The 57,671-nt window shown below is 71.1% G+C and carries 44 protein-coding genes (2 of these 44 running past the window's edge); 15 read left to right on the forward strand and 29 right to left on the reverse strand.

Annotation, left to right across the window (positions count from 1 at the left end; all coding sequences use genetic code 11):
• Nucleotides 1–1,059, reverse strand: partial view of a hypothetical protein gene (locus Pph01_RS27270; RefSeq protein WP_204076027.1) — the 5' portion only. The gene continues 297 nt to the left of window position 1, outside the view; the window shows 1,059 of its 1,356 coding nt (coding positions 1–1,059); it begins with the start codon at nt 1,057–1,059; its stop codon lies beyond the left edge, outside the window.
• A gap of 59 nt (nt 1,060–1,118) precedes the next feature.
• On the opposite strand from Pph01_RS27270, the gene Pph01_RS27275 reads away from it, so the two are divergent.
• Nucleotides 1,119–1,367 (forward strand): hypothetical protein, encoded by a 249-nt coding sequence (locus tag Pph01_RS27275; RefSeq protein ID WP_204076028.1) that lies wholly within the window; start codon nt 1,119–1,121, stop codon nt 1,365–1,367.
• A gap of 174 nt (nt 1,368–1,541) precedes the next feature.
• On the opposite strand, the gene Pph01_RS27280 is transcribed toward Pph01_RS27275, so the two are convergent.
• The 3 genes from Pph01_RS27280 to purN all read right to left on the reverse strand — a co-directional run bounded on the left by Pph01_RS27280 (nt 1,542) and on the right by purN (nt 4,679).
• Nucleotides 1,542–2,387 carry a bifunctional methylenetetrahydrofolate dehydrogenase/methenyltetrahydrofolate cyclohydrolase gene (locus tag Pph01_RS27280; RefSeq protein ID WP_204076029.1) on the reverse strand — a complete coding sequence of 282 codons (846 nt, stop codon included), beginning with the start codon at nt 2,385–2,387 and terminating at the stop codon, nt 1,542–1,544.
• Between the two features lie 62 nt (nt 2,388–2,449).
• Entirely contained in the window at nt 2,450–3,994 is a 1,545-nt protein-coding gene (purH, locus tag Pph01_RS27285; RefSeq protein ID WP_204076030.1) for a bifunctional phosphoribosylaminoimidazolecarboxamide formyltransferase/IMP cyclohydrolase, read from the reverse strand.
• 67 nt (nt 3,995–4,061) lie between these two features.
• Nucleotides 4,062–4,679: a phosphoribosylglycinamide formyltransferase gene (purN, locus tag Pph01_RS27290; protein ID WP_204076113.1), complete on the reverse strand. Its 618-nt coding sequence runs from the start codon at nt 4,677–4,679 to the stop codon at nt 4,062–4,064.
• Between the two features lie 173 nt (nt 4,680–4,852).
• Between purN and Pph01_RS27295 the strand changes: the two genes are divergently transcribed.
• A complete protein-coding gene (locus Pph01_RS27295) occupies nt 4,853–5,257 on the forward strand; it encodes a hypothetical protein (protein WP_204076031.1) in 405 nt (134 codons plus the stop codon).
• Nucleotides 5,258–5,437: 180 nt separating this feature from the next.
• Here the strand turns inward: Pph01_RS27295 and Pph01_RS27300 are convergent, their stop codons facing one another.
• From Pph01_RS27300 to pcrA, 5 genes are all read right to left on the reverse strand, one after another.
• Complete coding sequence (locus Pph01_RS27300; protein WP_204076032.1) at nt 5,438–7,078, reverse strand: cell division protein PerM; 1,641 nt, start codon at nt 7,076–7,078, stop codon at nt 5,438–5,440.
• A gap of 246 nt (nt 7,079–7,324) precedes the next feature.
• On the reverse strand, nt 7,325–8,200 hold the full coding sequence (gene sucD / locus Pph01_RS27305; RefSeq protein ID WP_204076033.1) for a succinate--CoA ligase subunit alpha: 876 nt from the start codon (nt 8,198–8,200) through the stop codon (nt 7,325–7,327).
• On the reverse strand, nt 8,200–9,381 hold the full coding sequence (sucC, locus tag Pph01_RS27310; protein ID WP_204076034.1) for an ADP-forming succinate--CoA ligase subunit beta: 1,182 nt from the start codon (nt 9,379–9,381) through the stop codon (nt 8,200–8,202). The genes sucD and sucC overlap by 1 nt, the downstream gene beginning before the upstream one ends.
• Before the next feature lie 158 nt (nt 9,382–9,539).
• Nucleotides 9,540–9,941, reverse strand: coding sequence for a coenzyme B12-dependent isobutyryl CoA mutase small subunit (gene icmB, locus Pph01_RS27315; protein ID WP_204076035.1), 402 nt, complete (start codon nt 9,939–9,941; stop codon nt 9,540–9,542).
• A 314-nt stretch (nt 9,942–10,255) separates the two neighbouring features.
• Nucleotides 10,256–12,502: a DNA helicase PcrA gene (gene pcrA, locus Pph01_RS27320; protein ID WP_486357937.1), complete on the reverse strand. Its 2,247-nt coding sequence runs from the start codon at nt 12,500–12,502 to the stop codon at nt 10,256–10,258.
• Between the two features lie 95 nt (nt 12,503–12,597).
• On the opposite strand from pcrA, the gene Pph01_RS27325 reads away from it, so the two are divergent.
• Both Pph01_RS27325 and Pph01_RS27330 read left to right on the forward strand, forming a co-directional pair.
• On the forward strand, nt 12,598–13,317 hold the full coding sequence (locus Pph01_RS27325) for a PIG-L deacetylase family protein (RefSeq protein ID WP_204076036.1): 720 nt from the start codon (nt 12,598–12,600) through the stop codon (nt 13,315–13,317).
• Between the two features lie 169 nt (nt 13,318–13,486).
• Complete coding sequence (locus tag Pph01_RS27330) at nt 13,487–14,224, forward strand: ABC transporter permease (protein ID WP_239117050.1); 738 nt, start codon at nt 13,487–13,489, stop codon at nt 14,222–14,224.
• A 59-nt stretch (nt 14,225–14,283) separates the two neighbouring features.
• Here Pph01_RS27330 and Pph01_RS27335 read toward each other — a convergent pair whose 3' ends face one another.
• From Pph01_RS27335 to Pph01_RS27360, 6 genes are all read right to left on the reverse strand, one after another.
• On the reverse strand, nt 14,284–15,000 hold the full coding sequence (locus Pph01_RS27335) for a CPBP family intramembrane glutamic endopeptidase (protein WP_239117051.1): 717 nt from the start codon (nt 14,998–15,000) through the stop codon (nt 14,284–14,286).
• Between the two features lie 65 nt (nt 15,001–15,065).
• Nucleotides 15,066–15,743 (reverse strand): neutral zinc metallopeptidase, encoded by a 678-nt coding sequence (locus Pph01_RS27340; RefSeq protein WP_204076038.1) that lies wholly within the window; start codon nt 15,741–15,743, stop codon nt 15,066–15,068.
• A gap of 23 nt (nt 15,744–15,766) precedes the next feature.
• Nucleotides 15,767–17,227 (reverse strand): glutamate-cysteine ligase family protein, encoded by a 1,461-nt coding sequence (locus tag Pph01_RS27345; RefSeq protein ID WP_204076039.1) that lies wholly within the window; start codon nt 17,225–17,227, stop codon nt 15,767–15,769.
• A 186-nt stretch (nt 17,228–17,413) separates the two neighbouring features.
• Nucleotides 17,414–18,052 carry a LuxR C-terminal-related transcriptional regulator gene (locus Pph01_RS27350; RefSeq protein ID WP_204076040.1) on the reverse strand — a complete coding sequence of 213 codons (639 nt, stop codon included), beginning with the start codon at nt 18,050–18,052 and terminating at the stop codon, nt 17,414–17,416.
• Nucleotides 18,052–19,227, reverse strand: a complete 1,176-nt coding sequence (locus Pph01_RS27355; protein WP_239117052.1) for an ATP-binding protein — start codon at nt 19,225–19,227, stop codon at nt 18,052–18,054. Before Pph01_RS27355 ends, Pph01_RS27350 begins: the two co-directional genes overlap by 1 nt.
• 381 nt (nt 19,228–19,608) lie before the next feature.
• Complete coding sequence (locus tag Pph01_RS27360; RefSeq protein WP_204076042.1) at nt 19,609–19,884, reverse strand: hypothetical protein; 276 nt, start codon at nt 19,882–19,884, stop codon at nt 19,609–19,611.
• 229 nt (nt 19,885–20,113) lie between these two features.
• Here Pph01_RS27360 and Pph01_RS43420 point away from each other — a divergent pair, with 229 nt between their 5' ends.
• The 6 genes from Pph01_RS43420 to Pph01_RS27390 all read left to right on the forward strand — a co-directional run bounded on the left by Pph01_RS43420 (nt 20,114) and on the right by Pph01_RS27390 (nt 26,812).
• Nucleotides 20,114–21,706 (forward strand): PspC domain-containing protein, encoded by a 1,593-nt coding sequence (locus Pph01_RS43420; RefSeq protein WP_204076043.1) that lies wholly within the window; start codon nt 20,114–20,116, stop codon nt 21,704–21,706.
• Nucleotides 21,696–21,923 (forward strand): hypothetical protein, encoded by a 228-nt coding sequence (locus Pph01_RS27370; RefSeq protein ID WP_204076125.1) that lies wholly within the window; start codon nt 21,696–21,698, stop codon nt 21,921–21,923. The genes Pph01_RS43420 and Pph01_RS27370 overlap by 11 nt, the downstream gene beginning before the upstream one ends.
• 103 nt (nt 21,924–22,026) lie before the next feature.
• Nucleotides 22,027–22,503 carry a (2Fe-2S)-binding protein gene (locus tag Pph01_RS27375; RefSeq protein ID WP_204076044.1) on the forward strand — a complete coding sequence of 159 codons (477 nt, stop codon included), beginning with the start codon at nt 22,027–22,029 and terminating at the stop codon, nt 22,501–22,503.
• Entirely contained in the window at nt 22,500–24,911 is a 2,412-nt protein-coding gene (locus Pph01_RS27380; protein WP_204076045.1) for a xanthine dehydrogenase family protein molybdopterin-binding subunit, read from the forward strand. The genes Pph01_RS27375 and Pph01_RS27380 overlap by 4 nt, the downstream gene beginning before the upstream one ends.
• Nucleotides 24,908–25,783, forward strand: a complete 876-nt coding sequence (locus Pph01_RS27385) for an FAD binding domain-containing protein (RefSeq protein ID WP_204076046.1) — start codon at nt 24,908–24,910, stop codon at nt 25,781–25,783. The genes Pph01_RS27380 and Pph01_RS27385 overlap by 4 nt, the downstream gene beginning before the upstream one ends.
• 210 nt (nt 25,784–25,993) lie before the next feature.
• Nucleotides 25,994–26,812: an SRPBCC family protein gene (locus Pph01_RS27390; RefSeq protein WP_204076047.1), complete on the forward strand. Its 819-nt coding sequence runs from the start codon at nt 25,994–25,996 to the stop codon at nt 26,810–26,812.
• A gap of 157 nt (nt 26,813–26,969) precedes the next feature.
• Here the strand turns inward: Pph01_RS27390 and Pph01_RS27395 are convergent, their stop codons facing one another.
• Nucleotides 26,970–28,010 carry a sulfotransferase family protein gene (locus Pph01_RS27395; RefSeq protein ID WP_204076048.1) on the reverse strand — a complete coding sequence of 347 codons (1,041 nt, stop codon included), beginning with the start codon at nt 28,008–28,010 and terminating at the stop codon, nt 26,970–26,972.
• 119 nt (nt 28,011–28,129) lie between these two features.
• Complete coding sequence (locus Pph01_RS27400) at nt 28,130–29,017, reverse strand: CDP-alcohol phosphatidyltransferase family protein (RefSeq protein ID WP_204076049.1); 888 nt, start codon at nt 29,015–29,017, stop codon at nt 28,130–28,132.
• Nucleotides 29,018–29,173: 156 nt separating this feature from the next.
• Here Pph01_RS27400 and Pph01_RS27405 point away from each other — a divergent pair, with 156 nt between their 5' ends.
• Nucleotides 29,174–30,781 carry a stealth family protein gene (locus Pph01_RS27405; protein ID WP_204076050.1) on the forward strand — a complete coding sequence of 536 codons (1,608 nt, stop codon included), beginning with the start codon at nt 29,174–29,176 and terminating at the stop codon, nt 30,779–30,781.
• On the opposite strand, the gene Pph01_RS27410 is transcribed toward Pph01_RS27405, so the two are convergent.
• The 8 genes from Pph01_RS27410 to guaA form a co-directional block, all read right to left on the reverse strand.
• Nucleotides 30,721–32,244, reverse strand: a complete 1,524-nt coding sequence (locus Pph01_RS27410; RefSeq protein WP_204076051.1) for a glycosyltransferase family 39 protein — start codon at nt 32,242–32,244, stop codon at nt 30,721–30,723. The two genes, Pph01_RS27405 and Pph01_RS27410, sit on opposite strands and share 61 nt — an antisense overlap.
• The gene (locus tag Pph01_RS27415; RefSeq protein ID WP_204076052.1) at nt 32,241–35,252 is read right to left on the reverse strand and encodes a bifunctional glycosyltransferase/CDP-glycerol:glycerophosphate glycerophosphotransferase; all 3,012 of its coding nucleotides are present in this window, start codon (nt 35,250–35,252) and stop codon (nt 32,241–32,243) included. Before Pph01_RS27415 ends, Pph01_RS27410 begins: the two co-directional genes overlap by 4 nt.
• 36 nt (nt 35,253–35,288) lie before the next feature.
• Nucleotides 35,289–38,750: a bifunctional glycosyltransferase/CDP-glycerol:glycerophosphate glycerophosphotransferase gene (locus Pph01_RS27420; RefSeq protein WP_204076053.1), complete on the reverse strand. Its 3,462-nt coding sequence runs from the start codon at nt 38,748–38,750 to the stop codon at nt 35,289–35,291.
• 52 nt (nt 38,751–38,802) lie between these two features.
• Nucleotides 38,803–40,305 carry a glycosyltransferase family 2 protein gene (locus Pph01_RS27425; RefSeq protein ID WP_204076054.1) on the reverse strand — a complete coding sequence of 501 codons (1,503 nt, stop codon included), beginning with the start codon at nt 40,303–40,305 and terminating at the stop codon, nt 38,803–38,805.
• Between the two features lie 82 nt (nt 40,306–40,387).
• Nucleotides 40,388–41,806: a glycosyltransferase family A protein gene (locus tag Pph01_RS27430; RefSeq protein ID WP_204076055.1), complete on the reverse strand. Its 1,419-nt coding sequence runs from the start codon at nt 41,804–41,806 to the stop codon at nt 40,388–40,390.
• Nucleotides 41,807–41,811: 5 nt separating this feature from the next.
• Nucleotides 41,812–43,635 carry a glycosyltransferase family 2 protein gene (locus Pph01_RS27435; RefSeq protein WP_204076056.1) on the reverse strand — a complete coding sequence of 608 codons (1,824 nt, stop codon included), beginning with the start codon at nt 43,633–43,635 and terminating at the stop codon, nt 41,812–41,814.
• Between the two features lie 132 nt (nt 43,636–43,767).
• Nucleotides 43,768–44,973 (reverse strand): acyltransferase family protein, encoded by a 1,206-nt coding sequence (locus Pph01_RS27440; RefSeq protein ID WP_239117053.1) that lies wholly within the window; start codon nt 44,971–44,973, stop codon nt 43,768–43,770.
• Nucleotides 44,974–45,095: 122 nt separating this feature from the next.
• Nucleotides 45,096–46,658 (reverse strand): glutamine-hydrolyzing GMP synthase, encoded by a 1,563-nt coding sequence (gene guaA / locus Pph01_RS27445; protein ID WP_204076058.1) that lies wholly within the window; start codon nt 46,656–46,658, stop codon nt 45,096–45,098.
• Nucleotides 46,659–46,833: 175 nt separating this feature from the next.
• Here guaA and Pph01_RS27450 point away from each other — a divergent pair, with 175 nt between their 5' ends.
• Both Pph01_RS27450 and Pph01_RS27455 read left to right on the forward strand, forming a co-directional pair.
• Nucleotides 46,834–47,310, forward strand: a complete 477-nt coding sequence (locus Pph01_RS27450) for a GbsR/MarR family transcriptional regulator (RefSeq protein ID WP_204076059.1) — start codon at nt 46,834–46,836, stop codon at nt 47,308–47,310.
• A gap of 108 nt (nt 47,311–47,418) precedes the next feature.
• Nucleotides 47,419–48,186: an alpha/beta fold hydrolase gene (locus Pph01_RS27455; RefSeq protein WP_204076060.1), complete on the forward strand. Its 768-nt coding sequence runs from the start codon at nt 47,419–47,421 to the stop codon at nt 48,184–48,186.
• Here the strand turns inward: Pph01_RS27455 and Pph01_RS27460 are convergent.
• Together Pph01_RS27460 and Pph01_RS27465 are read right to left on the reverse strand one after the other, a co-directional pair.
• Nucleotides 48,183–49,853 carry an FAD-dependent oxidoreductase gene (locus tag Pph01_RS27460; RefSeq protein WP_204076061.1) on the reverse strand — a complete coding sequence of 557 codons (1,671 nt, stop codon included), beginning with the start codon at nt 49,851–49,853 and terminating at the stop codon, nt 48,183–48,185. The two genes, Pph01_RS27455 and Pph01_RS27460, sit on opposite strands and share 4 nt — an antisense overlap.
• Nucleotides 49,854–49,860: 7 nt before the next feature.
• Nucleotides 49,861–51,417 (reverse strand): succinic semialdehyde dehydrogenase, encoded by a 1,557-nt coding sequence (locus tag Pph01_RS27465; RefSeq protein WP_204076062.1) that lies wholly within the window; start codon nt 51,415–51,417, stop codon nt 49,861–49,863.
• A 111-nt stretch (nt 51,418–51,528) separates the two neighbouring features.
• On the opposite strand from Pph01_RS27465, the gene Pph01_RS27470 reads away from it, so the two are divergent.
• Entirely contained in the window at nt 51,529–53,502 is a 1,974-nt protein-coding gene (locus tag Pph01_RS27470) for a beta-propeller domain-containing protein (protein ID WP_204076063.1), read from the forward strand.
• A gap of 7 nt (nt 53,503–53,509) precedes the next feature.
• On the opposite strand, the gene Pph01_RS27475 is transcribed toward Pph01_RS27470, so the two are convergent.
• Nucleotides 53,510–55,252, reverse strand: a complete 1,743-nt coding sequence (locus Pph01_RS27475; protein WP_239117055.1) for a glycerol-3-phosphate dehydrogenase/oxidase — start codon at nt 55,250–55,252, stop codon at nt 53,510–53,512.
• A 225-nt stretch (nt 55,253–55,477) separates the two neighbouring features.
• On the opposite strand from Pph01_RS27475, the gene nagA reads away from it, so the two are divergent.
• Nucleotides 55,478–56,614 carry an N-acetylglucosamine-6-phosphate deacetylase gene (gene nagA, locus Pph01_RS27480; protein ID WP_204076064.1) on the forward strand — a complete coding sequence of 379 codons (1,137 nt, stop codon included), beginning with the start codon at nt 55,478–55,480 and terminating at the stop codon, nt 56,612–56,614.
• Nucleotides 56,615–56,700: 86 nt separating this feature from the next.
• Here the strand turns inward: nagA and Pph01_RS27485 are convergent, their stop codons facing one another.
• Nucleotides 56,701–57,671 carry the 3' portion of a GuaB3 family IMP dehydrogenase-related protein gene (locus Pph01_RS27485; protein ID WP_204076065.1) on the reverse strand. The gene runs 148 nt beyond the window's last position, so only the last 971 of its 1,119 coding nucleotides appear in the window; its start codon lies off the right edge, out of view; the stop codon is at nt 56,701–56,703.

Here is a 57,671-nt window from a genome sequence, read left to right on the forward strand (position 1 = left end):
GGAGGCGACACCGCCCACGACTCCGAGCGTCCGGAACGCGCCCGCGGTCTTGGCGACCATCCCCAGCCTGCCGAGCGTCCCCAGCCGGGCGAGGGCCGCCGGTTCGACCTTGAGAACCGCGGCCGCGGCCTCCAGCTTCGAGGGGTTCGCGGTGGAGGCCCAGACCTTGAGCAGGTTGGCCTGGCCGGAGACGCTCACGACCTGACCCGAGTGCGTGGTCTCACCGAGTACACCGGCGAGCTTGTTGTTCCCGAAGGCCAGGTCGAGGAAGCTGTTGACCCGGGCTCCGAGGAGGCCCCTGCCCGCGTTCGCCGCCCGCGCGACCTGGTCCATCTCCGTGTACTCGGGAAGCATGGCGACGTAGTCGCGATACAGGCTGCTCTTCATGAACAGCTGACGGGTGAGGCTCGCCACGCCGGTGCCCGGCGAGGTCGCGGACCGGGTCTGCAGGGCCCACCGGCCGCCGGTCAGCTGGTTGGTGATCGGCCGCCAGGCGTAGTTGTTCAGCAGGAGCCGGCTCAGGGACGTGGCCTGGGCGGTGACGAGCGGGGCCGTCGTGGTCACCCCTCGGACGTCGCCGGCGATCTCGAGCACCTGCGCGACCGTCGCCTCATGCGGCTTTAGATCGGGGATGAGCTTGGTGATGGCGCCGGCCTCGAGCCGCTTCAGGTAGTCGTCCAGCGACTCGCCGGACTTCCGCTCGAAGGCGATGTTGCCGGTCTTGTTCGCCCAGTCCGCGACCGTGTTGATGTAGATCAGCGAGGTCGGATCCAGCTTGTCGCCGCCTGCGGCGATCTCGAGCGGAGAGAAACCCGCCCAGGCGAGCCCGGAGAAGGGGTCGCCGGTCGACAGCCGTCCGAGTGCGGCACGCTTGGTCAGGTCCTTGGAGGTGTCCGTTCCCCACTTGGGCATTTCCCGCAGCGAATTGAGGGGTTGGGAGACCTGGAGGGACGAGGCGCGTTTGAACATCTCGTCTGTGGAGGTGGTGAGATCGGCCATCAGGCCGGCGAGGCGCTCTAGCTGGTCGGGTTTGAAAGCGCGCTTGTCATCTCCACCCACGAGCGGCGAGTGTACATGTAACTTATCGGCTGAATATGTGTTTTAACGGAGGAGGTAATGTGCCGCCGCCCGAGGTGGAGGAGCTCAAGAGCAGGGCCCTCAAAATCCACAAATTAGCCGATGACGTGGAGAAACTCGCGGATACGGTACATACCGAAGCCGGAAAGATGGAGTGGTCCGGCCCGTTGACCGATCGGGTCCGCGGCGAGATCAGGACCTGGAAGACACGCTGCGGGAACGCGGCGGGCCTTCTCCGCGAGGAAGCCGACCGGCTGAACAGCCAGGCCCGCGACATGCTGAAACCCTGACCATCGACAGGGGTGACCGGACTGCGACAAGCCCTGGTCACGCGCTTCACCGGGACGGCCCGGGGTCCGAGCGTCGATTCATTGCCGTCCGCGCGCTCCGCAACCCCGTCGTGCGCTCCGCAACCCCGTCGTGCGCTCGCCGCGGCAACCCACGGCGAGCGCATCAGCCGCCGATCAGAGCCGCTCGGCGGCTTCCACCACGTTGACCAGCAACATCGCCCGCGTCATCGGGCCGACGCCGCCGGGGTTGGGGGCGACGAACCCCGCGACCTCCCTGACGTCCTGCGCCACATCGCCGGCGAGCTTGCCGTCCAGACGCGAGACGCCGACATCGAGGACGGCGGCGCCGGGCTTCACCATCTCGGCCGTCACCAGGCCGGGCACACCCGCGGCCGCGACGACGATGTCGGCGTTACGCACGTGCGCGGCCAGATCCCGCGTCCCGGTGTGGCAGAGGGTCACCGTGGCGTTCTCCGACCGGCGGGTGAGCAGCAGGCCGAGCGGGCGGCCCACCGTGATGCCACGCCCGACCACCACGACCTCGGCGCCCTTGATCGGCACGCCGTACTCCCTGAGCAGCACCACGATGCCGCGCGGGGTGCACGGGAGGGGGGCGTCGACCATGTGGACGAGCCTGCCCAGGTTGATCGGGTGCAGACCGTCGGCGTCCTTCTCCGGGTCCATCCGCTCGATCAACGCCTGAGTGTCCAGGTGGCGGGGCAGCGGAAGCTGGACGATGTACCCGGTGCAGGCCGGGTCGGCGTTCAACTCGTCGATCGCGGCCTCGACCTCGGCCTGCGTCGCCGTGGCGGGCAGATCCTTGCGGATCGACGCGATGCCGACCTCGGCGCAGTCGCGGTGCTTGCCCGCGACGTAGATCTGGCTCCCGGGGTCGTCACCGACCAGGATCGTGCCGAGACCGGGCGTCACGCCCTTCGCCGCCAGCGACTTCACCCGTTCGGCCAGGTCGCCCTTGATCTTGGCCGCCGTGGCCTTGCCGTCCAGAATCTGCGCACTCATGACTCGTCATCCTTCCATGTGTCCGTTTGGGCGCCTTCGCGACGCCCGTGTCGCTCGGTGCGTCAATGGAAGAAGTGACGCGTCCCCGTGAAGTAGAGCGTGATGCCCGCCGCCTCGGCCGCGGCGACGACCTCCTCGTCGCGGACGGAACCGCCGGGCTCGACGATCGCCTTCACCCCGGCCTCCGCCAGGACCTCCAGGCCGTCCGCGAACGGGAAGAACGCGTCCGACGCCCCGACGGACCCACGGGCGCGGTCGCCCGCCCGGCTGACGGCCAGCCTCGCGGAGTCGACCCGGTTGACCTGGCCCATCCCGACGCCCACGGTCGCTCCGGCGGACGCGAGCAGGATGGCGTTGGACTTCACAGAACGGCAGGCCCGCCAGGCGAACACCAGGTCCGCGAGCACCTCGGGCGAAGCCGCGGGGCCCGACTTGAGCTCCCAGGTCGCGGGGTCGTCGCCCGCGGCGTCCACCCGGTCGACAGTCTGGACGAGCAGACCACCGTCGATCCGGCGGAACTCGGCCGCGTTCGCCGGTCCGGCCGGGCACACGAGGAGTCTGATGTTCTTCTTCTCCGTCAGGACCGCCACGGCCTCCGGAGCGAACGACGGGGCCACGACGACCTCCGTGAAGATCGGCGCGATCTGCTCGGCCAGCTCGCGGGTCACCTCGCGGTTGACGGCGATCACACCGCCGTACGCCGAGACGGGGTCGCACGCGTGGGCCTTGCGATGGGCCTCGGCCACGTCGGCGCCGACCGCGACGCCACAGGGGTTGGCGTGCTTGATGATCGCCACGCAGGGGTCGGCGAAGTCCCAGGCCGCCCGCCACGCGGCGTCGGCGTCCACGTAGTTGTTGTAGGACATCTCCTTGCCGTGCAGCTGCTCGGCGTTGGCGAGGCCGCCGTCCTGCCCGGAGTAGAGGGCGGCCGCCTGGTGCGGGTTCTCCCCGTACCGCAGGGCCGTCTTGCGCTTCCAGGTCGCGCCCATGAACGCCGGCCACCGCTCGTCGTCCGCCGCGTATCCGCTGGCGAACCACGAGGCCACGGCCACGTCGTACTGGGCGGTGTGCGCGTAGGCGGTCGCCGCCAGCCGCCGCCGCTCGGTCGTCGTGAACCCGCCCTCGCCGATCGCGGCGAGCACCTCGCCGTACGCCGAGGGGTCGACGACCACGGCCACCGTGTTGTGGTTCTTGGCCGCCGCCCGGATCATGGCCGGACCGCCGATGTCGATCTGCTCGACGCACTCCGCGGCGGAGGCCCCGGACGCCACCGTCTCCGCGAACGGGTACAGATTGACCACCGCGAGCTGGAACGGCTCGATCTCGAGCTCTTCGAGCTGCTTGACGTGCGAGGGATTCTCCCCGTCGGCGAGCAGGCCCGCGTGAACGCGGGGGTGCAGGGTCTTGACCCGGCCGTCCAGGCACTCGGGGAAGCCGGTCAGGGACTCCACCTTCGTCACCGGCACGCCGAACGAGGCGATCGCGGCGGCGGTGCCACCGGTCGAGACGATCTCCACGCCCGCGGCCTCGAGTCCTCGGGCCAGCTCCTCCAGCCCCGTCTTGTCGTATACCGCGATGAGCGCGCGGCGGATGGGGATGCGGGTCACTTCCTGGTCCTCCCTCGTTGCTGGGAATGGCTGATCTCAGCCGGCTCCCGTACGGCCTTACCTGTTCTCAAGAGCTGCGTGCCGGCCGGCCCAGACGGACCGTGCGACCCGAGACCGTCCAGCCGTCCCTGGCCATGCGGCCGACGATCTCGACCAGCAGCCTTCGCTCGGCGGTCTTGATCCGCTCGTGCAGCGACTCCTCGTCGTCCCCGTCCCGTACGGCCACGGCCTCCTGGGCGATCACCGGGCCGGTGTCCACGCCCGCGTCCACCAGGTGCACGGTGCAGCCGGTGAGGCGGACGCCGTACGCCAGCGCCTCGTGCACGGCGTGGGCGCCCGGGAAGGCGGGCAGCAACGCCGGATGCGTGTTCACCACGGGAAACGATCCCAGGACACGCGGGCCGAGGATCTTCATGAATCCCGCGGAGACGACCAGGTCGGGCTTGTACTCGGCGATCTGCGCGGTGAGCGCCTCGTCCCACTTGTCACGGGTGGCGTGGTCGCCCACCTTCTGAACGAACGTCGGCACACCCGACCGCTCGGCCCGCGAGAGCCCCTCGATGCCGTCACGATCGGCGCCGACGGCGACCACGCGTGCGCCGAACGCCTCGTCCGCCGAAGCGTCGAGCAGCGCTTGTAGGTTGGTCCCCGAACCGGAGACGAGGACCACGAGCCGGAAGGACAGGGTGGAACTCCTTCATGTGCGGGCTTCGTTTTGCGGGTGACTGCGAAGAGATGATTCCTTAGAAGCATGCGAGCGCGGAGGGTGATGACCCTCGACGCAGGACAAAGGGTATCGGGCCACGGTCACCACGACCCACGACGGTCGGGTGCGGCGCAACATGAGGCGAGGAGAATGTGACAACACCCATCCAGATGTCCATGCCGGAGATGGGCGGCCGGAGGGCGCTCGGTCTCTCCCTCATGGCGTTGGTCTTCTCGATGTACCTCCCCGCGGGCGGGCTGGCCTTGGCCGTGTTCGGGCTCATCATCGCCATCCGCGACCTGCGCGCCCTGCATCAGAAGAAGCAGCGGACCGGGATGGCGACGAGCGCGGTCGTGATCTCCTGCATCTCCCTCGTGCTGGGGACGTTCGCGCTGGCGGGTCAGCTGTACTTCTCCGCGGAGATCTCGGCGTACGGCGAATGCAGCAAGGGTGCGGGCACCGTCGAGGCCCGTCAGGACTGCTCGGAGCAGTTCAAGCGAGCGATCGAGCAGAAGACGGGCTTCCCCTGGCCGTCGGACATCCCGTTCCCTGCGTAGCCGGTGAAACGGCGGTTCCGGGCGCGGCCGATTCGGGCGCGCCCGGAACCGTGACGGGCGTCCGGCCCCTCGTGGTTGATCCCCGGCGCGGCTGATTTCCGGCGTCGTCTGGTTCTTGGTGCGTCTGGTTCTTGGTGCGTCTGGTTCTTGGTGCGTCTGGCGCGTGGACGGCTGTCGCCGTCACTCGTCGCGATCCCAGGCGTACGGGTCGACGTAGATGACGTGCCCACCACGATCGTCCGACTCGTCCACGATGTCCTTTCGTGGGGGTCTCGGCTCGTCGCGACGCGTGGGCCGCGATCGCTCTGGGCGGGCCGCGTCGGCCGCCATGCCGTCGAACGTCTCCGCCGCGGCGGCCGCGTGCTCGTCGGCCCAGTCGTCCTTGATCACCGGAATCGGCTGGGTGTCGCCCTCGGTGGCGTCGAGCCAGTGTCCGGGCAGGACACGCGGGTTCCGATCGGCCAGCCGTACCCTGCTCGCCGCCTTGGCGATGACCGCGCCCGCCTTGCGGACCGGCTCAGGCGGGGCGGCGGGCCTGCGGGAGATCAGCCACCAGTTGGCGATCCCGGCGGAGATGCCGGCCGCCACGCCGACCTCCAGCGTGACCGACAGCGCCGCCTCCCACGGAGACGGCCCGACGGCCGACAACCTGGCGCCGCCGAGGGGACCTCCGGACAGGGCGGCGAGCAGTCCGGCCATGGCCCCGGTGCTCAGCCCGCAGACGAACCCCCACAGGGGCGCCACCTCGATCGTCGGCGTCGGCGCGACACGCGCCATCACGACGCCCGCGACCGCCCCCGCGGCGAACGGCACCGCGATGACCCCCATCACCCAGGCCGGCGAGGCGCCCGGCGAGGGAAGGGCGCCCAGCAGCGGCAGCGAGGGCACGGCGCCGAGCTTGACCCCCGTCGGGGCGACCAGCGTCCCCGTGCCGATGGCGAACCCCGGCCCGGCGATATACGCCATCCCCCAGACGACGGCGTTGAACAGGTAGAGGCACTCAACGAGAAGGAGCAGCAGCCCGCCGACGAACCCCGGGGCGAGGACCCCGGACAACTCGTGGATCTGCTGGAAGTTCACCGCGATGGCGCCCACCACCAGCAGGGCACCCGCGGCGAGCAGGATCAGCACCGCGACGGCGGTGGCCGCGACGATCGACCGTGGGCGCTCCGGAAGCAGGCGCAACATGGACTTCCACGGCCCGATCGTGCGGGCGGTGGCCAGCGACCCCGCGACGAAGGCCAGCACCACGTGGCTGACCAGCGCCTCCCCCAGGAACGGCTGCGTCACCTCGTTGCGCGCCACGAGTGCGATCATGCCCGCGAGCAGCGAGTAGGGCGCGGCAAGCGAGATGCCCGCCTGCGCGATCAGCACGAGTTGCGCCCGGCGCCGGGCGTTCTCGACATCGCGCGGCGTGCCCTTGGGGAGCCGGGCCGGCATGCGCAGCCGCAGGTCGGCGTCGCGGGCCATCCACAGACCGGCCCGGTAGAGCAGCAGTCCGGGAAGGATCATCAGGCCCAGCGGCAGCAGGCCTACCCGGCCTCCGGGGATGGCGAAGCCCGCGTGGTGGGCGGCGAGCCAGAGCTGGCATGCCGTACGGAAGACACCGGGAAGCCCGTCGCCCAAGGCGCTGAGCGGCGCGGCGATCCAGCCGACGAGCGTGAGGGTGGTGAGGACGGCGAGCCCGGCCCCGAGGGTCCAGACGGCGGCGAGCATGCCGGAGACCGGTAGGGGACGCCGGGTCTCTTCGTCGTCGCTTTGGGGCCCACGGCCGAGGACGGCACGGGGGGCGGTCCGAAGTTGGTCGAAAAGCGCCGTCACGCTACCCCATGCTCCCAGCCCGCCCCCTCATTTCCCTGCCGCCACGCCGGGGGGCATGGGTGTGATCATGCACAGATTCGGGATCATCGCCCCCGACCCGCCAACCCCTTTGCGCGTGATCATGCACAGGGGCGGGGCCGGTCAGACGGCACGACGCCGAATCTGTGCATGATCACGCACGAGGGTGAGGCTGGTCAGGTGGCCTGATCACGAACTTGTACATGATCACGGCCAAGGGTGGGTGGGTCAGCGGGACTGCATGACCTCGCGCATCAGGCGGGCGGTCTCGCTGGGGGTCTTGCCGACGCGGACGCCGACCTTCTCCAGGGCTTCCTTCTTGGCCTGGGCCGTACCGGCCGAGCCGGACACGATCGCGCCCGCGTGGCCCATGGTCTTGCCCTCGGGCGCGGTGAACCCCGCCACATAGGCCACGACCGGCTTGGTCACGTGCTGCTCGATGTAGGCCGCCGCCCGCTCCTCGGCGTCGCCGCCGATCTCACCGATCATCACGATCGCGTCGGTGCCCGGGTCGTCCTGGAAGGCCTGCAGCGCGTCGATGTGCGTCGTCCCGATGACCGGGTCGCCGCCGATGCCCACCGCCGTCGAGAAGCCGATGTCCCGCAGCTCGTACATGAGCTGGTAGGTCAGCGTGCCCGACTTGGACACCAGGCCGATACGGCCGGGCGTGGTGATGTCGGCCGGGATGATGCCCGCGTTCGAGGCGCCGGGAGAGGCGATGCCGGGGCAGTTCGGCCCGATGATGCGGGTCTTGTTGCCCTTGGCCACGGCGTACGCCCAGAACTCGGTGGTGTCGTGGACGGGAACGCCCTCGGTGATCACCACGCAGAGCGGGATCTCGGCGTCGATCGCCTCCTTGACCGCGTCCTTGGTGAAGGCCGGCGGCACGAAGACGACCGACACGTCGGCGCCGGTCGAGGAGATGGCCTCGGCGACCGTGCCGAAGACGGGCAGGCCCTCGTGGACGGTGCCGGCCTTGCGGGCGTTGACGCCGCCCACGACCTTGGCGCCCGAGGCGAGCATGCGGCGGGTGTGCTTGGTGCCCTCGCCACCGGTCATGCCCTGAACAATGATCTTGCTGTCGGCATTGAGCCAGATAGCCATTACGCACCTACCGCGGCGAGCTCGGCGGCACGCTGGGCCGCATCGTCCATCGTGTCCACCAGCTCGACGCCGGGCAGGCCCGCGTCGGCCAGAATCTGCCGCCCGAGAGCGGCGTTGTTGCCGTCCAGCCGCACGACCAGCGGACGGGTCACGGCCTCGCCGCGGCCCTCGAGCAGCTGGAAGGCAGAGACGATGCCGTTGGCGACGGCGTCGCAGGCGGTGATGCCGCCGAAGACGTTGACGAAGACCGACTTGACCGACGGGTCGGACAGGATGATCTCCAGGCCGTTGGCCATGACCTCGGCCGAGGCGCCGCCGCCGATGTCGAGGAAGTTGGCGGGCTTGGGCTGCCCCGCGTAGCCCTCACCCGCGTACGCCACGACGTCGAGCGTGGACATGACCAGGCCGGCTCCGTTGCCGATGATGCCGACCGAGCCGTCGAGCTTGACGTAGTTGAGGTGCTTCTCCTTGGCCTTCGACTCGAGCGGGTCCTCGGCGGCCTTGTCGACGTAGGCCAGGTGCTCGGTCTGGCGGAAGTTCGCGTTCTCGTCCAGGGTGACCTTGCCGTCGAGGGCCTTCACCTGGCCGTCGGCCGAAAGGATCATCGGGTTGACCTCGACCAGCGAGGCGTCCTCGTCGACGAACACGGCCCAGAGCTTCTCGATGAGCTCGGCGGCGCCGTCCAGCGACTGCGGCGGCAGGCCGCCGGCCTGGGCGATCTCGCGGGCCGTGGCGCGGTCGATGCCCTCGAGGGAGCTCACCGGCACCTTGGCGACCTTCTCGGGCGCGGTGTGGGCCACTTCCTCGATGTCCATTCCGCCGGACGCGGAGCAGATCGCCAGGAAGGTCCGGTTCGCCCGGTCGAGCAGGAAGGAGAAGTAGTACTCCTCCGCGATCTGGCTGGCCTCCTCGATCAGGACCTTGTGAACCGTGTGGCCCTTGATGTCCATTCCGAGGATCTGGGTCGCCTTCTGGTACGCGTCTTCCGCGTCGTCGGCGACCTTGACGCCGCCCGCCTTGCCGCGCCCGCCGGTCTTGACCTGAGCCTTGACGACGACCTTGCCGGTCAGCTGCTCGGCGGCCGCGCGCGCCTCCTCCGCGGTGTGCGCGACGATGCCGCGTGGCACCGGGATGCCGTACTCCGCGAAGAGCTCCTTCGCCTGATGTTCGAACAGGTCCACGAGGGTCCGTCCCTTTTGATGTCGAGGCCAGGCGCCGTCGCTGCCGCCCGGCGATTCCGCCCATGAAGCCTAGCCTTAGCCGGGACCCGGCCACATCATCGGGTCCTTGTCGCACCTTGCCCTGGGCGTGGAAATACGGCAGTCTTGGGCAAAATATCTCAAACCGATGCGGGCACCGCCGTACGGACCCAGTCGACGATTTCCTGGGTCGTGGCACCGGGTGTGAAGATCTTCGCCACTCCCATCTTGTGAAGCTCGGGAATGTCGGCCTCGGGAATGATTCCGCCGCCGAACACCACAATGTCCTCGGCGCCCTTTTCCCGCAGGATCTCGATCAGCCGCGCGAACAACGTCATGTGCGCGCCGGACAGGATCGACAGGCCGATCGCCGCCGCGTCCTCCTGGATCGCCGCCTGCACGATCTGCTCCGGGGTCTGGTGGAGCCCGGTGTAGACGACCTCCATGCCCGCGTCGCGAAGTGCCCTGGCCACGAGCTTGACCCCGCGATCATGCCCGTCGAGCCCGGGTTTGGCGACGACGACGCGGATCCTGGCTTCCATGAAGACCTCCCGAGTGATGCCCGCCGAGGTACGGCGCCGAAGGGCGCGGATCGCGCGCCCGGCCGTACCCGAGGCTACGTCGCCTCGATAGCGTGCCCGCTGCCCGAAGCGTAATCACCCGCGGCCGCCGCCGGGAGCCCGGCCTCGAATCGCCGCGTGAACGGCTTCGGATCTCGCCGCACGAACGGCCTCGGATCTCGCCGCATGAACGGCCTCGAATCGCCACGTGAACGGCCCGCCGAGCCGGACCTCCCCCGAGGGGAGTCCGGCTCTCACCGTGAGGGAAGGCCTCAGGTGTCTCCGGAGGACTCCGGTCAGAGCTTGTCGACGTTGGCGTAGGCCAGCAGCAGGGTCTTCTCCCCCGAGGAGCCGAAGTCGATCTTCACCCGGGTCTTCTCCGCGCTGCCCTCCACGGCGACCACCGTGCCGAGGCCGAACGAGTCGTGGGTGACCCGGTCCCCCGGTGAGAGATTCGGGATCTCCTTGCCGCCCGTCTTCTTCGGGGCGGGAGCCGTACGGGCCGGTCCCCGGGAGACGGCCGCCGACCAGGCGTTCTTCCCCGGGTCTCCGCGCCAGTCGATGAGGTCGCCCGGGACTTCGGCCAGGAACCGGGACGCGGGGTTGAACGAGGGGGCTCCCCAGGAGGTCCGCACGGCCGCCCGCGAGAGGTAGAGCCGCTGTTCGGCCCGCGTGATGCCCACGTAGGCGAGACGGCGCTCCTCCTCCAGCTCCTTCGCGTCGCTGAGCGAGCGCATGTGCGGGAAGACGCCGTCCTCCAGCGCGGTGAGGAACACCACGGGGAACTCCAGCCCCTTGGCCGTGTGCAGGGTCATCAGCGTGACGACGCCGCCGTGGTCCTCCCCCTCCGGGATCTGGTCGGCGTCGGCGACGAGCGAGACCTGCTCGAGGAAGTCGACCAGCGTGCCCTCCGGGTTGGCCTCCTCGAACTCGGCGGCCACCGAGATCAGCTCGTTGAGGTTCTCCAGGCGACTCTCGTCCTGCGGATCGCCGGAGGTCTCCAGCTCGGTGCGGTAGCCGGTGCCGTTCAGCACCTCCTCCGCCAGGTCGGACAGCGGCAGTTCCTTGGCGCGCAGGTCGTCGAGCAGCGCGGTGAACTCCCTGATCGCGTTGAGCGACCGGGTGGCCAGGCCGGGAGCCTCGTCCGCCCGCCGCAGCCCCTCCCAGAAGTTGATCCGCTCCCGGTTGGCGAACGCCTCGATCATGGACTCGGCCCGGTCGCCGATGCCGCGCTTGGGCACGTTGAGGATGCGCCGCAGGGACACCGTGTCGCTCGGGTTGGCCAGGACCCGCAGATACGCCAGGAGATCCTTGACCTCCTTGCGCTCGTAGAACCGCACCCCGCCCACGACCTTGTACGGCAGGCCGGTGCGGATGAAGATCTCCTCGAAGACGCGGGAGGCCGCGTTGGTCCGGTAGAAGACCGCGACCTGGCCGGGGGTGACCCCCTCGTCGTCGGCGAGCCGGTCGACCTCCTGGGCGACGAACATGGCCTCGTCGTGCTCGTTGTCGGCCACATAGGCGACGATCTTCGCCCCGGCGCCCTGCTCGGACCAGAGGTTCTTGGGCTTGCGGCTCTCGTTTCTGGAGATCACGGCGTTCGCCGCGTTCAGGATCGTCTGCGTGGAGCGGTAGTTCTGCTCCAGCAGGATCGTCTTCGCGTCGGGGTAGTCGCGCTCGAACTCCAGGATGTTGCGGATCGACGCCCCCCGGAAGGCGTAGATCGACTGGTCGGCGTCGCCGACCACGACCAGCTCGGCGGGCTCGGTGCCCTCCCTGACCACGTCGCCGTCGGCGGTCCGGACCTCGGGACGGCCGACCAGCTCACGGATCAGCATGTACTGCGCGTGGTTGGTGTCCTGGTACTCGTCCACCATCACGTGCCGGAACCGCAGCCGGTAGTGCTCGGCGACCTCGGGGAAGAGCTGGAACAGGGTGACGGTGAGCATGATGAGGTCGTCGAAGTCCATCGCGCCGGCCTCGGTGAGCCGCTGCTGATAGGTCTTGTACGCCTCGGCGAGGGTGCGCTCCAGGTGGGTCTGGGCGCGCTCGGCGGCCGTCTCGTAGTCGATCAGCTCGTTCTTGAAGTTGCTCACCTGGGCCGAGAACGACCGCGGCGGGTAACGCTTGGGATCGAGGTCGAGCTCGCGGCACACCAGCGCCATGAGCCGCTGGGAGTCGGCCTGGTCGTAGATCGAGAAGCTGCCGGTGAAGCCCAGCCGCTTGGCCTCCCTGCGCAGGATGCGCACACAGGCGCTGTGGAACGTCATCACCCACATCGCCTTGGACCGGGGGCCGATGAGCCGGTCGACCCGCTCCTTCATCTCGCGCGCGGCCTTATTGGTGAAGGTGATCGCGAGGATCTCGGACGGCTGGACGCCCCGCTCGGCCAGGAGGTAGGCGATCCGGTGGGTGAGCACCCGTGTCTTGCCGGAGCCGGCCCCCGCCACGATCAGCAGAGGACTGCCCTGGTGGACGACGGCCTCCCGCTGCTGTGGGTTCAGGCCGTCGAGCAATGGGTGGATGGCTGTTCCGGTGGACACCTCCTAAGGGTATTGCCGTCCACCGACATCCGGTGCCCCGCCGTGCATACCGCCCCCTCTAAGGTGAGTTGCCGGAAACGAGGAGGCCGTGGCACATGCTCGACGAAGCTGAGATCAAGAACGTTCTCGTGGTGACCGCTCACCCCGACGACATCGACTTCGGCGGGGCGGGAACGGTGGCCAAACTCGTCGACGCGGGAGCCGAGGTGGTGTACTGCCTGGTCACCGATGGCGACGCCGGCGGCTTCGACAGAGAGGTCGACAACGGCGGGATGGCGGTCGCGCGCCGGGCCGAGCAGACCGTCGCCGCCAGGTGCGTCGGCGTCGAGGACATCCGGTTCCTCGGTTACCGGGACGGCATGGTCGAGCAGTCGCTCGGCCTCCGGCGCGACATCGCGCGGGTGATCAGGCAGGTGCGGCCGGATCTCGTGATGACGTCCACCCCCGAGCGCAACTACGCCCGTCTCGGCCCGAGTCATCCGGACCACCGGGCCGTCGGCGGCGCCACGCTCGACGCGGTGTACCCGGACGCCCGCAACCCCTACGCCTTCCCCGAACTGCTCTCGGACGAGGGCCTGGACGCCTGGACCGTCCGCGAGGTCTGGCTGATGGGCACGATGACGCCCGACCGCTACGTCGACGTCACCGCCACGGTGGACCGCAAGATCGCGGCCCTGCGGGCCCACGAGAGCCAGACCGGCCACATGCAGGACCTGGACGGCTTCGTCCGGGGCTGGCTCGCCGCGAACGCCGCGACGGCCGGCCTCCCCGAAGGCGCGCTCGCCGAGGCGTTCCAGGCCGTCGTGACCGCCTGATCGTCAGGCCCGGCTCCCCCGCCCTCGGCCCCACAGGCCTCACCGGCCACCCGGGCACCTGACCGGCCCGGCCACCTGCCCCCCGCGTGACCCGGCTCGACCGCGGCCCGTAGCCCGCGGCGGTACCGAACCGGGGTCGAAAGGGCACGGCGGGGGCAGGATCGGTCAGGTGAACACGCTCCTTCCCGTCACCCCTCAGCTCGGCGTGGTGATGGTCCTGCTCGCACTCGCGGGCGCGGGTGTCGCCGCGGTCGGCAGGCTGGGGCACTCGCGGGCGATCCTCACCGCCTCCGTACGGGCCGCCGCGCAGCTTGCCCTGGTGTCCCTGGTCATCGTCGGGGCGATCGGCTTCCTGCCCGCCGCCGTGCTGTTCCTCCTGCTGATGTACGGCGTGGCGACCTTCACCGCGGGACGCCGGATCGCGCGGGGACGGGCCTCGTGGTGGGCGGCCCTGCCCATCGCCGCCGGAGTGGTCCCGGTGCTGGCCCTGATGCTGGGGGCCCGCGTGATGCCGGTGACGGGGCTGGTCCTGATCCCGGTCACCGGGATCCTCCTGGGCGGGTGCCTGACCGCCACGTCACTGGCCGGACGCCGGGCGCTGGACGAGCTCCGGATCCGGCGCGGCGAGGTGGAGGCCGCCCTGTCGCTGGGCTTCTCCCCCCGGGACGCCGCGCTGGAGATCTGCAGGCCGTCCGCCGCGCAGGCGCTCATCCCCGCACTGGACCAGACGAGGACCGTGGGCCTGGTCACGCTTCCCGGCGCGTTCGTCGGCATGATGATCGCCGGTTCCGATCCCGTCCACGCGGGAGTCGTCCAGGTCGCCGTCCTCGTCGCACTGCTCGCGGCGGAATCCGTCGCCGTCGTGGTCACAATCGAGCTGGCGGCCCGGGGCCTCTTCTCGGAGTGACTCGAGGTCGCGGTGAGGCGCGGCGGAGCCCTCTTAACGCGACGGCACGCGTTCCGCGATCAACGCGACGACACGCGCCTCGCGACACGGGCCGCCACGTAGCCGAAGGAGTTCGTGGCGAGGTGGAACAGCGACGGCGCGAGCAGCCCGCCCCGGCGCCGCAACTCGTGGAAGAGCACACCTGCCGCGGCGGTGGACACGACCGTCCCCGCCACCACGCGCGCCGTGGCCAGGCGGCGCCCCGCCGTGTGAGCCGGAGCGTCCGACACGAGGCCGCTCAGCGCCGGGTTGGCCCGGGCCATGTCCATCGAGGGCAGCACGTGCCACAGCCCGAACAGTGCCGCCGATCCGGCGAGAGCCATACGCGCGGAGGTCCTGCGTGCCAGAAGGGCGGGCAGGACCCCGCGGAAGCCGATCTCCTCCAGCAGCACGGTCCCGACGGGCACCTGGACGAGGACCTCCTCCAGCAGGCGGCCCCTGGACAACGCGAGCGCCCGCTCGTCGCGCAGCAGCGGGCGGGTCCGCGGCAGGGCGACTCCGGCCGCGTAGACCGCGGCCACCCCCGCCGCGAGGAGTCCGCCGGTCCGCGCCCCAAGCTCCGCACGCTCGAAGCCCAGCTCCGGCCACGTCAGTCCCTCGCGTCGCGCGACGCCGAGGAGCGCCGCTGTGGCCACGGCCGACGTCACCGGAGCCCAGCGCCGGGCGACGCGGTTGTTCAGCACGTTCGCCCCGGCGAGCACGCCGAGCGAGCACACGAGCGGATCGACGCGCCTCACGAATGCCCTCCCCGCCGCGAGCAGCCCACGCCGCCATGCTGCCACCCGAAGGCGCGTCCCGGGCGTCAGCAGGCGCCGACGCCCTGGCCGTACCCCTTGGCGAAGGCCGCCTGCCGCTGCGCCGCCGTGCCGTGCGCGTCCGGCGCCAACCATGCGTCGGTTGGATCGCCGGCGGCCTCGAGGTTGGCCAGAAGTTCGGCGCCGTCTCCCTCGTCGGCCTGGAGCGCCTGTTCCTGGATCAGCCCGCTGAGCGTGGCCCCGGCATAGCAGTCCGCCTGTAATTCGCGCTGCACGTTGAACTGGAAGTCGTTGACGAGCTGCGCCTGTACGGCGTGCCCGAACTCGTGCGGGATGACGAGGTAGACGGCCCCGTCGCCCATCCGGTCGTACATCCCCTCCAGCCAGGTGGCATCGTAGGCGATGAAGTGGCCGCTCGGGCAGTAGAACGCGTTGTTCGGCACCGCGGGCTGCCTGCCGCACTCAGGGCCGTCCTCGCCGTTGTAGGCGACGAAATCGCTGATGGGAGCGTAGGTGTTCCCGCTCTGCCGGAAGCGCTCCGCCCAGAACCGCTCGGTGAGACACCTGGCCAGCTCGATGTCGCCGGCGAAGTCCTTGCCCGACGCGTCGCACGGCCCAGCAGCCGAACCGCGCGGGGACGTGCCGGCCGGGCCACCCGGTTCACCGCCGCAGGCCGCGACCAGTGTCCCCGCGAGGACGAGCGGGAGGAGCCGTCGAAGGATCACTCCGTCATATTCACCTATTCCGGTCAAAGATCCCAGAGGTGGACCGGCTTGTTCTCGTGCATGCGGTCCAGGTACCGCAGGGTCATCCTGCGCAGCGCGTCGTACCCGCCGCCGAGGTCGCGGACGGCGTCCACCTGCCAGGACGCTCCCGTGCGGCCCGTGAGGCAGCGCCGTTCGATGATGCCGAGCAGCCGGTCGCGGTGGGCGGGATCGACCCCCCACAGGTCCAGGCCCCGGTGGGCGAGCGGCAGCAGCCGGCGCAGGACGAGTTCGGCGGCGGGCACCTCCCCCAGCCCCGGCCAGTACAGGCGCGCGTCGAGGCCGTGGCGTGCCGCGTCGCGCAGGTTGTCCTCCGCGGCGGCGAAGGACATCTGCGTCCACACCGGCCGCTCCTCCATCGGCAGCACACGCATGAGCCCGTAGTAGAAGGCGGCGTTGGCGATGACGTCGGCCACCGAAGGACCCGCGGGGAGCACGCGGTTCTCCACCCGCAGATGCGGGACCCCGTCGACGACGGCGTACACGGGCCGGTTCCAGCGGTAGACCGTCCCGTTGTGCAGGGTCAGCTCGTGCAGTTCGGGTGTGCCTCCGCGCTCGAGCACCTCACGCGGATCCTCGTCGTCGCAGATCGGAAGCAGGGCGGGGAAGTAGCGGACGTTCTCCTCGAAGAGGTCGAAGACCGAGGTGATCCACCGCTCGCCGAACCAGACCCTGGGGCGCACGCCCTGCGCCTTCAGCTCGTCCGGCCGGGTGTCGGTCGCCTGCTCGAACAGGCTGATGCGGGTCTCGCGCCACAACTCCCGGCCGAAGAGGTACGGCGAGTTGGCCGCCACCGCGATCTGCGGCCCCGCGACGGCCTGCGCCGCGTTCCAGTGGCCGGCGAACGCGGAGGGGCTCACCTGCAGATGCAACTGGACGCTCGTGCACGCCGCCTCGGGAGTGATGCTGTCGGCGTAGGTGTCCAGGCGCTCGGTTCCCTCGATCTCGAAATGCAGGTCCTCTCCGCGCGCGGCGAAGATCTGCTCGTTGAGCAGCTTGTATCGGGGGTTGGCCGACAGGGTCGCCTCGCTGACGTCCGTCTCCTTCAGCGTGGGCAGGATCCCGACGAGCATGAGGTGTCCGCCGACCTCGCGGGCGCGTTCCTCGGCGTGGTTGAGGCGGCGCCGTACGGACTCCTCGAGCCGGAGGAACCCGTCGCCGCCGAGCTCCTGGGGCTCGATGTTGATCTCGACGTTGAACTGGCCCAGTTCGGTCGCCCAGTCGGGCTCCGCGATGACCTCCAGGACCTCCGCGTTCTTCATGGCCGGTTCTCCGCGCGCGTCGACCAGGTTGAGCTCGATCTCCAGACCGGCCAGCGGGCGGTCGAGCTCGAAACGCGACTCGCGCAACATCTGCGCGAGGACGTCGAGCGACCGCCTGACCTTGTCGCGGTAGCGGCGGCGGTCTTCTCCGGTGAACGCGATGGCGGGAACGTCACGGCCCATCTGAACCTCCGAGCGGCGCCTGGACCCCCGATCACATAGGAGGTACTTCCCCGCATTCGACGCGAGTGCGACCGTTTCGCGGTTCAGTTCAGACGGTTCAGTTCAGCCCCGACCCGTTCAGCAGACCCGTTCAATTCGGCGCCGTTCAGCAGACCCCACTCAGCGGGCCCGTTGGGATCGGACCGTTCAGACGAGGCGGCGGGCGGTCGCCCAGCGGGAGAGCTCGTGCCGGTTGGACAGCTGGAGCTTCCTGAGCACGCTCGACACGTGCGTCTCCACCGTCTTGACCGAGATGAACAGCTCCTTGGCGATCTCCTTGTAGGCGTAGCCCCGGGCGATCAGCCGCAGCACCTCGCGCTCGCGCTGGGTGAGCGAGTCCAGCTCGGGGTCGATCGGCGGGGCCTCGGTGGAGGCGAAGGCGTCCAGCACGAACCCCGCGAGCCGGGGCGAGAACACCGCGTCGCCGTCGGACACCCGGATGATCGCGTCGGTGAGCTCCGCGCCGCTGATGGTCTTGGTGACGTATCCGCGGGCGCCGCCGCGGATCACGCCGATCACGTCCTCGGCCGCGTCGGACACCGACAGGGCGAGGAACCGCACCTGCGAACCCGGGCCGAGCACCCGCTTGAGCACCTCCTGGCCGCCGCCGCCGGGCATGTGCACGTCCAGCAGGACGACGTCCGGCTCCAGGTCGGCGATGGCCGCGACGGCCGAATCCACGTCGTCGGCCTCGCCGATCACCTGGATCGACGGCCCGAGTTCGGCACGGACGCCCGACCGGAACAGCCGGTGGTCGTCGACGATCAGGACACGCACGGTCTTCATCAAGTGTTCCTCTTCATGGTCAGCATGACCTCGGTACCGTCGCCGGGTTCGGTCCTGACCCGGGCGCTGCCTCCGTGGCGTTCCATCCTGCCGATGATCGACTGGCGGATGCCCATCCGGTCCTCGGGGACGTCGTCCAGTACGAAGCCCTTCCCGCGGTCGCGGACGAACACCGTCACCTCGTCCGCCTCGACCTCCGCGTAGACGGATATCACCGGCGACTCAGAGTATTTCGCCGCGTTCACCATCGCCTGCCTGGCGGCGTGGAGCAAGGCGACCAGACCGTCGGTCAGCTCGCAGTCGCCCACGCAGACCACTTCGATCGGCACGCCGTGCGCGTCCTCCTCCTCGGCGGCGACTCTCCGCACGGCGGCCGCGAGGGTGGCATCGGCGTCCTGTTTGGGCTGGTAGAGCCAGTTGCGCAGCTCGCGCTCCTGCGACCGGGCGAGCCGGGTCACCTCGCGCGCGTCGCTCGCGTTGCGCTGGATCAGGGTCAGGGTGTGCAGCACGGAATCGTGCACGTGGGCGGCGACCTCCGCACGCTCCTCCTGCCTGATGCGCTCGGTGCGCTCCCGCTGGAGCTCCTTGACCAGGGAGGCCAGGTACGGCGCCGCGATCATGAGGATGCCGCCGACGACGACGGCGGTGAAGACCAGGCCGGTCCGCGCCTTGGCGAGTTCGCCGCTGGCGGCGAGGAACCCGACGGCCCCGACCGCCACGAGCAGAGCCCCGATGATCGTCCGCACCCAGGTCGTGCTCACCTGCTTGACCGCGCCGGTCATCCACCGCTGCCGCCGGCCGGGGTCGGCCTGCTGCCACAGGATCAGCGCGCCGATGCCGCCGACGGCGATCGGCCAGGTCCCGAATCCCCCGCTCGATGCGCCCGTCATCCAGCCGAAGGCGGCGAGAGCCAGCCAGAGCACGCCGTACGCCGCGAGCTGGCCCCAGTCACGCCCGGGCTCACGGCCCTTGACCTGCTCCTTCGGGGTGAACATCCACAACGCGGCATACGCCACGAACCCGAGCCCGTCGACTACGGTGAGCAGCACGAAGGCCAGCCTCAGCACGACAGGGTCGAGCCTCAGCTGGGCGGCGGCGCCCTGGGCCACACCCGCGATCACGCGGCCCTTCACGGGCCTGACGAGCCGCGGGTACGCCTCAGGCGCTTTGGACACCTCGGTTTCCCGCACGCGTATCCCGACTTCTGGAATGACTGACATTTCGGCGACACAATCGGTGACGGCGGACATCTGGGCAAGCATCGTCACACGCCGCCGTACGGCGCGCATCAGGGCATGACCCTGGCTCGTCCCCGAGAGCGCGTCCCGTCCTTCGGGTCCCTCCTTCTGTCTCCTCACCTCCGACCCTATGGGGACGGCCGGCGAGTGTGGTGGCGAGCGCCCGGGAAAGCCCGCGCGGATCGGCGTCCGCATGGGCCCGCCGGGGCGCCGGTGTGAGCGGCCGGCACGCCTGTGAGCCGAGACGAGGTTCGTGAGCACGAGCGATGCCCCGTGAACCGCATGGGGCCACCGGGACCCCCGCGCACCCGGCGGCCCTCACGGTGGTCGGGAGCCGGAGTGGGCCTCACCTCCGTCCGGAGGCTCGGGGTCGTTCCGCCCGACCAGCAACGCGAGCACCTTCAGTGCCCGGTCGCCGCGGGACCGGGAGAACGTCGCGACGCAGGCGACGACCCCCAGAAGGATCACCGAGACTGCGGCCACGCCCACTGCGGTCGCCAGGATCGGTACGGGCGTCGGCTGGCCCGAGGCCAGGATGGCCGACCCGAGGCCGGCCGCCGCGCTCAACGTCGGCCCCACCCACTTGCGGCTCACTGGATCACGATCGCGGTCCTCCTGTCTGGCGATCCTCTGCGCGCCGCTCGACGGACATCACCCCGAGATCGCCGATCTGATCTCTTTGATACCCCTCTGTACGGCTCTCGCCAAGTCCTCAGGCTCCCGCGGCTCATCCGTCACCGGCATCCCGGGCGTCCCCGGCTCGGGGACGAGTCAGGGGTTCCCCCGATGGTGCGCGGACGCCGCCGAACGCCAGGATGGACATATGACCGAGGCGCCACCCACCACCGACGAGCCCGCCGCGGGCCCCGAGCCTGATCGCCCGCTGTGCCGGAGCAGCTCCGGCCGCATGTTCACCGGCGTGTGCGCGGGACTCGGCAGGTACACGGGGATGGACCCGGTCCTGTTCCGGGTGGGCTTCGCCGTCCTCCTCCTCGCCTCGGGCATCGGGGCCATGCTTTACGTGGCCGCGTTCCTGCTCATGCGGGAGCCCCACGGAGGGCCCGGCTACCTGGAGCGCTGGACCCACCGCCTGTTCGACGCCGAGACCGTGCTGGCCCTGATGGCGGCCGTCTTCGCGTTCGGGCTGATCATCAACGTGGCGTCCGGCGGGATCAACCGGGGCACGATCGTGGTGGGTACGTTGCTGGCCATCGTGTTGCTCGCCGCCCACTCCCGCGGCGTCGACCTGCTGACGATGGCGAAGTCCGTGCCGGACCGGGCGATCGGACGGCGCGGCATGACCCGCAATCCCGCCGAGAACCCGTTCGGCTCCGCCTCCCCGGGGGCGGGGTTCACCGGCTGGCGTCCCTCGGCTCCCCACATGCCGTTCGGCGGCACCTCCGCCGGGCCCGCGGGAGGCACGGCCTCCGGGCCCGCGGGAGGCACGGCCTCCGGGCAGGACACCGCTTCCCGGCAGGACACGGCTCCCGCACAGGACACCCCGCCCGGGCAGGACGCGGGCCAGGGCCCGGCGGGGGCCGGCGTCCAGGGGGAGGCCGCGGCGGCCGCCGAGTCCGCGAACCCGGCCGACGCCACGCAGTCGTCCAGCGCGGCTCCGCCCACGGAGAGCGGCTACCGGCGGCTGTCCGATCTCGCCAGGGAGGCGCGCGCCGGCACGTACGGCTACGCCTCCGGCGAGCCCTTCGCACCTCATGGTCCCTACTCGGTGCGGGAGCCGTACCGGCCCGAGGGACCGCCCCCGGCAGCGCCGCCGCCACCACCGCGGCCGGTCAAGCCGAAGCGTCCCAAGTCTTTCATCGGCGGACTCACCCTCTGCCTGGCTCTCATTGTTGGAGGGGTCATGGCTGCGGTCCAGCAGTCGGGCACCGGCTCGGTCAGCCTGCCGATGGTCGGCGGGGCGGTTCTCGTGACGATCGGGGCGGGCCTGCTCGTCGCGACGTGGTTCGGCCGGGGCGCGGGGCTCGTCGTCCTCGGCATGTTCGTGTCACTCGTCCTGGTCGCGGGGTCAACGGTGAACGGAATTCCGAAGAAGGTCGGCAGCTTCGTCTGGCATCCGGTGACGGTCACCCAGGCGAGCGAGGACTACACACTCGGGATGGGTGAGGGCAGGCTCGATCTGAGCGACGTGCCCCTCACTCCGGGGGCCCGGGTCAGGTTCAACGCGTCGGTGGCGGTCGGGCAGATCACCGTGATCGTCCCCGCGACCGCCAGAGTCCAGGTGTACGGGTACACCCGGCTGGGCGAGGTGAAGATCGACCACAAGGTCGAGGACGGCGCCGACGTCCAGTTCGACCGCGTCCTCGAGCCGGAGGTCACCGGCACCGGCGACGCGCCGACGATCGAGTTGCACGTCAAGGCGGGCATCGGGGACGTGGAGGTGCGCCGTGCGGCCTGAGGCGGAGCCGGCCCCTCCCGGCACGGAGCCGCAACGCCTCCGGCGGGTCCACAGGACCGACTGGATGGCCCTGCTGTGCGGCCTGCTCTTCATCGGCATCGGCGTCACCTTCATGGCCGCGCCCGGGGCCGACGCCGTCATCATGGCCCCCGTGGTCGTCGGAGGCCTCGGCTTCGCCGCCTTCGTCGCGATCATCGCCAAGGCGATCCGCCGATAGCCCGGAACATTTCGTAGTTCCGGAAACACGGGGGGTTGACCGGACAGAACGGGAGCGTACGTTCACACGTATCCGGTCTCACTGCTCTGTTCGGGAGGCTGTTATGGCCCGAATCTCCGTCAAGGTCGACGGAATCGCCTACGAGGACGATGTGGAGCCGCGACTGCTCCTCGTCCACTACCTCCGAGATCGGTTGGGGAAGACGGGGACCCCGATCGGTTGCGACACCACCAACTGCGGCGCCTGCACGGTGCTCCTGGACGGCAGGAGCGTGAAGAGCTGCTCCGTGCTCGCCGTCCAGGCGGACGGCTGCGACGTCACCACCATCGAGGGCGTTTCGAGCAACGGGGAGTGGCATCCCGTGCAGAAGGCCTTCCACGAGGAGCACGCCCTCCAGTGCGGGTACTGCACTCCCGGCATGATCCTGGCCTCCATCGACCTGCTGAAGGACGATCCCGACCCGTCGGAGGATGCCGTACGCCAGGGCCTGGAGGGGAACCTGTGCCGGTGCACGGGCTACTGCAACATCGTCCGCGCCGTACGGCGGGCCGCTCAGGAGATGCGGGTGACGACGCCATGACCGAGCAACTCGACGCGGGCGCGGTCGCCCAGCAGATCAGGGAGCACGACGCCCTCGACGCTCCCGGCGGCGGCTCCGAGGTCGGCCGGGCGCGCAGGCGCAAGGAGGACGCGCGCCTGGTGACGGGCCGCACCCAGTGGACGGACAACATCCAGCTGCCCGGCATGCTCCACGTGGCGTTCCTGCGCAGCCCGATGGCGCACGCCAGGATCACCCGGGTGGACACCTCCGCGGCCCGCACCCGCCGCGGGGTCGTCGGCGTCTTCAGCGGCCAGGACTTCGCCGGAGAGCAGGGCAGCCTGCCGTGCGCGTGGCCCGTCACCGCCGACACCGTCATCCCCGAGCACCCGCCGATGGCCGTGACCACGGTCCGGTACGTCGGCGAGGCGGTGGCCTGCGTGGTCGCCGTCGACCGCTACGCGGCGGCGGACGCGCTGGAGGCCATCGAGATCGACTACGAGCCGCTGGAGCCGGTCCTCGACATGACCGAGGCGCTGGCGGAAGGCGGCCCGAAGGTCCACGAGGCCGGCAACGAGTCCTTCACCTGGAAGTTCGCCGGAGGGGACATCGAGGCGGCCTTCCATGAGGCGCCCGTCGTCATCGACAGGACCTACGTCCAGCAGCGGCTCATCCCGTCGGCGATGGAGCCGCGCGCGGTCGTGGCCCAGACCGACGGCGACCACTTCACCCTGCACTCCTCGACGCAGATCCCGCACGTCCTGCGGGTCATGCTCGCGCTGACCACCGGGATCCCCGAGCACAAGTTGCGGGTCATCGCGCCGGACGTGGGCGGCGGTTTCGGCTCCAAGCTGCAGGTCACCGCGGAGGAGGTGCTCTGTCTCCTGATCACCCGCCGCCTCGGCAAGCCGGTCAAGTGGACGGAGTCGCGCTCCGAGGGCAACATGACCGTCCACCACGGACGCGACCAGCTCCAGAACATCCGCGTCGCCGCCGACGCGGACGGCCGGATCAGGGGCGTGCAGGTGAAGCTGCTCGCCGACATGGGCGCCTACCTGATGCTGGTCACGCCGGGCGTCCCGCTCCTCGGCGCGTTCATGTACAACGGCGTCTACAAGATGGACGCCTACGACTTCACGTGCACCGGCGTCTTCACCAACAAGATGCCCACCGACGCCTACCGGGGCGCGGGCCGGCCCGAGGCCACCTACGCGATCGAGCGCCTCATGGACGAGCTGGCGGTCGAGATCGGCGTCGATCCGATGGAGATCAGGCGGCGGAACTGGATCCAGCACTCCGAGTTCCCGTACACCACCATCTGCGGCCTGACCTACGACTCGGGTAACTACGAGGCGGCCACCGACCGGGCGCTCGCCCTGTTCGGCTACGACAAGCTGCGGGCCGAGCAGTCGGACCGGCGGGAGCGTCATGACCCCGTCCAGCTCGGCATCGGGATCTCCACCTACACCGAGATGTGCGGCCTGGCGCCCAGCCGCGTCCTGGGCAGCCTCTCCTACGGCGCGGGCGGCTGGGAGCACGCCGACGTCCGGGTGCTCCCGACCGGCAAGGTCGAGGTGGTCACCGGCACCAGCCCGCACGGCCAGGGCCACGAGACCGCGTGGAGCCAGATCGTCGCCGACTCGCTGGGCGTGCCGTTCGAGGACGTGGCGGTCCTCCACGGCGACACGGCGACGTCACACAAGGGCATGGACACCTACGGCTCACGCTCGCTGGTCGTGGGCGGGATCGCGGTCGTCCACGCCTGCGACAAGGTGAAGGAGAAGGCGCGGCAGGTCGCCGCGCACCTGATGGAGGCCTCGCCCGACGACGTCGAGTTCTCCGAGGGCCGGTTCCGGGTCCGCGGCACCGGGACGTCGCAGACCATCCAGGAGATCGCCCTCGCGACGTTCGCGGCGCACAACCTGCCGGACGGCTTCGAGCCGAGGCTCGACGCGAGCGCCACCTTCGACCCGGAGAACTTCTCCTTCCCGCACGGGACGCACCTGTGCGCCGTCGAGGTCGACACCGAGACGGGGGCGACGGCGATCCGGTCGTACGTGGCCGTCGACGACGTCGGCAACGTGATCAACCCCCTCATCGTCGAGGGGCAGGTCCACGGCGGCATCGCCCAGGGGATCGCGCAGGCGTTGTTCGAGGAGGCGGTCTACGACTCGGACGGCAACCTGCTCACCACGACGATGGCCGACTATCTGGTGCCGTCCGCGGCGGACCTGCCGAACTTCACCACCGACCGCACCGAGACCCCCGCGACCACGAACCCGCTGGGCGTCAAGGGCGTCGGCGAGGCGGGGACGATCGCGTCGACGCCGGCGGTGGTCAACGCGATCGTCGACGCGCTGCGCCCGCACGGCGTGCACGACGTGCGGATGCCCTGCACGCCGGAACGCGTCTGGCGAACCCTGCGGACCGGAGGAGGGGAGCCCGCATGATCCCCGCGTCGTTCGACTACTTCAGGCCGTCGACCATCGAGGAGGCCGTGGACGTGCTCGCGGGCGCGGGCGAGGAGGCCAAGGTCCTGGCCGGAGGCCACTCGCTGCTGCCCCTGCTGCGCCTGCGGCTGGCGTATCCCACGGCTCTGATCGACGTGGGCCGTGTCGCCGGATTGCGGGGCGTGTCCGATCGGGGCGACCACGTCCACATCGGGGCGACCACCACCCACGACGAGGTCGTCCGCTCCCCGATCGTCAGGGAGCACTGCCCGCTCGTCGCCCTGGCGACCGCGACCGTCGCCGACCCGGCCGTGCGGCACCGTGGCACGTTCGGCGGCTCGCTGGCACACGCCGACCCGGCCGGAGACCTGCCCGCCGTCGCGCTGGCCCTGGACATGGTCCTCGAGGTCAGGTCGTCCGCGGGCGAGCGGACGATCCCGGCGGCCGGCTTCTTCCTCGACTACCTCGAGTCGGCTCTCGCGCCCGGGGAGATCCTCACCGGGGTCCGGGTGCCGAAGCTCGGCCCGGGATGGGGCTTCCACTACGAGAAGTTCCACCGTACGGCGCAGGCCTGGGCGACCGTCGGCGTCGCGGCGGCCGTCAGGCAGACGAACGGGACCGTCGAGGAGGTGCGCGTCGGCCTGACCAACATGGGTCCCACCCCGGTGCGCGCCGCGGCCGTCGAAGAGGCGGCCCGGGGCGTCGAGGCCGGGCAGAACGGCGCGCTGCGCCGGGCGGCGGAGCAGGCCGCCGAGGGCACCGATCCGCCGGCCGACCTGCACGCCCAGCCCGACTACCGGATGCATCTCGCCCGGGTGCTGACGCACCGGGCGCTGGTGTCCGCGTCGGCCCACCGCTCCCCGCTGACGTGATCGGGCGGCGTACGGGGAACGAGCCGTAGGAGGGCGTTCCGCCGTCCGCGGCCTGGTGATCTCAGGTCGCGGACGGCGGAGCCGCACGGGGTACGGCTCCCGCGAGGTGGCGGATCCGGTTTCGCGAGTCGTAGTGTCACAAATGGGGGTTCGCACGCGACCTCACGTCGGCTGCCGGGGTCGCGCGCCATTTCAGAACGGAGTCGAGCCATGGCGATGCGCTTCGAGCATGAGTTCACGGTTCCGGTGCCGGTCGAGCAGGCCTGGTCGGTGCTCGTCGACGTCGAACGGATCGCCCCGTGCCTGCCGGGCGCGGCCCTCGAATCCGTCGAGGACGGCGCCTTCGCGGGCCGCATGCGGGTGAAGGTCGGGCCGATCACCGTCACCTACCGCGGAGAGGCGACGTTCGAGGACGTCGACAAGGACGCCCGGACGGTCACGCTGAAGGCGTCGGGCAAGGAGGCCCGCGGGGCGGGCACCGCGAGCGCCGAGGTCACCGCCCATCTGTTCCCCGAGGCCGACCGGACCCGGGTGCACGTGGACACGTCGTTCAACATCACGGGGAGGCCCGCGCAGTTCGGGCGGGGCGTGATGGCCGACGTCGGCGCCCGGCTCATCGACCGCTTCGCCGCCAACCTCGCCGCGCTCCTCGAAGAGGCCGGGGAGGAAGTGGAGCGGGCGGAGTCCCCCGAGACCGTCACCTCCGGCGCGGCCGGCCCGAGGACCGAGGCTCCGGTGGGCGTCGCCGCACCGGCCGGCGGAACACGCGCCTCGGCCGGCGCCGGAAGCGAGAACGGCGTATCTCCGCATCCGGATCTTCGGGTGGTCCCCCCGTGGCCTGAGGCCGCCGGCAGCATGGACACCCAGCCTGAGGGCGTCTCGCGGGTCTACCGGTCCGCCGAGGAGGAGGCGCTCGATCTGCTCGAGGTCGCCGGCGCGCCGCTGTTGCGGCGGCTCGCGCCCGCGCTGGGCGCGCTGGCGGCCGTCGCCGTGCTGGCCTATCTGGTGCGCCGGCTGCTTCGCAGGTGAGGCGCGGGCGCCCGATGCCGCCTGAAGCGAGAGGCGGCATCCGAGCGTCGCCGCGCGGGAGCCTCCGGGAGGCCAGGGATTGCCTCCGGGAGACCGGCCCGCCGCGATGGAACGCGGTGTGTTGTCGTGGGCCGGATCGGCTCCCGCGCGGGAGGCGTCAGCGGGCGACGAGCTCGCGGGTCCGCTGCTGGGGCAGCCCGGCCAGCCTGCGCTGGCCGTCGGTCAGCAGCGCCGCGATGGGGCCGGGCTCACGGAGCCGGCTGAAGCGGTCGCGGTTGTACTTGCGCAGCCGTGCCGACCTGCGCTTGGACGCGGCGTCCTTGTACGCGGCCACGTGCCGGCGCTCGGGCTTGGGCGCCCCGGTGAGCTCGTACCCGTGGTGGGCCAGCCGCTCGCTGAGGACGTCCTCGCACAGGGCGATCTCCCACGGCTCGAGCCGACTGGCCCAGCTTCCCGTGCGGGCGGTGGTCACCTCCTGGTGGGTGTTGCTGTGCCACACCTTGTGCGAGGGCACGGCCACCTCGGCCATGTGCTGGGGCTGGCACATCGCCGGGTCGTAGTCCTCCCCGATGAACATGCACAGCTTCTTGAGCTCGGCCTCCGGGTCGGCCGTCAGGTCCTCGTAGCGGAGCTGGTAGAAGGTGTCGGCCGGCAGCTTGCGGGCGTGACGGCGGCCGAAGTCGATCGCCTCCGCCCAGTTGGCCATCGCGCCGATGCTGTCCGGCTTGTACCAGGGCATCTCCTTCAGGGAGGCGACGCAGTCGCGGCCGTCCCTGACGATGTGCACGAACTGGGCATCGGGGAACAGGCGCGTGAGGATCTCGACGTGCCGGTAGTAGCTGGGCCGCTTGTCGCCCCAGCGCGGCTTGCCGAACCGCTCGGCGTACGACTTGAAGACCATCCCGATGACCGAGCCGAGGCTGCCGGGGCCGAGCATGGCGGCCTGGACGAACTCGGCCGTGTCGAGGCCGAGCTCCCGGAACTTGGTGTTGCGCCCGTTGGCGATCCACTTCGCGAGCTTGCGGCGGTTGTCGGCCAGCCGCATGTCGCCGTACATCCTGCGCGAGAAGTACGCGGTTCCCACGAAGCGCGTCTCCGGTGGAACGGCTATGCGCTGGTGGGAGTGCAGCATGAGCTGCAGCATCGTGGTGCCCGAACGCGGGCAACCGACCACGAATACCGGCCTGTCGGACTGCATGAGATCAATCCCCCGTTGTGAGTTAAGAAGCGTGATGGCCGGCCGCCGCCCCCGTGGAGGCGGCCCGCCGCTCGTGCACCGGACGTAAGGCTCCGGCGCGCGATGTGGAGATCCGCCGATCAGACAAGGATCTGTTCCTTCTTCGGCGCGCTCTTGGGAATCTGGCGCGAAGCCAGCCAAACGCGATAGATGAGGCTGATCTCGAAGGCCAGCAGCAGCGCGCCCGCGCCGATCGACGTCGGCACGAACGCCCATGAGCCGAGCAGAGGGGCGACGACGAACACCGCCGCCTCGAACTCGATCCCGCTGAAGAAATGTGTGCGTACGCGGTACTTGATGAGAGTGAGTCGGAACCGGTCGTACCAGGGGAACCGAGCGTGGAACGCCTTCTGCAGGTCGACCACCGCCTTGCCGTCCTCACGGTTCTCCTTGGCCTCCCGCGCCACCGTGAGCGCGTCCGTCTCCGGCCGGGCCTTGAGCACGTCCTCGACGAAGACCACCTGCGTCTGAGCTCTCGCCTTGGCCAGTGCGCGGGTGGCTTCCCTGACCTTCTTGAGCTGCGGCCCGTTGATGTAACGGAAGAAGTCCAGGAGGACGACGCCCACGCCCGCGATGAGGAAACCGTGGTCCCCCGTGCGCGCGTACTCGCCGACGCCGAGCCCGAAGGCGCAGCAGGCGAACCTGATCCGGTCGCCGACGAAGTCGAGCCAGAGACCGAACGGCGTCCCGGTCCCCTTCAAACGGGCGATCTTCCCGTCCATGCAGTCGACCATGAAGCTCAGATAGAACAGCGCCGCTCCGATAGCCAGCTCTCCCACGCCGAACGCGGCCACGGAGCCGAAGCCCAAGAGCATCGAGAGCCCCGTGAGCGCGTTGGGCGTGAGAGAGGTGTGGTTCGCGACGAGCAGCGCGAGCCGACAGGCGATCGGGTCGACCATGAACACGGTCCACCAAGCGTCCCTCGACTTGCGAGTTGCGAGTATGTCGTCCAGCGTGTAGCGCCCCATGCAGGTAAGAATGACTACAGCGAGTAGCGCGACACCCGCACTTCGATAACAGGCAGGGCATCTCGTTGCCACTTCTTGACCGTCATCCCCACCTGGGTAAACCCTCCGCCAACGCCGTCAGCCATCCGTTACAGTCCGTGTCCGGGGGGAGAGATCATGCCGGTTATCACCTTGTACCGGCAGCTGCAGGGGCGGCTGCCATCCGGGGAGTCCACGCCGCGGTCGGCTCTGATCCGTGAGGACGCGAGCCCACTTCAGGCGCAACGGGAAACCCTGGACATCGTCTGCAGGCGGCTGTCCGCCGCCAAAGTGGCCTACTTCTGCGTTCGTCCCATGCCGGGCCACCCGCCCGTCGTCGCCGTCGCACAGCGCGACCGCGAGCGGGCGCTCACCACGTTGGCCTCGAGCGGCAGGCCGCTGCTCGCCGCGCGACTGCCGTACGGCAAGGGGGCGAGGGGCCGGGCGCCCGAAGAGATCGGCCGGATGCGCCCGCTGAAGCGGGTGGCCGCGCAGCTGCACGACGCCTGGGCCGTGCGGGTGGGGCTGTACTTCACCAGCCCGTCGCGAACCTTGACGATCGGCCCCGAACACGGCTGTGACCTGGAGTTCTGGGCCAAGCAGAAAGGCATGCTCATCGCGCCGAGGCCCAATCCCGCGTGCGCGAGCGTGCCGGCCAAGGCCAAGGCGGTCCAGGGGGGCGAGGAACTGTTCAACACGCTCGTGTCCGCGGGCCAGGGAGTGCGCACCTACCGGACGCGTCCGGAGTTCACCCGGCGCCTGGTCGGCGACATCGACTTCCCGATCGACGCGGTCTACACCTGGGTCGACGGCGCCGACCCCGCATGGCGCGCCCGTCGCGACCAGGCCCTCGCCGAGGGCGGCGGGCCGACGGGCACGCTCAGCGAGATGGCCACGACCGAGGCCAGGTTCACCAGCAGAGAGGAGCTGCGGTACTCCCTGCGATCGTTGCTGACGTACGCGCCGTGGATCAACCGCGTGTGGATCGTGACCGCCGGTCAGACACCGCCGTGGCTCGACACGACGCACCCCATGGTCCGCGTGGTGGATCACAAGGAGATCTTCAACGACCCCTCGGTGCTGCCGGTCTTCAACTCGCACGCGATCGAGACCCAGCTGCATCACATCGACGGGCTGGCCGAGCACTTCCTCTACCTGAACGACGACTTCTTCCTGGGCAGGCCGCTGCCGTCGCGGACGTTCTTCGAGGCGAACGGAATCACCCGGTTCTTCCCCAGCCTGGCGCACGTGCCGTTCGGCGCTCCCGAGTCCGAGGAGTCGCCCGTCCACGCGGCCGGCATGAACAACCGGCGCATGCTGGAGGACCTCTCAGGGCGAACGCTGACGCAGAAGCTGAAGCACGCCCCCTACGCCCTGCGCCGCTCCGTCCTGTACGAACTGGAGGAGCGGTTCAATGACGAGTTCGAGGCCACGTCGCGCAGCAGGTTCAGGCGCACCTCCGACATCTCGGCCCTGTCGTCACTGGTGCACTACTACAGCTATCTGAACGGCAGGGCCGTGCCGGGCAACGTGGAGTACACCTACGTGGACCTGGCGCTGCGCAAGACGCCGGCCAAGCTGCGCCGCATGCTGGCCAGGCGCTGGCACGACGCCTTCTGTCTCAACGACACCGCACCGACCACGCCCGAGCAGGACGCGCTGCTGGTCCGCTTCCTCCGGGCCTACTACCCGACGCCGGTGCCGTTCGAGCTCGACCAAGGAGGGTCGCCCGCTCGCCGCTCGTAGCGCACGACGAACAAGCCTCGTGAGGTCCAGCGGGCCCCGGGGGTGTAGGAACCGTTCAGGACGTCGAGTTGCCAGTTGCGGGTCCGCCCGGTGTGGCCGACCACCCACACGGTGGCGACACCGGCCAGGCGGCGGGCCAATGCCCGGCGCCCGACATGGCGCCCGCCGAAGCTGCCGTCGCGTATCGGCGACCTGGACAGGGCGACGTCGTCCAGGCGCGCGAAGACATCCGGGTACACGAGCTCGTACTTCCTGACCTTCCCGGGGATGAACACCACCCCGTCGCCCGGTCGCGCCGAGGACGCGAGCACCGCGGCGACGGGTTCGGGGTCGTCCTGCCTGCCGTCGGCCCCCCGCGTCGCGATCTGACCCGGGATCGACAACCCGAACGCCACGCAGAGCAGGGCGACGGCGGCCTTCCGGGGAAGAGCGGCCAGCGCCGCCCCGGCGAGGAGCGCGGCGGCGGGCACGCTGCACACGACGTACCTGAAGACGTAGACGGGATGCCCCGCCCAGGAGACGGCCATCAGCACGAGTGGCGGAATCAACAGCCAGGGCACCGTCAGCCGGGTCAGCTCGGTGAGCGGCGCACGCGTCGGCGCGCCGTGCCTGGCCTGCCGCGTCCGCCGGATCCCGCGGGCGACGCCGAAGATCGCGAGACCCCACACCAGGGGGGCGACCCCTGCCCACGCGGGAGTCAGCGCGCCGAGATCTCCGAAGAGCTGGACGGCGAGCATGCCGGCGTCCCCCGCGTCGGGCGCGGAGATCCAGCCGATCTGCGCGCTCTGCCCGGACGCGAACCAGGCGAACGGCGCCATCGCGGCCGTCGCCAGGGCCGCGGCGGCGGCCCATTTCGCGAAGGACCGCCGGGACCAGGCGACGTAGACGCCGTGCGCCCCCACCACGAGGAACGCGAACAGGTTCAGGAAGGCCAGGGCCGCGAGGGCCGTGCCGTACAGCAGGAACGCCCGTCGTGACGGCTCCCGGACCGCGCGCAGGAGCAGCAGGGTCACGCCGATCGTCGCCGCCATCGTCATCGGATACGGCCTGGCCTCCTGCACGTACCGGGAGAAGACCGGTGTCACGGCCATCAGGGCTCCGCCGTACAGACCTGCCCGCGGCTCGCCGAGCGCCCGACCGAGGGCGCCCACGCCCGCGGCGGCGAGCGCCCCGGCCAGGACGGACGGCAGGCGAAGCGCCACCTCGCCGGTCCCGAAGACCACCGCGACGACGTGCATGAACGCGTAGTAGACGCCGTGCACCGCGTCGACGCCGCTCAGCAGGTGCGCGAGCTGGAACGGCGTCCTGCTCACCGCGCTGACCGTGGCGGCCTCGTCCCGCCAGACAGGCGGGCCGCCCAGGTCCCACAGCCCGGCGACGAGCGCGAGCGCGGCCGGTACGGCGACGCAGGCGCTCGGCCGGGGAACGGACAGGCGTGCCAGGCGGGGGACGACGAGGTTCATGTCAGCATCCTGGAGACCACTCGTTCGGAGGCGCGGCCGTCGTCCCACGGGCAGAAGGCATATCGGAAGTCGTCGTATCTGACCTTGTAAGACGATGGGTCGCCATATTTCAGTACTTCGATGACGTCGTCCGACGTGCGGACGATCGGCCCGGGGGCGTCGGCCTCGAAGTCGAAGTAGAAGCCGCGCACCTCGTCGCGGTACCGCTCGAGGTCGTAGGCGAAGAACACCATCGGCCGGCCCGTGCAGGCGAAGTCGAACAGGGCCGACGAGTAGTCCGTGACGAGCACGTCGGCGGCGGCCAGCAGATCGGCCATATCCGGAAATCTCGAGACATCGATGGCACCCGGCGGGACGGACATGCGGTCGGCCACCAGGTAGTGCGCCCGGACCAGCAGCACGTGGTCGTCGCCCAGGGCGTCCACGGCCCGGCCGGCGTCGAGCCGCAGCCGGAGGTCGCCCCGGGCGCCCGGCTCGCCGTCCCGCCACGTGGGCGCGTAGAGGACGATCCGCTTGTCCTCGGGGACGCCGAGGAGGCGGCGCACCCGCGCGCCCTGTTCCTGGCGGAAGAGCACGTCGTTGCGGGGATAACCCGAGTTCAGCACCTCCCCGGGAAAGCCGAAGGCGCTGCGCAGGATCGGTGTGGAGAACGGGTTGGGCGAGATCAGCACGTCCCACATCGCGGCGTAGCGCTCCAGGTCGCCGTCCAGGTCCCGCTGCGCGTACGGCATGGCGCCGATGTCGCGGCCCAGGCGTTTGAGCGGCGTGCCGTGCCAGGTCTGCACGAACAGCTGGCCCGGACGCTTGCGGTACCAGCTGGGCTGGGTCCTCCGGTTGGCCACGACGAAACGGCTGGTGCGCAGCGCGTGCTCGTGTTCGCGGGAGCCGTACAGGACCGTTCGGACGCCCGGCGGCGGCGCGAACTGCCCGTCCCGGGTGACCCAGATCAGCTCCGTGCCGGGATGACGGCGCGCGAGCTCCTCGGAGATCGCCCTTGGGTTGCAGGAGTACTGGCCGCCTCCGTAGCTGTCGAACAGCGCGGCGTCCCCGAGCCGTCCGCCGCCGCGGAGCAGTCCGCCCGCGGGTCCGCCGTGGAACGGGCCGCCCCTGCGCCGCCGCAGGGTCGCGCGACGGCCGCGCTCGTCCGGTCCCAGCGCGGGCCTGACCGCCAGGCTGAGCTCCCCGGCCAGGTTGGTGCGGAAGGAGATCTCGTGGATCGGGGTCGTGCGTGGCCCGGGCAACTCCGCCACCAGGCCGGGGCTCAGCCGCAGCCATCGGCCGCCGGACGACACCCGCCATGTCCCGCTGCGCAGCGGCAGTCCCCCGGCCGTCCTGCCGACCGTCGCCGACCAGCGGCCGCCTTCGCGGCGCAGCGGCCACTCGTGGCGTTCCGCCCCGCACGCCGCCACGATCCGGTCCCCGTCGCCGTCCCCCACTCCGGACAGGACCAGTTCGTCGGCGTCGGTCCACTCGACGGCGGTCACCTGGTCTCCCGGGTGCGGCGCCGGGGCCGGATGGGCGGCCGCCCTGAGGACCAGCCCGTCCTCCCGGGTGAGGGTGACGCGCACCCCGCCGGCGCTGAACGTCCGCTCGCCCGCACTCCGGGCGCCCGCGGCACGGCCGGACCGGGTCACCCCGTGGGCCGAGACGCGGACGTGGAGCGTCCACCGGCCGGACCGCAGGTCGTGTGCTGCGACCTCGGTCGCGAATCCCGACATGTCATGGCACACGGCGGACTGTCGGGAGTTCGCGGTCACATCCGGCCGCGGGATCCGCGTGACAGGCAACTCGATCCGCTCACCGCCCCGCTGGAGCCAGAGCTCAAGGCGGCTGCGCCGGCTGCCGAGATGGGCGATGTAGGCATGCCCCTCGATCCGCACCACGCCGTCGCCGCCGCTTCGCACGTCGTCGACACGCGCGCGGAGCTTGAGGTCGTGCGCCGCCGAGAAGACCTCGTCGGAGATCCTGTCGTCGTACAGGAACGGGTAGTCGTGGAACCAGCGGGGGCGTAACAGGCCCCGCCGGACGACGCCGCAGTCCATGACCTGCTCTCCGGCGAACCGCTGAACCTCCGACAACTCCTTCGCCATTCCCCGGATCAGCAGGAAGAACATGAGCCGCCTGAGCGCGGTCGACCCGTCGGCCGCGTGGGGGTGCAGCGTCGCGAGGGCGGGCGCGAGGGCCCAGAGCCCGCCGAGGTCCCTCCGGACGGCGGCGGTGTCGAGGACCTCCGCGACCGCCTCCTCCACCTCCCCGTCCCAGTGCGTCCTCAGCCGGGGGTCGTGCCGCTCCAGCAGGGCGGAGACGTCCAGCATCGCCGCCAGCCGCCGTTCGGGGTCGGCGGGTTCGTCCGCCGCGGGGCGGCACAGCCGTACGACGTCGGCGAGCACGTCCGTCGACCGGGAGAGCACGTGCGCGGGAATGGCGACGGGGAAGTCCGCGGGCACGCCGTCGGGGAACCGGAACCGGTGTTCGTCCCAGAACGTGCGGCGGAAGACCTTGTTCGCCATCGATCTGTCATGGATCAGCTGGGGAAGCCGCGTTATGTGCGTGCGGGGGACGCCGACGCCGTCGGTACCCGGAAGCCAGGCGGAGTCCTCCACGGTCTCCCCCGGCGTGCGTCCCACGGACAGCGGAACGGGCAACGGAGCGGACCTTCCACAGGCCAGATCCGACCCGGTGACCTCGAGGCTCTCCACGAGCGCCCGGTAGGCCCCGGTGGGCACCACGGAATCGGCACCGGCGAAGGCCAGGTAGGTCCCTCTCGCCCGCTCGGCGCCCGCGTTCCTCGCCGCGCCCGCGTCCCGCCCCTCCGGCACGACGACGGACGACCACCGATCTCGTACGGCTCCCGCCCCCTGACCGGCGAGGACGATCTCGATCCCCGTGAGGGCCTGGCCCCTGAGCGAGTCGAGGCACTCCCCGAGATGCTCCTCCTCGCCCAGGACGGGCACGACCACCGAGAGCACGGGGGCAGGCGTCGACCGGCATGCGGATGCATGGTCCATCAATCTCGATCCCGTCGTCTCCATCCCGCCGGCGCGTCAGGCGAACAGCCGGTCGGCCACCCGGGCGGCGGCCCGGCCGTCGTCCATCGGGCAGTAGCGTGCGGCGAAGGCGTCGCCCAGTCCCGCGTACTTCTCCGCGACCTCGCCGAGGTCCCGGATCGCCTCGGCGACCTCGTCCGCGGTGCTCAGCCAGGGGCCCGGCGCCTCGGCCCGGAAGTCGAGGTAGAGGCCGGTCGGCGGGACGTCGACGTGGAACAGGATGGGACGGCCCGTGACGGCGAAGTCGAACATCGCCCTGGAGCAGTCCGTCACCAGCGCGTCGGCGGCGAGATAGAGCTCGTGGCAGTCGGGGAACGCCGACACGTCGAGCACGCCGGCGGGCGTGGCCCGGCCCTCGTCCGCGCGCCGGGCGAGCAGCACCCGGTCGTCACGGAGCGCGGCGGCGACGAACTCGAGGTCGAGCGTCTCCTCCCCCTCCGGGGCGTACAGGACGAGCCGCCACCCGTCCGGGACTCCGAGCCTCCTCCTGACACGCGCGGCCCCCGCTTCGTGTCCCGACGCCCGCAGGACGTCGTTGCGTGGCAGGCCCGCCTCCACGATCTCCCCATGGAACCCGAAGGCCTGCCGCAGCAGCGGCGTCCACCAGGGGCCGGCCGACAGCAGGTGGCTCCACTGCGCGACCTGCCTGGACAGCCGCCCATGCCGCACGGCTCCGTCGTGGCCGATCTTCCCCAGCGGGGACCCGTGCCAGGTCTGCAGGACCGTCTGACCGGGCCGACGCTCGAACCAGGGCGGCAGATGGTCGTTGGTCACGACGTAACGGCAGCGGGCGAGCGCCTCGTAGTACTCCCGCCCGTGCGTCCGCACCGCCTCCACATCACCGGGGAGCGCCACCTGGCCGTCGTGCACGTTCCACAGGACGGTGAGCTCCGTCCCCCGCCGCCTGAGCTCCTGGTAGATGGCACGGGGGCTGTCGGAGAACGCCGTGCCGTCGTCGCAGTCGAACAGGACCGCGGGCCACATCGGCTTTTCGCGCGACGCCGGATAGGACTCCTTGCGAAACGCCCGCTGAGCCCGGACGCCCCGCTCGTCGCCCGACAGATCGCCGCTCACGGCGAGGACCGCGTGCCCGGCGCCGTCCCCGTCGAGCGTGAAGGTGCGCCGGGCCGTCTCGTGGACCAGCGCGCAGCCGGGCGTGAACTCGACCGGCAGGTCCCGGTCCGAGCCCCGGACCCGCACGGCCAGGCCGTACCGGCCGCGCGGCAGCGGAAGCCGGCCCAGTGGCGAGCCGACGGCCTCCGGCGTGAGCCGCGCCCGGAACCGGGCGCCCGTCCCTTCGACCGGCGCCGTCCGCTCGAGTCTGCCGTCGCGTGCGCGCACCACCAGGGCGGCCGGCTCGTACGGCTCGGCGAAGCCGCCCTCGATCAGCAGTTCGCCGCCGGGGAGCCATTCCGCCAGGTCCACGAACGCGGCTGCGGGCTGGTCGCGCAGCATGAGGCCGCCGCCATGGTCGCGGAACACGACGACCTCCCGCCCGGCGAGGCCATGACGCCCGGCCGGCAGGTCCTCGGCGAAGGTCACCGGAGTCACCACTCCGTCGGCCGATCGCACCTCGACCCGCCACTCGGCGGACGGGTCCGCCAGCCCTCTCTCGGTGACGGACCTCCTGCGTGCGGGAAGGACGTCACGCAAGTCGATGTCGGCCGAGAACACGCGGCCGTCGGTCCTGATCGGATAAAGCAGCGGCACGCCGCCGGGCCTGCGCGTCACGCGGAGCACCGGCTCTGGGCCGAGGCCCCCGGCGACGCGATCCCCGGCCCTGCGCCCTCCGGCGTGCGCCGACCGGCTCCGGGCGTCCCCCTTGGCGGCCGCGCCTCCCTTTGCGGCCGCGCCCCCCTTGGCGGCCGGGCCGTCCGCCACGATCTCGCCCTCCAGGCGCAGGCGGCCGCCCCACAGGCTCTGCCTGACGACCCGCGCCCGCTCGCCGTCCACTCGCAGAGCCAGGACCCCGGCCTCCGTGAAGTGTGGCACCACGTACCGGCCCCGCCCGGCAGACCGGGCGCCCACCTGCGTGGAGCGGCCGGCTCCCGGATCGGCGAGCGGCCCCCGCACCACCGCGCCCCGGTGGAGCAGCCGCATCTCGACGTGCCACAGTCCCTCGTCGGCGGCGAGCCTCCTCGGATCGATCGTGAGGCGGAACCCGCCCCAGTCCTCGCGGCCGTCGTGCCCGCCCCGGGACACCTTCGAGCGCCTGACCGACGCACCGACGCGGACGCGCCGCCCGGTCTCCTCATGGACGACCGACGCGAAGACCTGCTGGTGGAACCGCCGGGTCGGGCGCAGATGACGCGGCGTCGCCCGTCCCTCCACGACCAGCCTGCCCTCCCGCCAGCCGATCTGGTCGATCCGGTGGTGGAGGGTGTCGGCGAAGCGCGAGAGCGCGGCGGGCAGCCGTTCCAGCAACGGGGTGGCCAGGTACGACCGGCCGAACCGTCGCACGAGCCTGTCCCCCGACGCCGCCTGACGGTCCCAGGTGACGACCTCCAGCAGGTCGGCCGCCCGCCTGTGCCGGACGAGGTGCCATTCCAGCCGCCTGAGGGCCGGCAGCCCGTCCAGCACGGCGGGCGAGACGCGGCCCAGATACTCGCCGGCGAGATCGAGGAAGCGCTCGCGGTAGGCCTCCGACGCCTGGTCGAGGACGTCGACGAAGTTCGTCAGGTCGCTGTCGAGGACGGCGTGGTCCCAGGCGGGGATGTGCGCGGCGAGCCGTTCGGCCTCGAGGAACCTCCGCACCGACAACACGGCGGAGAAGCGGTCGGTGAGGTGCTGCACCCGGGTCTTCTTCTGGGTGATGGACCGGCTGCCCGCGGCGCGTTCACGCCACAGGTACACCTGGGCCGGCAGGACGTCGACCGAACCCGCGAGGACGTGGCCGCGCAACGCCACGAGCATGTCCTCGTACAGCACGCCGTGGGGGAAGCTGAAGCCGTGCGCGTCCCAGAAGGACCGGCGCCACAATTTGTTGGTGACCTGCCGGTCCCTCATCAGGCCTGCGCTACGCGTCACGTGCGTGGTGGTCGCCGGCCCGGCGAAGACGGCCCGGTGCATCGCCGACTGCCGGACCCGCCGTCCGTCGTACCTGCCGACGTTGCCCGTGGCCAGGTCGGAGCCGGACTCCTGCAGGCTCCCCAGCATGTACTCGAGCGCGTACGGCGGAAGCAGGTCGTCGCCGTCGAGGAAGGCGAGGAAGTCGCCGGTCGCGTGGCGGACCCCCGTGTCGCGCGCCGCGCCCAGCCCGCGGTTGGCCTGGCGGATCAACCGGAACCGCCCGTCCCGCTCGGCGAACCGCCCGGCGATCTCCGCGCTCGAGTCCGGGGACCCGTCGTCGACCATGACGACGTCGAGGTCCTCCCAGGTCTGCGCCGCCACCGACTCCAGGCAGGCGGGAAGGTAGAGCTCCACGTCGTGGATCGGGACGATGACGCTGATGCGAGGCACAGGTGGAATCCTTAGAACTCGTCCGTCGGATGGCGGTCTTCCGGTGCGCCGATCAGCGGTGGACGTTTCCCCGCATCGCCGCCCCGAGGACGCGCGCCCTGGTCACGGCACAGCGCAGCGGTCCGGTCCTGGTGACGACGAGCCCGGCTCCCTCCGGGGTGCCGCGCAGCCTGACGCGGCGTCCCTCGAAGTCGGCGACCACGCGCTCGTCCCGGATGACGCTCAGCGGCAGCCCGGTCTCGGCTCCGAACCGGTCGCGGGCGACCAGCCGCAGCCCCGCCTCGCCGTACGGCAGGGCGCGTTCGGGCAGGTCGCAGGACCAGGAGAAGAACCCCGGCCTGGCCCGGGTCACGTGCACCTCCCGGCGGCAGACGGCGTCGCCCACCTCGAGCAGCAGGTCGGAGCGCACCTCTCCCTGCGTGGCGAGGAGCCCGGGCGCGAGGACCTGGCCGCCCACCCGGAGCAGGGTGGCGTGGCCGGCCGGGCGAAGCCTGCAGACGACGGCGGTCAGCGGCTGGACCCTGAGCAGGTCGCCGAACGTCTCGAGATCAGGCAGGTCCAGGTAGACGCGGCCCGAGAGCACACGGAGCCGCCCCCGGGCGACCGGGCGCCGGATCGTCTCGGGCTCCCCCAGGCAGGTCCCGATCGCGCGCAGCCCGTCGTCCAGGCGGCCGCCGCGCCTCGCCAGGGCCTCGGTGAGGATCTCGGTCATCACCGGCGGGGAGATCTCCTTGAACATGATCGACGTCCGGTGGGCGAAGTCGGCGAGCCCGGCGTCGTCGAGAGTGGCCGCGGCGGCCTCGGCGTGACGGAGCTGCGTGGCGCCCACCCAGCGCATGAGAGCCCGCCGCACCTCGGGCGGACGGCCCTCACAGTGCCCGGCGACCTGTTCGGCGTCCGCTAGACGTGCCATGATCCCGTCCTCCTCGAGGGACGGATCGTCCCCGGAGTACGGGGCCTTGACGCGAGCCGCGTCCTGGTCGCGGGCCGGCCTGCAGCAGATCTGGTCGCTCAGCACCAGGCGGCGCGCGTCGAGCATGAGCGCCAGCAGGGCCGGGACGCCATGGGACAGATCGGCCCGTGTGGTCGCCACCAGCTCACGCGCGAAGAGCTTGTTCGAGGCAGGCCCGCCGCAGACGATGTCCGGCGCCTCGGCGACGGAGCCGATGACCCGCTCGCCCAGCGCGAGCTCCTTGCGCCACGCGCAGCCGGGAGCGGTGCCGGCCATGTCACCGACGACCACGTCGGCGTCATGCCGGGCGGCCAGCTCCATCAGGCCGTCGAGCCCTCCGGGCACGTACACGTCGCCGGCGTCGAGGAAGGCGAGATGGCGGCCCTGCGCGCCGGCCACGGCGGCGGTGACGGTCTCGGCCCGGCGCATGGGCTTGCCGAGCACACGGACCTCGTCCGCGAGGTCTCCGCGGGCACCCTCCTCGACGAGGATCACCTCGACGCGGTGGCGGAACCTCTGGACGTCGATGGAGTCGAGAGCGTCTCGCAGCCACCCGCCCGCGTCCCGCGTCGGCAGGATCACGCTCACCTCAGGCTTTGCCATTGTCCCCCCCGGTGTCGCATGCGACAGCGAGTTGAAACGTTACCGTCACGCATAGTGACGGCCGTTTTGCTTTACCAGCTCTTCACGTGCGCGTCAGAAGCGGTATAAGCACGCGTCGCAGAGAGGTGCGGATTGGCCGGGCGGGTTCCCTCTTCCGGCCGTCATGTCCCGTCTCCTGGGGCGGGGCCGGGGCGGGAGCCTCGCGCCGGACGATTCCCCAGGTCTCTCCGGCCTCCCAGAGCGTCGCGAACGTCTCGTGGACCAGATCGTCCAGGTCGTCCCCCGGTAGCGCGAGGCGACGGGCCCGGTTCACGGCGGCCGTGCGCTCCAGCCGGGCGCTGACGACGCCCTCCTGTTCGTCGAGGGCCAGCGACAACACGCCGAGGCCCCTCCGCTCGGCGAACGCGAGGATCGATTCCAGGGTCTTCCGCGAAGGCACCCAGCCCGGCGGGCAGTGGAAGCGGAACGGGACGGGGAGTTCCGGGTCGGGGACGTGCCCGGCGAACGACACCCGGGTCTCGCCCGCGTAGGCGTCCCGGATCATCCGCGCTCCGCCGCGCGGCAGGCCGGCCACGATCACGACGACGTCGGGCAGGTCGCTCGCGAGCAGACCGTCGACCGTGGCCCGCACGTCCTGGACGGCCGCGCCTTCCGCGGGCACGACGGCCTCGACGTACGGCACGAGGTAGGTCCGCCCGGGCCGCCTCCTGAGCCGGCGCATCGACGGCACGCGCTCGGCCAGGTACGACCGGTCGGGCCCGGCGACGGGGCCGCCGACCCGCACGCTCCGTGCACTCCTTTCCGCCACGAATACCGCCCCGGCCTGGGCGAGCCGGTATCCCAGCTCGAGATACTCCTGCGCCGGCTGAATTCCGCCACTCGCGCGCAGCAGGGTCGCCGGAACCGAGGCGGGGGCGCCCCCCATCGCGGTGAACGCCTTCGCCCCCGCCTCCCGCAGATCCGAGGCTCCGTCCCACTCTTGCCTGCGCTCCAGGGCTCCGGACCGGCCCGCGAACCCCTCGACCGACCCGGCCTCGACGGCGGCGAGCGCCTCGGCGTCGAGGCTCCCGCCGTGCGCGCCGGGCACGTGCAGCGGACGGCTCAGGACGACTAGGTGGTCCGCGAGGTGATGCCAGCGCATGTGCGCCTCGATGTGCTCGGGCGGGACGAGCAGATCGGCGTCGAGCAGATGGACGACGTCGCCGTCGCACGCGCCAGGCGTCCACGGCGTTCCCGGCTCCGGCCTGACGACCCGGATGCGCTCGGGCACACGGCCGGAAAGCGAGATCGGCGGTCCGTCACCGGCGTCAACGACGATGACCTCCATCAGATGGCGTGGATAGCTCTGGGACGCGAGGCCGGCCAGGGTCAGCGGCAACGTCCGCTCGCGGCCGCGTGTGGAGACGATCACGCTGACCGTCAGCGTCGGCGTCCACGCACCCGGGTCCGGCGGATCGCCGAGCACTCCGTAGTCGTTGAGCGGGATCCGGATGCCGGCCATCCGCGTCACCCCCGCCTGCCGTACGCGGGGGTGCGCTCCATCAGGGCGTTGAAGACCAGGCCGCGCCACTGCTCCTCGTAGGACGTGAGGAACGACTGCACGGGCGGCTGCCACGTGTGCTCGCGCGCGTTCCGGCGGCGCAGCAGGTAGTTGAAGCCGTGGGAGCGGTAGATCCGTCCCCCTGCGGCCCGCACGGCGTCGAGCAGTTGCCCGTCGACCGTGCGCGGGATGGGCCGGAACCCGCCGACCGCGTCGAACATCGCCCGGGTGATCACCATGGTTCCCCCGGCCACGAAAGGGGCGAACCGCTCCGTGCCGACGCGTCTCCTGATCGTCACGTCGAGGGGCTCCAGGTAGACGAACTCCGGGGCGGAGCCGACCAGGTCCGCACCGGAGTAGCGCTGGGCCAGCAGGAGGTCGGCGAGGTGGTCGGGCCCATACCAGTCGTCGTCGTCGACCTTGGCGAGGAACGTCCCCGAGGCCACGGCGGCCATCCGGTTGAGGACCGAGCCGAAGGGCAGCCCGCCGGGGGCCTCGACCACCGTGACCGGGAGGTCCGTGGCGGGCACCGCGGCGACCGGCAGTCCGTGGAGTCCCACGACGAGCTCCAGCCGTACGCCGCGCTGGCCTTCCATCTGCTCGATCGCGAAGGGGATCATCTCCGGCCTGCGCGTGCACAGCAGGACCGACACCAGCGGCTCGGGAGGCACGGGCAGGCCGGCGGACGAGGCCACGGCACGCCAACGGGGGACGGCGCCGTGGACGCGCAGTGCGATCCTGCGCAGCCGGATCGCGATCTCCTCCCGCCGCTGGTCGGTCGCCAGATCCTCCTCGCACACCGCCGCGACGGCTTGGGCCAGCTCGGGTCCGAGGGCGGCGTCGCGTTCCGCGTCGGGCCTGGCGATCACCGGGACCCCGGCGGCGGCCAGTCCGGCGACGATCCTGGCGGCCGCCCTGGCCGTGGCGGGCCCTCCCTCTCCGGCAGGCGGGATCACCACGCCCCTGACGTCCCTGAGGCGCGCCACCTCGACGTCCGTCAGCTCTCCGCGTGGCCCCAGCCGTACGAGCACGTCCGATCCGCAGATCACGGCGGGGCCGGAGCCGAGCGTCGCGACAGAACCCGTGGGGTGCCGTCTGAAGCCGATGGGGTTGACCACGGCCTCGTCGACGGGCGGCAGCGCGCCGGGATCGACGCGATCACGCCCCAGGTTCAGGTGGGGACCGCCCGCACGCACGTCGGCGCGTTCGCCGTCGAGGCGGAGCAGCAGGTCGCAGCCGGGGGCGTCCCGGCGCTCCGGCGTCCGGAGCGCGCGGTCGGCGGGGGCCGCGTCGGCGTCGCCGGGCCGCCACTCACCGGCGTACTCCCCTGCGAGGCCGATCACCGGCTGGCCCGGCTGGCGGCCCGTCCCGAGAAGGCCCCGCGCCACCGACGCGACCACCTCGCCCGCCGCGACGGGTTCGGTGAACGACGCGTCGAGGTGCCAGCCGGTGGCCGTACGGGTGACCCGCAGGTCGGCGAGCCGCGCCCAGGCGTCCGATTGGCCGGGGACGGGCGTCGGCGGCGGCGCCCACAGGGACGTCTCCGCCAGCACGACACGGATCCGTCCGGCGCTCGGAAGGAGCCCGCGCATCGGGACGAGCACGCGCAGGTCCCGCAACGTCCGGACGGCGACGACCACGCAGTCGAACGGCTCTCGCGGCGCGCCCTCCGCGTCGAGGTCATGCCAAGGACCGCTGAAGCCGTCGACCCGGCCGAACGACTCCGGGCAGTGGCCGAATCCGACGCTCGTTCCCCATGTTCGCGGCGATCGGGGGGTGGAACGGATCAACCGGACCTCCTCCTCGAATCGCGTTGGCCCCGGTCGCCGGTCTCAGGACGGCGACCCGGGACAGCATCGCGAAACGCGCGGACGCCTGCCGTGGTGCTTGGCCGAACGTTTACGGGCCCGCTCCCCGTGTGGTCACCCCTCGGAGGACCCGGTCTGGGGTGACCTCAGCGAACGGCTGATCCGCTTGCCGAGCCGCTGCGCCGGGGCCTCGACGAAGCGGTACGTCAGCCAGCTCAAGGTGAGGAGCACGACCAGATATCCCAGGCTGACCGCCGACTGGAGCGCGGCGGGCAGGCCTCGGAGGTCGCCCAGCAGGGAGTTCAGCCCCCGCAACAGGGGATGGTGGAGCAGGTAGATCGAGTAGCTGATCAGGCCGATCCACGTGAGCACGCCGGGGATCGGGCGGCCGCGCAGCGCCATCGCGAGGGCGAACGTGCCGCCCGCGAGCGCCATCGTCGTGATCCACACGTCCGGCTGCACCCACCACCAGCCCGCCTGGATCGACCACACGGGAGAAACGGCCACCAGGGCGGCCGACACCACGACCGGGGTCAGCCCGCCCGTGCCCGCCTCCCAGCGCTGGATGGCCGTCCCGGTGAACATCACCGCGAGGATGGCCGCGCCGAACCAGGGCACGAAGCTGGCGAACACGAGCAGCACCAGGGCCATCAGGCCGAGGGAGTAGGCGGCGACCATCCGGAAACGGCCCGAGATCAGGCAGGCGAGCCCGGCGACGAAGATCACACAGGTCACGATGGCCGGCCACTCGCCCGGCAGCAGCGGCGCCGACAACACCAGGCCCGACGCGACCGCCACGACGCCGAACGCGATGGCCAGCAGGCCGCTGCGCCGGTGCGCACCCCCCACGAAGAGCGCGGTGACGATCAGGTAGAACACCATCTCGTACGACAGGGTCCACATCGGATCGGCGACCCCGCCCATGTGGACGACGTCGAGCAACATCGACAGGTGGGCCGCCACGGACGACGGATGGCGCGGGACCTCCATGCGCACCGGCACCCAGATCGCCATCACGAGCACAAGCCCGATGACCAGCAGGTACAGAGGGTAGAGGCGGAAGATCCGGCTGATCCAGAAGGCTCTGACGTCTCCCCTGTGCTCCAGGGACGCCGGGATGATGTACCCGCTGACCAGGAAGAACACCAGAACGCCGTACATGCCGAGGTTGAACCAGTACGGTCGCAGCGCGGGCATGAGCCACGGGAGCATGTGCTCGGCCACCACGGCCATCGCCCCGATTCCGCGTAACGCGTCCAGCCAGGCGAGCCGGGTGACCTGCGTGCGTGAGGGTGCGACGGCGACCTGTGTGGCAATCACCAGCCTCAACTTACCGCTGACGCCTGAGCCACACCCTTATGTACGCCTTTTTCACTCCCCGCTGTCATGATCATACATTTCCGCCCCCGTCCCCTTCCATGATCACGCGCGGGAAGGGGGGGTTACTCCCACTCGATGGTGCCCGGGGGCTTGCTGGTGACGTCGACGACCACTCGGTTGACCTCACGTACCTCGTTCGTGATCCGGGTCGAGATGCGGGACAACACGTCGTAGGGGACGCGGGCCCAGTCGGCCGTCATCGCGTCCTCCGAGGTGACGGGCCGCAGGACGACGGGGTGCCCGTACGTGCGACCGTCGCCCTGGACGCCGACCGAGCGGACGTCGGCCAGCAGGACAACCGGGCACTGCCAGATGTCACGGTCGAGCCCCGCCCGGGACAACTCCTCGCGCGCGATGGCGTCGGCCTCGCGGAGGATGTCGAGCCGCTCCGCGGTCACCTCGCCGATGATCCGGATGCCGAGCCCCGGTCCCGGGAACGGCTGCCGCCAGACCATCGCCACGGGAAGGCCCAGCTCTTCGCCGGCCCGCCGGACCTCGTCCTTGAACAACGTCCGCAACGGCTCGACCAGCTGGAACCGCAGGTCGTCGGGCAGGCCGCCCACGTTGTGGTGAGACTTGATGTTCGCGGTGCCGGTGCCGCCGCCGGACTCGACCACGTCGGGGTACAGCGTGCCCTGGACCAGGAAGTCCGCCGGGCCGTCCGCCAGGATCGCCCGCTGCTCGTCCTCGAAGACGCGGATGAACTCCCGGCCGATGATCTTCCGCTTCTCCTCGGGGTCGACCACCCCGGACAGGGCCTTGAGGAACCGCTCGGCGGCGTCCACCACCCGGAGCTTCACCCCGGTCGCGGCGACGAAGTCACGCTCGACCTGCTCGGCCTCGCCCTTGCGGAGCAGGCCGTGGTCGACGAAGACACAGGTGAGACGGTCGCCGATGGCGCGCTGGACGATGGCGGCCGCCACGGCGGAGTCCACGCCGCCCGACAGCGCGCAGATCGCCCTGCCGTCGCCGACCTGCTCGCGCACCGCCGTGACCGCGTCCTCGACGATGTTGAGCATGGTCCACGACGGACGGCACCCGGCCGCCTTGAGGAAGTGCTTGAGCACCGTCTGGCCGTGGGCGGTGTGGAGGACCTCGGGGTGGAACTGCACGCCGTACAGTCCCTGCTCGGGGTTTTCGATCGCGGCGACCGGCGTGGCCTCGGTGGACGCGGTGACGATGAACCCGGCGGGCGCCCCCGACACGGAGTCGCCGTGGGACATCCAGACCGACTGCGTGGACGGCAGACCCGCGAACAGCACGCCGTCGCCCAGCACCTGCAACGAGGTGCCGCCGAACTCCGCGACTCCCGTCCTGTTGACGGTCCCGCCCAGCGCCTGCGCCATCGCCTGGAAGCCGTAGCAGATGCCGAAGGTCGGCACGCCCGTCGCGAACAGCCCTTCGGGGACGGGCGGGGCGCCCTCGGCGTACACGGACGAGGGACCGCCCGACAGGATGATCGCCTTGGGCTTCCTGGCCAGCATCTCCGCCACCGGCATCGTCGACGGGACGATCTCGGAGTAGACGTGGCATTCACGCACCCGGCGGGCGATCAGCTGCGCGTACTGCGCGCCGAAGTCGACCACCAGGACCGTGTCGAACTCAGACACCGGAAGGACCCCCAAAGGAAACGAGCGGTGTCGTCAGTCTATCGGCGCGGTTCCGGCACCCACCCCCCCACACGGTCCGGGCCCGCGACCCCCACACGGTCCGGCCCCGTGACCGGCTCCGATGCGGCCAGGTAAAAATCCAAATGACACTTATTTGTGTTATTTGCGTCATGTCAGTTACCATCGTGGCATGACCACGCCAGACGAGCTCACCTTCACCGACCGGATGGCCCACTTCTACGCACGGGAGTACGGGTTCCCCCCCGTGGCCGGCCGCGTGCTGGGCTATCTGCTCATCTGCCGGCCCCCTCAGCAGACCATCGCGGAGCTCAGCGAGGCGCTGCTCGCGAGCCGCAGCGCGATCACGGGGGCGGTCACCCTCCTGGCCGGCCATCGCGTCGTGCGCCGCTCCCGCTCAGCCGGGCAGCGCGTGGACCACGTCACCCTCGACCCCCGGGCGCTCGACCCCACGGGCTTCGCGAGCGCGACGTACCAGGAGCAGGCCGCGCTCGCGCGCGAGGCGCTCGAGCTACTCGAGGACGGCCCCTCCGAACGGCGCTCGATGCTCGAGGAGGGCGCCGCGTTCTACGACTTCCTCGCCGAGCGGATGCCCGCCCTGCTGTCCGAATGGCACGTCCAGCGCGACACCCTCAGGCGCCGGCCCTGATCACCCCACGGACCGGCACATAACACCGCAAGAAACACAGGTCCCCGTAAGAACCACGGTCCCGAAGACTCCGAAGACGCGCAGGCCCACACGAAAGGCTGGCCCCCCATGTCTCGTCAGCTCACGATCACCGCCGCGGACACCCGTCTCCACGCTGTCGACACCCCCGGAGAGGGACGCCCGCTCCTCTTCCTCAACGGCGGCTTCGCGACGCAGCGGCACTGGAACCACGTCCTCCAGCGCCTCGCCGGGAGGCACCGCACCGTCACATTCGACGCGCGGGCGCGCGGGAAGTCGGGCAGGTCGGCCGACTACTCCGCCCGGGGCGCCGTCGACGACATCGGCCGCGTGATCGAGGCGACCGGGATCGAGCGGCCGGTCCTGGTGGGGTGGTCCCACGGCGCGACGCTCGCGGTGCGGTACGCCGCCGAGCATCCCGACCAGGTCGCCGGGCTCGTCCTCGTCGACGGCGCCTACCCGATCTCGATGTTCGACGAGGCCGGCAAGGATGCGGCGCGCAAGCAGTTCCGCCGGCTCGGCTGGATCATGCGCATCATGGCGGCCCTCGGCCTTTCCGCCCGGATGACGCCCGCCGAGTCGGCCGAGATGGTCATCGAGCTGGACACCGTGAACGGCGAGCTCGGCCCCGACTTCGAGGCACTGCAATGCCCGGCCGTGTACGTCGTCGCCACCGGTCCGCACTCGGGCGCCTCGGACGAGGACATGCGGACGCTGCGGGCCGCCGCCGCCAAGGCCGAGTCGCTGAACGAGCGCGTGTCGGTGTTCGCGACGACGCCGAGCAACCACGTGCAGATCCTGAGCAAGGACCCCGGCACCGTCGTCGCCGCGATCGAGGACGTCGTCGCCCGGGCCTAGGTGATCCCCACGATCGGCAGGCGGAGCGCTCCCGGAGCCGACGCCGGCACCACCGGGTGGAGCGGCACGACCGGCGAGACCCTCGCGTAGGCCGATCCCACCGCCGGGCGGGGATCGGCCTCGCCCTTGTTCGGCCACAGGGCCATGGCCCGTTCCGCCTGCGCGGTGATGGTGAGCGAGGGATTGACCCCCAGGTTGGCGGAGATCGCCGACCCGTCGACGATGTGCAGCCCCTCGTACCCGTAGACCCGGTGGTAGGCGTCGATCACACCGCTCTCCGGGGAGTCGCCGATCGCGCAGCCGCCGAGGAAGTGCGCCGTGGCCGGGATGTCGAACAGGTCGAGCCAGGACCCGCCCGGCATGCCGCCGATCTCCTCCGCGGCCAGCCGCGCGGCCCGGTGCCCCGCGGGGATCCAGGTGGGATTGGGCTCGCCGTGGCCGGGGTCGGCCCTCAGCCGCCGTCCCCGGAGGGAGACCGTGACCGAGTTATTCTTGGCCTGCATGACGAGGGCGATGACGGCCCGTTCCGACCACCTCCGGTGGTTGAACAGCCGGGGCACCAGGTGCGGCCGGCGCAGGGCCGCGCCGAGGAACTTCAGCCAGCGGGGCGCCCTGCCCCCGCCGTCCACGAGCAGCGTGCGGAGCATGCCCATCGCGTTGGAGCCGTCGCCGTACCTGACGGGTTCGATGTGCGTCTCGGCGTCGGGGTGGATCGACGAGGTGATCGCCACCCCGCGGTTGAGCTTGTCCCCCGTGACCTTGAGCCGCTCGAAGCCGAGCAGCGCCTCGGAGTTCGTCCGGGTCAGGACGCCGAGCCGCGGCGATAGCCCGGACAGGGTCGTCGCCCTCAGGGTGTGCAGCAGCCGCTGCGTGCCGTACGTGCCGGCGGCGAAGACGACCTGCCGCGCGGTGAAGGCGCGGGTGCCGCGCAGGGAGCCGGTCCTGCGGGCCGTGACCTCGTACCCGCCGTCGATCGGCCGCACGCTGGTGACGGTCGTCTCGGGATGGACCGTCGCCCCCGCGTTCTCCGCCAGGTGGAGGTAATTCTTGACCAGCGTGTTCTTCGCGCCGTGGCGGCAGCCCGTCATGCATTCGCCGCACTCCAGGCAGCCCCGCCTGCGCGGTCCGACGCCGCCGAAGTACGGATCGTCGACCTCGACGCCGGGGGCGCCGAAGAACACCCCCACGGGGGCGAGGTGGAAGGTGTCGCCGACGCCCATCCGCTCGGCCACCTTCCGCATGACCTCGTCGGCGGGCGTCACCGTCGGGTTCCGCGCCACCCCCAGCATCCGTTTGGCCTGGTCGTAGTAAGGAGCGAGCTCACTCTTCCAGTCCGTGATGCGACTCCACTGGGGGTCGTCGAAGAAGGGGTCGAGCGGCTCGTAGAGCGTGTTCGCGTACACCAGCGAGCCGCCGCCCACCCCCGCGCCGGCGAGGACCATGACGCCGCTTCCGCCGCGCAGCACGTGGATCCGCTGGATCCCCTTCAGCCCGAGCCGCGGGGCCCACAGGAAGTCCCTGGCCCGCCAGGACGTCTTGGGCAGCGTGCCGTCCTCGAACCGCCTGCCGGCCTCAAGGACGCCGACCGAGTAACCCTTCTCCGTCAGGCGGAGGGCCGTCACGCTCCCGCCGAAACCCGACCCGATGACGACGACGTCGTAGTCCATGGCAGTCCTATTTGAGGTGGAGCCGCTTCATCGTCTTGAGGATGCCGGCAAGGGTGTCGGCGTAGGTGTCGTACGACATGCCGAGCATCGGCTCGAAGCCGAGCCACGACGCCTGGCTGGCGACGGTCTGGACCTCGGTGTACTTGAGCAGGCCCTCGGATCCGTGGCGGCGGCCGAGTCCGGAGGCCTTCATGCCGCCCATCGGGGCGTCGTAGGACGCGTAGGCCGAGCCGTACCCCTCGTTGACGTTGACCGTGCCCGCCTTGACGCGGGCGGCGAGCCGCCTGGCCCGCCCGAGGTCGCGCGTCCAGAGCGAGGCGTTCAGCCCGTAGGGCGTGTCGTTCGCGAGGGCGACGGCCTCGTCCTCGTCCGAGAACCGGTAGAGGGCCACGACGGGGCCGAAGGTCTCGTCACGGCACAGATCCATGTCCTCGGTGACGCCCTCGACGACCGTCGGCTCGTAGAACAGCGGCCCGAGGTCCGGCCGCGCGCGGCCTCCGGTCAGCACCTTCGCGCCCTTGGCGACGGCGTCGGCCACGTGCTCGGTCACCGCGTCGAGCTGCCGCCGATGGGTCAGGGACCCCATCTGCGTGTCCCACTCGGACCCGGCGGCGATCTTCATGTTCTCCACCGCGCGGACGAACTTGTCCCGGAACGCGTCGGCGACCGATTCCTGCACGTAAAGCCGTTCGATGGAGATGCACAGCTGGCCGGCGTTGGTGAAGCACGCCCGGATGGCGCCCTGCGCGGCCAGGTCGAGGTCGGCGTCGTCGAGCACGATCATCGGGTTCTTGCCGCCCAGCTCCAGCGAGCAGCCGACGAGCCGGGCGGCGGCCTCGACGGCGATCTTCCTGCCGCCCCTGGTCGATCCGGTGAACGCCACGTAGTCGGCGCCGTCGATCAGCGGCTCGCCCACGTCCTCGGGGTCGCCCAGCACGACCTGCCAGATGTCGCGCGGCATGCCAAGCTCGGCCAGCAGGTCGATCGTCCAGAGGGTGGACAGGGCGGTCTGCGTGTCGGGCTTGTGGACGACGGCGTTGCCCGCGATCAGCGCGGGGACCACGTCGGTCACCCCGAGCGACAGGGGATAGTTCCACGGGCTGATCACGGCGACGACGCCCTTGGGGTGGCGGAGCTCGGTCACCCGGGTGGCCAGCGGGAAGATGCCCCGGCGGCCATGCGGCTCCAGCAGCCCGGGCGCGCGCCTGGCGAAGTAGAGGCTGCAGCCGGCCACGTCGAGGACCTCCTCGAACGCGTGCCGCCTCGCCTTGCCCGTCTCCGTCTGGACGATGTCGAGGATCTCGTCCCTGCGGTCGATCATCGCGTCGTGCAGCCGCAGGAACGGCCTGATCCGCTCGCGGACGGGCAGCGCGGCCCATGCCTCCTGCGCGGCCCCGGCCTTGGCGTACGCGGCCTTGACGTCGCCGGCCGAGGAGATCGGGACGTCGGCGAGGGGCTCACCGGTGAACGGGACGGCGATCTGCCGGGTCTCGCCCTCAGAGGTGACGTGCGCGAGGACTCGATCGACCATGGCGCTGTCGAGCGTCCGAATCGTGGCGGCCATGGCGGAAGAATATTCCGGAGACCTCCCTAAAGCTACTGATTGGTAAAGCCACCTTCAGGCGCCCCCAAGGGAGCGCTCGAACCGAAGCCCGCCACGATACGTCCTAGGGGCATGAGGACATCGATTCGCACGGCGGGCGCCATCGCCCTGGCCGGGCTTCTCGCCACGGCGTGCACGGAGGGGCGCGCGGCTCAGGCACCGCCGCGGGTCGACCTGACCGACAAGGTCTCCCTCGTCTCGTACACGAGCTGCGACGACATGCTGAACGACATCCGGCGCAGGACCGCCGAGAACGTGAGCCCCTGGGGCGTCGGCCCCGCGATGTACGCCGCGTCGGAGGACGCGTCCCTCGCGGCGACGGCCACCGCCAAGGGAGCCGCCCCGGACCAGTCCTACTCGACGACCAACGTCCACGAGGCCGGAGTCGACGAGCCCGACCTGGTCAAGACCGACGGGCAGCGGATCATCACGGTCAGCCAGGGCGTGCTCCGCGTCGTCGACATCGAGAGCCGCCGGGTGACCGGCACCCTGCGTCTCGTCCCCAAGGAACAGGCCTGGGCGCGGGCCGACCTGCTGATCTCCGGAAATCGCGCGCTGGTGCTGTTCGAGGGCATGGGCGGGATGATCCCGCTGGGCGCGATGGCCAAGGTGCGGCCGGGGTCGTCGGGATCCACGTACATGCTCGTCGACCTGTCCGGCGCGCCGAAGGTGCTGGCCACGATGACCGCCGACGGCACGCACGTCGACGCCCGGCAGGTCGGCTCGACCGTGCGGCTCGTCGTCCGGTCCCAGCCGAACATCACGCTCCCTCCGCCCAAGCCCGACATGTCCGAGTCCAGGTTGCTCGAGCGCAACCGCAGGGCCGTGCTGGCCGCACCGGTCAACGCCTGGTTGCCGTCGTTCCAGATCGTGGCCGACGGGGTCACCCGCACCGACGCGGTGAAGTGCGAGCAGATCAGCCACCCGGCCGAGTACACCGGGACCTCGATGCTGACCGTCCACACGATCGACCTGGCCGCCGACCAGACCTTCTCCCCCGACTCGCCGATCAGTGTGGCCGCCGACGGCGACACCGTGTACGGCACGGCGACCAGCCTCTACGTCACCAGCAACCCCCGCTGGTGGGCGCGGCCGATGATCATCGATGACATGCCGATGCCGACTCCCCGGGTGTCGGACAGGCCGCGAAAGCCGGCTCCCACGCCGACGACGCCTCCCGAGCGCACCGAGGTGCACCGGTTCGACATCACCGGCGCGGGCTCCCCCCGCTACGTCGACTCGGGCTCGGTGCCCGGACGGCTGCTCAACCAGTACTCCCTGTCGGAGAGCAAGGGCAACCTCCGGGTGGCCACGACGTCCAACTCGGAGACGTTCGGCGGGACCCGCGAGACGAGCGAGAGCGGCGTCTACGTCCTCGACGCGACCAGCCTGTCCTCCGTGGGCTCGGTGACGGGGCTCGGCAAGGGCGAGCGCATCTACTCCGTGCGCTTCATCGGCGACGTCGGCTATGTGGTCACGTTCAAGCAGACCGACCCGCTCTACGCCCTGGACCTGCGTGATCCTGCCGATCCCAAGGTCACCGGCGAGCTGAAGATCTCCGGCTACTCCTCCTACCTGCACCCCGGCGGGGAGGGGCGTCTGCTCGGCATCGGCCAGGAGGCCACCGAGTCGGGCCAGACGCTCGGCACGCAGATCTCCCTGTTCGACGTGAGCGACCCGGCCAGCCCGAAGATCGTCTCCAGGTTCCTCCAGGAGAAGTCCGCCTCTGAGGCCGAGTGGGACCCGCACGCCTTCGTCTACTGGCCGCAGTCGGGCCTGGCGATGTTGCCCCTCCAGAGTTGGGCCGGCGACTTCGTCCAGGGCAGCTCCGCCCTCGTGCTCAAGGTCGGCGACGGCGGGATCGACAAGATCGGCATGATCAACCACCCCAGCGAGAACCAGGGGGACGGCTCGTTCGCACCGGTCGACAACGGCATCCGCCGCTGCGTCGTCATCGGGAACACCATCTGGACGGTCTCCGACAGCGGCCTCAAGGTCAGCGACGCGACGAGCCTCGCCGACCGGGCCTGGATCCCCTTCGCGTGACCCTGCGTCAGACGCCGTGACCCTCCGGGAGGGCGACCGGAACGATCTCGGGTGCACCGAGACGGATCGCGTCGGCCTCCCGGTCGGTGTCCTGCTCCTGTGAGGCCCGCTCGGCCTCGACCCTCTTGGTGAAGTACTCCACCTCCCGCTTGACCTGCTCGGTGTCCCAGCCGAGCGGCTTGGCCATGAGCTCCGCGGCCTCCTGCGCAACGGCGGAGCCGCGGTGGAAGGTCTCGATCGAGATGCGGGTCCGCCGGCTCAGCGCGTCGTTGAGATGACGGGCGCCCTCGTGGGTGGCCGCGTGGACGATCTCGGCACGCAGGTAGTCGTCGGCCCCCGAGAGCGGCCGGCCGAGCGAGGGATCCCGCTCGATCAGCTCCAGCACCTCGTCGATCACGGAGCCGTAGCGCTGGAGCAGGTGCTCGATCCGCGCGACGTGCAGACCGGACGAGCGGGCGAGCCGGTGGCGGGAGTTCCACAACGCCCGGTAGCCCTCCGCGCCCGCCAGCGGGACCTGGTCGGTGCAGGACGGCGGCACGCGCCGGTCGAGGCCGTGCGCGACGGCGTCGACCGTGTCGGCCGCCATCACCCGGTACGTCGTGAACTTGCCGCCGGCCACCATGACCAGGCCCGGGACGGGGTGGGCCACCACGTGCTCCCGCGAGAGCTTGGAGGTCTCCTCCGACTCCCCCGCGAGCAGCGGCCGCAGCCCGGCGTAGACGCCTTCGACGTCGTCCCTGGTCAACGGCACCGCGAGGACAGAGTTGACGTGGTCGAGCAGATAGTCGATGTCCGTCCGGGAGGCGGCGGGATGGACCTTGTCTAGCGTCCACTCCGTGTCGGTGGTGCCGATGATCCAGTGCCGGCCCCAGGGGATCACGAACAACACCGACTTCTCGGTGCGCATGATGATCCCGGTCAGGGAGTGGATGCGGTCGCGCGGCACCAAGAGGTGGATGCCCTTGGAGGCCTTGACGTGGATCTGGCCGCGCCCGCCGACGAGTTCCTGGACGTCGTCGGTCCAGACCCCCGTCGCGTTGACGACCTGACGGGCCCGAACGTCGAACTCGGTCCCGCTCTCCAGGTCGCGCACGCGGACGCCGGTGACGCGCTCACCCTCGCGCAGGAAGCCGACCGCCTGGACGCGCGACGCCACATCGGCCCCGTACGTCGCGGCCGTCCTGAGCATGGTCATCACGTACCGGGCGTCGTCCACCCCGGCGTCCCAGTACTGCACGGCGCCGGTGAAGGCCGACCGTTTGAGGGCGGGGGCGATGCGCAGCGCCCGCCGCCGCGACAGGTGCCGGTGGCCCGGCATGCCCCGGCTGAAGCCGAAGGAGAAGCCCAGCGTGTCGTAGAGCGCGAGCCCGGCCCCGACGTACGGCCGCTCCCAGCCCGGATGGGTGAGGGGGAAGAGGAAGGGCACGGGCCTGACCAGGTGCGGAGCGATCCGCTGGAGCAGCAGGGACCGCTCCCGCAGCGCCTCACGCACCAGGTCGAAGTTGAGCTGCTCCAGGTAGCGCAGCCCACCGTGGATCAGCTTGGACGAGCGTGAGGAGGTCCCCGAGGCGAAGTCCCGCGCCTCGACGAGGCCGACGGACAGTCCCCTCGTCACAGCGTCGAGGGCGACGCCGGCGCCGACGACACCGCCGCCGATCACGACCACGTCGAGTTCCTGCGATTCCATCCGGTCAAGGGCGGCGGAACGCTCTGTGGGGCCGAGCGCCGCGGTGCCCATCCGCGCGGTCATAGGGCTCCCTCTGTACGGCTTTCGCCTGTGCGGACGATTTCCTACCCGTAGGTCCTGACCAGCAAATCCTACTTCCCTCTCTCCCCAGCAAATGATCTTCATCTGCACGGTAGACGTGGAGGGAACAGGTGTGAAGCAGGGGACCGAGTCCGGATTTTTGCTATAAACGAGCCGTTCGACCTCCCCCATTCGGCGATCCCGGCCCTCGGGCGGAAAGATGGGCGCATGAGCCTCACTGTCTCTGACGTTCGCCTCGTGACGCCGGAAGGGGTCCACGACGGCTGGCTGACCATCGAGGACGGCAAGATCACGCACGTCGGCCGCGGCCAGGCGCCCGGCAACGGCCGGTCGCTGGGCGGCCGGACGGTCGTCCCGGGCTTCGTGGACATCCACACCCACGGCGGCGCCGGGGCCTCCTACCCGGACGGCGATGTGGACAAGGCGGCACAGGCCGCCGCCTTCCACCTCGGGCGCGGCACCACGACCACGCTGGCCAGCCTGGTCACCGCGGCGCCCGCCACGCTGGCCCGCACGGCGTCCGCCCTGGCCGACCTCTGCGAGCAGGGGCTCATCGCGGGCATCCACTTCGAGGGGCCGTACATCTCGAAGGCCCGCTGCGGCGCGCACGACCCGGCGCTGCTGCGCGAGCCCGACCGGGCGGAGTTCCGCGAACTGGTGCGGGCCGGGCGCGGCCACGTCCGCATGCTGACCATCGCGGCGGAGTTGCCGAACGCGCTCGACGTCATCAGGGACGCCGCGGCCGAGGGCGTGATCGCCGCGCTCGGTCACAGCGACGCCACCTACGAGCAGACGATCGCGGGGATCGAGGCGGGCGGCAGCGTCGCCACGCACCTGTACAACGCCATGCCGCCGCTGAGCCACCGCGATCCCGGCCCGATCGCGGCCCTCCTCCAGGACGATCGCGTCACTGTGGAGCTCATCAACGACGGAGTCCACGTCCACCCGGCGATGTTGCGCCTCGCCGCGCACGAATCGGGACCCGGCCGGACGGCGCTGGTCACCGACGCGATGGCCGCGGCCGGCATGGGCGACGGCCGCTACCCGCTCGGCCCGATGACCGTCGACGTCGAGGACGGCGTGGCACGCCTGACCGAGAACGGCACGATCGCCGGAAGCACCCTGACCATGGACGTGGCCTTCCGCCGCACGGTCCGCGAGATGGGGGCCTCTCTCGTCGAGGCGTCCGCGATGGCCTCGCTGACCCCCGCCCGGGTGCTCGGCCTCCAGGACGAGATCGGCTCGATCTCCGTCGGGAAGTACGCCGACCTCGTCGTCCTCGACGAGGATCTGCGCCTCGACGGCGTCATGAGGCGCGGCGTCTGGGTGCGGGAGCCCGCGTGACCACCCGGTCCCGCGTGACCATCCGATCCCTTGTGACCGCCCGGTCCCGCGTGATCACCCGATCACGCGGGACCCGCTGCCGGTGATCAGGGCTGCGGAGGGGCGACGACGACCTCGACGCGCTGGAACTCCTTGAGGTCGGAGTAGCCCGCGGTCGCCATCGTGCGGCGCAGCGCGCCCATGAGGTTCATCGAGCCGTCGGCCACCGAGGACGGGCCGTGCAGGATCTGCTCCAGCGTCCCGATCGTGCCGAACTCGACCCGCCTGCCGCGCGGCAGGTCCGGGTGGTGCGCCTCCGACCCCCAGTGGAAGCCGCGGCCCGGGGCCTCGGCGGCCCGTGCCAGAGGCGACCCGACCATGACGGCGTCGGCGCCGCAGGCGATCGCCTTGGCGATGTCCCCCGAGCCGCCCATGCCTCCGTCGGCGATGACGTGGACGTAACGGCCGCCCGACTCGTCCATGTAGTCGCGGCGGGCCGCGGCCACGTCCGAGATCGCGGTGGCCATCGGCACGACCACGCCGAGCACGTTGCGGGTGGTGTGCGAGGCGCCGCCGCCGAATCCGACCAGCACGCCGGCCGCGCCGGTGCGCATCAAGTGCAGCGCGGCCGTGTAGGTGGCGCAGCCGCCGACGATGACGGGCACGTCGAGCTCGTAGATGAACTGCTTCAGATTCAGCGGCTCGGCCCGCCCCGAGACGTGCTCGGCCGAGACCGTGGTGCCGCGGATGACGAAGATGTCGACGCCGGCGTCGATCACGGCCTTGTGGTGCTGCACCGTGCGCTGCGGCGACAGCCGTACCGCCGTGGTCACGCCCGCCGCGCGGATCTCCCCGATGCGCCGGGCGATCAGCTCGTCCTGAATCGGAGCCGTGTAGATCTCCTGGAGCCGCCGCGTGGCGGCCTCCTCGTCGAGGGTGGCGACCTCCTCCAGCAGCGACGCGGGGTCCTCGTACCGCGTCCACAGGCCTTCGAGGTCGAGGGCGGCGAGACCGCCCAGCCGGCCGATCTCGATCGCCGTGGCGGGCGAGACGACGCTGTCCATCGGGCTCACCACGA

It is taken from the genome of Planotetraspora phitsanulokensis, from assembly GCF_016863295.1.
Taxonomy (GTDB): Bacteria; Actinomycetota; Actinomycetes; order Streptosporangiales; family Streptosporangiaceae; genus Planotetraspora; species Planotetraspora phitsanulokensis.

What these genes read in the sequence shown, in the direction of transcription:
- Pph01_RS27410 (WP_204076051.1), bottom strand. Translation starts at nt 32,244, where the DNA reads ATGAACCTCGTCGTCCCCCGCCTGGCACGCCTGTCCGTTCCCCGGCCG.
- sucD (WP_204076033.1), bottom strand. Translation starts at nt 8,200, where the DNA reads ATGGCTATCTGGCTCAATGCCGACAGCAAGATCATTGTTCAGGGCATG.
- Pph01_RS27395 (WP_204076048.1), bottom strand. Translation starts at nt 28,010, where the DNA reads ATGCAGTCCGACAGGCCGGTATTCGTGGTCGGTTGCCCGCGTTCGGGC.
- Pph01_RS43420 (WP_204076043.1), top strand. Translation starts at nt 20,114, where the DNA reads ATGACCGAGGCGCCACCCACCACCGACGAGCCCGCCGCGGGCCCCGAG.
- nagA (WP_204076064.1), top strand. Translation starts at nt 55,478, where the DNA reads ATGAGCCTCACTGTCTCTGACGTTCGCCTCGTGACGCCGGAAGGGGTC.
- Pph01_RS27475 (WP_239117055.1), bottom strand. Translation starts at nt 55,252, where the DNA reads ATGACCGCGCGGATGGGCACCGCGGCGCTCGGCCCCACAGAGCGTTCC.
- Pph01_RS27425 (WP_204076054.1), bottom strand. Translation starts at nt 40,305, where the DNA reads ATGGCAAAGCCTGAGGTGAGCGTGATCCTGCCGACGCGGGACGCGGGC.
- Pph01_RS27345 (WP_204076039.1), bottom strand. Translation starts at nt 17,227, where the DNA reads ATGGGCCGTGACGTTCCCGCCATCGCGTTCACCGGAGAAGACCGCCGC.
- Pph01_RS27450 (WP_204076059.1), top strand. Translation starts at nt 46,834, where the DNA reads ATGACCACGCCAGACGAGCTCACCTTCACCGACCGGATGGCCCACTTC.
- Pph01_RS27385 (WP_204076046.1), top strand. Translation starts at nt 24,908, where the DNA reads ATGATCCCCGCGTCGTTCGACTACTTCAGGCCGTCGACCATCGAGGAG.
- Pph01_RS27460 (WP_204076061.1), bottom strand. Translation starts at nt 49,853, where the DNA reads ATGGACTACGACGTCGTCGTCATCGGGTCGGGTTTCGGCGGGAGCGTG.
- Pph01_RS27430 (WP_204076055.1), bottom strand. Translation starts at nt 41,806, where the DNA reads ATGGCCGGCATCCGGATCCCGCTCAACGACTACGGAGTGCTCGGCGAT.
- Pph01_RS27405 (WP_204076050.1), top strand. Translation starts at nt 29,174, where the DNA reads ATGCCGGTTATCACCTTGTACCGGCAGCTGCAGGGGCGGCTGCCATCC.
- icmB (WP_204076035.1), bottom strand. Translation starts at nt 9,941, where the DNA reads ATGGAAGCCAGGATCCGCGTCGTCGTCGCCAAACCCGGGCTCGACGGG.
- Pph01_RS27400 (WP_204076049.1), bottom strand. Translation starts at nt 29,017, where the DNA reads ATGGGGCGCTACACGCTGGACGACATACTCGCAACTCGCAAGTCGAGG.
- Pph01_RS27415 (WP_204076052.1), bottom strand. Translation starts at nt 35,252, where the DNA reads ATGGACCATGCATCCGCATGCCGGTCGACGCCTGCCCCCGTGCTCTCG.
- Pph01_RS27350 (WP_204076040.1), bottom strand. Translation starts at nt 18,052, where the DNA reads ATGAAGACCGTGCGTGTCCTGATCGTCGACGACCACCGGCTGTTCCGG.
- Pph01_RS27375 (WP_204076044.1), top strand. Translation starts at nt 22,027, where the DNA reads ATGGCCCGAATCTCCGTCAAGGTCGACGGAATCGCCTACGAGGACGAT.
- Pph01_RS27325 (WP_204076036.1), top strand. Translation starts at nt 12,598, where the DNA reads ATGCTCGACGAAGCTGAGATCAAGAACGTTCTCGTGGTGACCGCTCAC.
- Pph01_RS27380 (WP_204076045.1), top strand. Translation starts at nt 22,500, where the DNA reads ATGACCGAGCAACTCGACGCGGGCGCGGTCGCCCAGCAGATCAGGGAG.
- Pph01_RS27470 (WP_204076063.1), top strand. Translation starts at nt 51,529, where the DNA reads ATGAGGACATCGATTCGCACGGCGGGCGCCATCGCCCTGGCCGGGCTT.
- Pph01_RS27390 (WP_204076047.1), top strand. Translation starts at nt 25,994, where the DNA reads ATGGCGATGCGCTTCGAGCATGAGTTCACGGTTCCGGTGCCGGTCGAG.
- Pph01_RS27280 (WP_204076029.1), bottom strand. Translation starts at nt 2,387, where the DNA reads ATGAGTGCGCAGATTCTGGACGGCAAGGCCACGGCGGCCAAGATCAAG.
- Pph01_RS27455 (WP_204076060.1), top strand. Translation starts at nt 47,419, where the DNA reads ATGTCTCGTCAGCTCACGATCACCGCCGCGGACACCCGTCTCCACGCT.
- Pph01_RS27465 (WP_204076062.1), bottom strand. Translation starts at nt 51,417, where the DNA reads ATGGCCGCCACGATTCGGACGCTCGACAGCGCCATGGTCGATCGAGTC.